Origin of the sequence: Limosilactobacillus reuteri subsp. reuteri (assembly GCF_000016825.1) — a bacterium.
In the GTDB taxonomy this organism is placed as follows: domain Bacteria; phylum Bacillota; class Bacilli; order Lactobacillales; family Lactobacillaceae; genus Limosilactobacillus; species Limosilactobacillus reuteri.
Genome location: NC_009513.1, coordinates 240,172 through 297,842 on the forward strand (window position 1 = coordinate 240,172; position 57,671 = coordinate 297,842).

At 40.0% G+C, this 57,671-nt stretch carries 59 protein-coding genes (2 of these 59 only partly in view); 46 read left to right on the top strand and 13 right to left on the bottom strand.

Translation table 11 applies throughout. From position 1 onward, the window contains the following. From trpS to LREU_RS01070, 5 genes are all read left to right on the top strand, one after another. Positions 1–14: the end of a tryptophan--tRNA ligase gene (gene trpS / locus LREU_RS01050; RefSeq protein WP_003667176.1), read on the top strand. It extends 1,009 nt beyond the left edge of the window; 14 of the gene's 1,023 nt are visible here — the last part of the coding sequence; its start codon lies beyond the left edge, outside the window; the stop codon is at positions 12–14. 143 nt (positions 15–157) lie between these two features. After that, positions 158–1,099 (top strand): Ppx/GppA family phosphatase, encoded by a 942-nt coding sequence (locus LREU_RS01055; protein WP_003667177.1) that lies wholly within the window; start codon positions 158–160, stop codon positions 1,097–1,099. Next, complete coding sequence (locus LREU_RS01060) at positions 1,092–2,354, top strand: hydroxymethylglutaryl-CoA reductase, degradative (protein WP_003667179.1); 1,263 nt, start codon at positions 1,092–1,094, stop codon at positions 2,352–2,354. The genes LREU_RS01055 and LREU_RS01060 overlap by 8 nt, the downstream gene beginning before the upstream one ends. Then, entirely contained in the window at positions 2,347–3,306 is a 960-nt protein-coding gene (locus LREU_RS01065) for a hypothetical protein (RefSeq protein WP_003667180.1), read from the top strand. Before LREU_RS01060 ends, LREU_RS01065 begins: the two co-directional genes overlap by 8 nt. Positions 3,307–3,311: 5 nt before the next feature. Then, the gene (locus LREU_RS01070) at positions 3,312–4,010 is read left to right on the top strand and encodes an NAD-dependent protein deacylase (RefSeq protein ID WP_003667181.1); all 699 of its coding nucleotides are present in this window, start codon (positions 3,312–3,314) and stop codon (positions 4,008–4,010) included. Between the two features lie 54 nt (positions 4,011–4,064). Here LREU_RS01070 and LREU_RS10600 read toward each other — a convergent pair whose 3' ends face one another. Next, positions 4,065–4,190, bottom strand: a complete 126-nt coding sequence (locus tag LREU_RS10600; protein WP_003667182.1) for a hypothetical protein — start codon at positions 4,188–4,190, stop codon at positions 4,065–4,067. A 268-nt stretch (positions 4,191–4,458) separates the two neighbouring features. Between LREU_RS10600 and LREU_RS01075 the strand changes: the two genes are divergently transcribed. The 14 genes from LREU_RS01075 to LREU_RS01140 all read left to right on the top strand — a co-directional run bounded on the left by LREU_RS01075 (position 4,459) and on the right by LREU_RS01140 (position 17,994). Further along, on the top strand, positions 4,459–5,307 hold the full coding sequence (locus LREU_RS01075; RefSeq protein ID WP_011953383.1) for a DUF72 domain-containing protein: 849 nt from the start codon (positions 4,459–4,461) through the stop codon (positions 5,305–5,307). A 77-nt stretch (positions 5,308–5,384) separates the two neighbouring features. After that, entirely contained in the window at positions 5,385–7,412 is a 2,028-nt protein-coding gene (gene metG, locus LREU_RS01080) for a methionine--tRNA ligase (protein WP_003667184.1), read from the top strand. Beyond that, entirely contained in the window at positions 7,405–8,223 is an 819-nt protein-coding gene (locus LREU_RS01085) for a TatD family hydrolase (protein ID WP_003667185.1), read from the top strand. The genes metG and LREU_RS01085 overlap by 8 nt, the downstream gene beginning before the upstream one ends. Continuing rightward, positions 8,220–8,786, top strand: a complete 567-nt coding sequence (rnmV, locus tag LREU_RS01090) for a ribonuclease M5 (RefSeq protein ID WP_003667186.1) — start codon at positions 8,220–8,222, stop codon at positions 8,784–8,786. Before LREU_RS01085 ends, rnmV begins: the two co-directional genes overlap by 4 nt. Beyond that, positions 8,779–9,672, top strand: coding sequence for a 16S rRNA (adenine(1518)-N(6)/adenine(1519)-N(6))-dimethyltransferase RsmA (rsmA, locus tag LREU_RS01095; protein ID WP_003667187.1), 894 nt, complete (start codon positions 8,779–8,781; stop codon positions 9,670–9,672). The genes rnmV and rsmA overlap by 8 nt, the downstream gene beginning before the upstream one ends. 90 nt (positions 9,673–9,762) lie before the next feature. After that, the gene (locus LREU_RS01100; RefSeq protein WP_003665581.1) at positions 9,763–10,005 is read left to right on the top strand and encodes a Veg family protein; all 243 of its coding nucleotides are present in this window, start codon (positions 9,763–9,765) and stop codon (positions 10,003–10,005) included. A 185-nt stretch (positions 10,006–10,190) separates the two neighbouring features. Further along, positions 10,191–11,042, top strand: a complete 852-nt coding sequence (gene ispE / locus LREU_RS01105; RefSeq protein ID WP_003667188.1) for a 4-(cytidine 5'-diphospho)-2-C-methyl-D-erythritol kinase — start codon at positions 10,191–10,193, stop codon at positions 11,040–11,042. Positions 11,043–11,181: 139 nt separating this feature from the next. Then, on the top strand, positions 11,182–12,093 hold the full coding sequence (locus tag LREU_RS01110; RefSeq protein ID WP_003667189.1) for a metal ABC transporter solute-binding protein, Zn/Mn family: 912 nt from the start codon (positions 11,182–11,184) through the stop codon (positions 12,091–12,093). A gap of 7 nt (positions 12,094–12,100) precedes the next feature. Further along, the gene (locus tag LREU_RS01115; protein ID WP_003667190.1) at positions 12,101–12,772 is read left to right on the top strand and encodes a metal ABC transporter ATP-binding protein; all 672 of its coding nucleotides are present in this window, start codon (positions 12,101–12,103) and stop codon (positions 12,770–12,772) included. Further along, positions 12,772–13,569 carry a metal ABC transporter permease gene (locus LREU_RS01120; RefSeq protein ID WP_003667191.1) on the top strand — a complete coding sequence of 266 codons (798 nt, stop codon included), beginning with the start codon at positions 12,772–12,774 and terminating at the stop codon, positions 13,567–13,569. Before LREU_RS01115 ends, LREU_RS01120 begins: the two co-directional genes overlap by 1 nt. Before the next feature lie 231 nt (positions 13,570–13,800). Further along, positions 13,801–14,646, top strand: coding sequence for a pur operon repressor (gene purR / locus LREU_RS01125; RefSeq protein ID WP_003667193.1), 846 nt, complete (start codon positions 13,801–13,803; stop codon positions 14,644–14,646). 3 nt (positions 14,647–14,649) lie between these two features. Beyond that, positions 14,650–16,017, top strand: coding sequence for a bifunctional UDP-N-acetylglucosamine diphosphorylase/glucosamine-1-phosphate N-acetyltransferase GlmU (glmU, locus tag LREU_RS01130; protein ID WP_003667195.1), 1,368 nt, complete (start codon positions 14,650–14,652; stop codon positions 16,015–16,017). A 74-nt stretch (positions 16,018–16,091) separates the two neighbouring features. Then, a complete protein-coding gene (locus LREU_RS01135) occupies positions 16,092–17,081 on the top strand; it encodes a ribose-phosphate diphosphokinase (protein WP_003667197.1) in 990 nt (329 codons plus the stop codon). A 175-nt stretch (positions 17,082–17,256) separates the two neighbouring features. Beyond that, positions 17,257–17,994 (top strand): hypothetical protein, encoded by a 738-nt coding sequence (locus tag LREU_RS01140; protein WP_003667199.1) that lies wholly within the window; start codon positions 17,257–17,259, stop codon positions 17,992–17,994. 78 nt (positions 17,995–18,072) lie between these two features. On the opposite strand, the gene yidA is transcribed toward LREU_RS01140, so the two are convergent. The 3 genes from yidA to LREU_RS01155 are packed head-to-tail and all read right to left on the bottom strand — an operon-like array spanning position 18,073 to position 21,087. Beyond that, positions 18,073–18,894 (bottom strand): sugar-phosphatase, encoded by an 822-nt coding sequence (yidA, locus tag LREU_RS01145; protein WP_003667200.1) that lies wholly within the window; start codon positions 18,892–18,894, stop codon positions 18,073–18,075. Further along, complete coding sequence (locus LREU_RS01150; RefSeq protein ID WP_003667202.1) at positions 18,894–20,261, bottom strand: HD domain-containing protein; 1,368 nt, start codon at positions 20,259–20,261, stop codon at positions 18,894–18,896. The genes yidA and LREU_RS01150 overlap by 1 nt, the downstream gene beginning before the upstream one ends. A gap of 1 nt (position 20,262) precedes the next feature. Next, positions 20,263–21,087, bottom strand: a complete 825-nt coding sequence (locus LREU_RS01155) for a lipoate--protein ligase family protein (RefSeq protein WP_003667203.1) — start codon at positions 21,085–21,087, stop codon at positions 20,263–20,265. Between the two features lie 200 nt (positions 21,088–21,287). On the opposite strand from LREU_RS01155, the gene tnpA (LREU_RS01160) reads away from it, so the two are divergent. The 14 genes from tnpA (LREU_RS01160) to LREU_RS01225 all read left to right on the top strand — a co-directional run bounded on the left by tnpA (LREU_RS01160) (position 21,288) and on the right by LREU_RS01225 (position 35,512). Further along, positions 21,288–21,695: an IS200/IS605 family transposase gene (gene tnpA / locus LREU_RS01160; RefSeq protein ID WP_012390494.1), complete on the top strand. Its 408-nt coding sequence runs from the start codon at positions 21,288–21,290 to the stop codon at positions 21,693–21,695. Further along, positions 21,695–22,870, top strand: a complete 1,176-nt coding sequence (locus LREU_RS01165) for an RNA-guided endonuclease TnpB family protein (protein WP_003667207.1) — start codon at positions 21,695–21,697, stop codon at positions 22,868–22,870. The genes tnpA (LREU_RS01160) and LREU_RS01165 overlap by 1 nt, the downstream gene beginning before the upstream one ends. 226 nt (positions 22,871–23,096) lie before the next feature. Further along, on the top strand, positions 23,097–23,495 hold the full coding sequence (locus LREU_RS01170; protein WP_003667208.1) for a YwiB family protein: 399 nt from the start codon (positions 23,097–23,099) through the stop codon (positions 23,493–23,495). 45 nt (positions 23,496–23,540) lie between these two features. Continuing rightward, positions 23,541–24,098 (top strand): DNA-directed RNA polymerase subunit delta, encoded by a 558-nt coding sequence (gene rpoE / locus LREU_RS01175; RefSeq protein ID WP_011953385.1) that lies wholly within the window; start codon positions 23,541–23,543, stop codon positions 24,096–24,098. A gap of 175 nt (positions 24,099–24,273) precedes the next feature. Beyond that, the gene (locus LREU_RS01180) at positions 24,274–25,878 is read left to right on the top strand and encodes a CTP synthase (RefSeq protein WP_003667210.1); all 1,605 of its coding nucleotides are present in this window, start codon (positions 24,274–24,276) and stop codon (positions 25,876–25,878) included. A 512-nt stretch (positions 25,879–26,390) separates the two neighbouring features. Continuing rightward, complete coding sequence (gene ltrA / locus LREU_RS01185) at positions 26,391–27,773, top strand: group II intron reverse transcriptase/maturase (RefSeq protein ID WP_011953386.1); 1,383 nt, start codon at positions 26,391–26,393, stop codon at positions 27,771–27,773. A gap of 283 nt (positions 27,774–28,056) precedes the next feature. Further along, the gene (locus tag LREU_RS01190; RefSeq protein ID WP_003667214.1) at positions 28,057–29,334 is read left to right on the top strand and encodes a UDP-N-acetylglucosamine 1-carboxyvinyltransferase; all 1,278 of its coding nucleotides are present in this window, start codon (positions 28,057–28,059) and stop codon (positions 29,332–29,334) included. Positions 29,335–29,426: 92 nt separating this feature from the next. Beyond that, entirely contained in the window at positions 29,427–29,672 is a 246-nt protein-coding gene (locus LREU_RS01195; protein ID WP_003665599.1) for a type B 50S ribosomal protein L31, read from the top strand. 161 nt (positions 29,673–29,833) lie between these two features. After that, a complete protein-coding gene (locus LREU_RS01200; RefSeq protein WP_011953387.1) occupies positions 29,834–31,150 on the top strand; it encodes a PTS transporter subunit EIIC in 1,317 nt (438 codons plus the stop codon). Next, positions 31,134–32,024, top strand: coding sequence for an alpha/beta hydrolase (locus LREU_RS01205; RefSeq protein WP_003667221.1), 891 nt, complete (start codon positions 31,134–31,136; stop codon positions 32,022–32,024). The genes LREU_RS01200 and LREU_RS01205 overlap by 17 nt, the downstream gene beginning before the upstream one ends. Before the next feature lie 49 nt (positions 32,025–32,073). Continuing rightward, positions 32,074–32,778 carry a class A sortase gene (locus LREU_RS01210; protein WP_003667224.1) on the top strand — a complete coding sequence of 235 codons (705 nt, stop codon included), beginning with the start codon at positions 32,074–32,076 and terminating at the stop codon, positions 32,776–32,778. Positions 32,779–33,178: 400 nt separating this feature from the next. Then, positions 33,179–33,958, top strand: a complete 780-nt coding sequence (tpiA, locus tag LREU_RS01215) for a triose-phosphate isomerase (protein WP_003667227.1) — start codon at positions 33,179–33,181, stop codon at positions 33,956–33,958. Between the two features lie 11 nt (positions 33,959–33,969). After that, entirely contained in the window at positions 33,970–34,836 is an 867-nt protein-coding gene (gene fba / locus LREU_RS01220; protein ID WP_003667230.1) for a class II fructose-1,6-bisphosphate aldolase, read from the top strand. Positions 34,837–34,855: 19 nt separating this feature from the next. Next, positions 34,856–35,512, top strand: coding sequence for a histidine phosphatase family protein (locus LREU_RS01225; RefSeq protein WP_003667231.1), 657 nt, complete (start codon positions 34,856–34,858; stop codon positions 35,510–35,512). Between the two features lie 38 nt (positions 35,513–35,550). Here LREU_RS01225 and LREU_RS01230 read toward each other — a convergent pair whose 3' ends face one another. Beyond that, positions 35,551–36,015, bottom strand: a complete 465-nt coding sequence (locus LREU_RS01230) for a low molecular weight protein-tyrosine-phosphatase (RefSeq protein ID WP_003667233.1) — start codon at positions 36,013–36,015, stop codon at positions 35,551–35,553. A gap of 129 nt (positions 36,016–36,144) precedes the next feature. Here LREU_RS01230 and LREU_RS01235 point away from each other — a divergent pair, with 129 nt between their 5' ends. From LREU_RS01235 to LREU_RS01250, 4 genes are all read left to right on the top strand, one after another. Next, positions 36,145–36,714: a LemA family protein gene (locus tag LREU_RS01235; RefSeq protein ID WP_003667234.1), complete on the top strand. Its 570-nt coding sequence runs from the start codon at positions 36,145–36,147 to the stop codon at positions 36,712–36,714. 2 nt (positions 36,715–36,716) lie between these two features. Beyond that, positions 36,717–37,613, top strand: a complete 897-nt coding sequence (gene htpX, locus LREU_RS01240) for a zinc metalloprotease HtpX (RefSeq protein ID WP_003667235.1) — start codon at positions 36,717–36,719, stop codon at positions 37,611–37,613. Positions 37,614–37,766: 153 nt separating this feature from the next. After that, positions 37,767–39,146 (top strand): UDP-N-acetylmuramoyl-tripeptide--D-alanyl-D-alanine ligase, encoded by a 1,380-nt coding sequence (locus tag LREU_RS01245; protein WP_003667237.1) that lies wholly within the window; start codon positions 37,767–37,769, stop codon positions 39,144–39,146. A 71-nt stretch (positions 39,147–39,217) separates the two neighbouring features. Further along, the gene (locus LREU_RS01250) at positions 39,218–40,714 is read left to right on the top strand and encodes a degradosome RNA helicase CshA (RefSeq protein WP_003667239.1); all 1,497 of its coding nucleotides are present in this window, start codon (positions 39,218–39,220) and stop codon (positions 40,712–40,714) included. An 80-nt stretch (positions 40,715–40,794) separates the two neighbouring features. On the opposite strand, the gene LREU_RS01255 is transcribed toward LREU_RS01250, so the two are convergent. Continuing rightward, positions 40,795–41,631 carry an IS30 family transposase gene (locus tag LREU_RS01255; RefSeq protein WP_003667241.1) on the bottom strand — a complete coding sequence of 279 codons (837 nt, stop codon included), beginning with the start codon at positions 41,629–41,631 and terminating at the stop codon, positions 40,795–40,797. A 465-nt stretch (positions 41,632–42,096) separates the two neighbouring features. Between LREU_RS01255 and LREU_RS01260 the strand changes: the two genes are divergently transcribed. Beyond that, entirely contained in the window at positions 42,097–43,038 is a 942-nt protein-coding gene (locus LREU_RS01260; protein WP_003667242.1) for a glutaminase, read from the top strand. 145 nt (positions 43,039–43,183) lie between these two features. Here LREU_RS01260 and tnpA (LREU_RS01265) read toward each other — a convergent pair whose 3' ends face one another. Beyond that, positions 43,184–43,642: an IS200/IS605 family transposase gene (tnpA, locus tag LREU_RS01265; protein ID WP_003664118.1), complete on the bottom strand. Its 459-nt coding sequence runs from the start codon at positions 43,640–43,642 to the stop codon at positions 43,184–43,186. A gap of 655 nt (positions 43,643–44,297) precedes the next feature. Between tnpA (LREU_RS01265) and ltrA (LREU_RS01270) the strand changes: the two genes are divergently transcribed. Beyond that, the gene (gene ltrA / locus LREU_RS01270; RefSeq protein ID WP_003667243.1) at positions 44,298–45,680 is read left to right on the top strand and encodes a group II intron reverse transcriptase/maturase; all 1,383 of its coding nucleotides are present in this window, start codon (positions 44,298–44,300) and stop codon (positions 45,678–45,680) included. 83 nt (positions 45,681–45,763) lie between these two features. On the opposite strand, the gene dltD is transcribed toward ltrA (LREU_RS01270), so the two are convergent. The 5 genes from dltD to dltX are packed head-to-tail and all read right to left on the bottom strand — an operon-like array spanning position 45,764 to position 50,210. Next, positions 45,764–47,053, bottom strand: coding sequence for a D-alanyl-lipoteichoic acid biosynthesis protein DltD (dltD, locus tag LREU_RS01275; protein WP_011953388.1), 1,290 nt, complete (start codon positions 47,051–47,053; stop codon positions 45,764–45,766). After that, positions 47,046–47,285 (bottom strand): D-alanine--poly(phosphoribitol) ligase subunit DltC, encoded by a 240-nt coding sequence (gene dltC, locus LREU_RS01280; RefSeq protein ID WP_003667244.1) that lies wholly within the window; start codon positions 47,283–47,285, stop codon positions 47,046–47,048. Before dltC ends, dltD begins: the two co-directional genes overlap by 8 nt. Positions 47,286–47,304: 19 nt before the next feature. Further along, entirely contained in the window at positions 47,305–48,522 is a 1,218-nt protein-coding gene (gene dltB, locus LREU_RS01285) for a D-alanyl-lipoteichoic acid biosynthesis protein DltB (RefSeq protein WP_003667245.1), read from the bottom strand. Then, positions 48,522–50,048, bottom strand: a complete 1,527-nt coding sequence (gene dltA, locus LREU_RS01290) for a D-alanine--poly(phosphoribitol) ligase subunit DltA (protein WP_003667246.1) — start codon at positions 50,046–50,048, stop codon at positions 48,522–48,524. The genes dltB and dltA overlap by 1 nt, the downstream gene beginning before the upstream one ends. Before the next feature lie 21 nt (positions 50,049–50,069). Next, positions 50,070–50,210, bottom strand: coding sequence for a teichoic acid D-Ala incorporation-associated protein DltX (gene dltX, locus LREU_RS01295; RefSeq protein ID WP_003665629.1), 141 nt, complete (start codon positions 50,208–50,210; stop codon positions 50,070–50,072). A gap of 330 nt (positions 50,211–50,540) precedes the next feature. On the opposite strand from dltX, the gene acpS reads away from it, so the two are divergent. The 6 genes from acpS to LREU_RS01325 all read left to right on the top strand — a co-directional run bounded on the left by acpS (position 50,541) and on the right by LREU_RS01325 (position 56,395). After that, a complete protein-coding gene (acpS, locus tag LREU_RS01300; protein ID WP_003667247.1) occupies positions 50,541–50,903 on the top strand; it encodes a holo-ACP synthase in 363 nt (120 codons plus the stop codon). Next, entirely contained in the window at positions 50,903–52,030 is a 1,128-nt protein-coding gene (gene alr, locus LREU_RS01305; protein WP_003667248.1) for an alanine racemase, read from the top strand. The genes acpS and alr overlap by 1 nt, the downstream gene beginning before the upstream one ends. An 18-nt stretch (positions 52,031–52,048) precedes the next feature. Beyond that, entirely contained in the window at positions 52,049–52,423 is a 375-nt protein-coding gene (locus LREU_RS01310; RefSeq protein WP_003667249.1) for a type II toxin-antitoxin system PemK/MazF family toxin, read from the top strand. A 190-nt stretch (positions 52,424–52,613) separates the two neighbouring features. After that, positions 52,614–53,990: a cytosine permease gene (locus LREU_RS01315; RefSeq protein ID WP_003667250.1), complete on the top strand. Its 1,377-nt coding sequence runs from the start codon at positions 52,614–52,616 to the stop codon at positions 53,988–53,990. After that, positions 53,981–55,219 (top strand): cytosine deaminase, encoded by a 1,239-nt coding sequence (codA, locus tag LREU_RS01320; RefSeq protein ID WP_003667251.1) that lies wholly within the window; start codon positions 53,981–53,983, stop codon positions 55,217–55,219. The genes LREU_RS01315 and codA overlap by 10 nt, the downstream gene beginning before the upstream one ends. A 384-nt stretch (positions 55,220–55,603) precedes the next feature. Next, complete coding sequence (locus LREU_RS01325) at positions 55,604–56,395, top strand: 2-keto-4-pentenoate hydratase (protein WP_003667252.1); 792 nt, start codon at positions 55,604–55,606, stop codon at positions 56,393–56,395. Positions 56,396–56,503: 108 nt separating this feature from the next. On the opposite strand, the gene cbpA is transcribed toward LREU_RS01325, so the two are convergent. Continuing rightward, positions 56,504–57,142, bottom strand: a complete 639-nt coding sequence (gene cbpA / locus LREU_RS01330; protein WP_011953389.1) for a cyclic di-AMP binding protein CbpA — start codon at positions 57,140–57,142, stop codon at positions 56,504–56,506. 205 nt (positions 57,143–57,347) lie between these two features. On the opposite strand from cbpA, the gene pth reads away from it, so the two are divergent. Continuing rightward, positions 57,348–57,671 carry the 5' portion of an aminoacyl-tRNA hydrolase gene (pth, locus tag LREU_RS01335; protein WP_011953390.1) on the top strand. Its footprint extends 237 nt past the window's final position, so only the first 324 of its 561 coding nucleotides appear in the window; the start codon lies at positions 57,348–57,350; its stop codon lies beyond the right edge, outside the window.

Sequence of the window (57,671 nt, forward strand, 5' to 3'; positions counted from 1 at the left end):
ACTACTTTGGCTAAAAATATAAATTGAGGAAGCGAGGCTGCTAGGAAAATAAGTTTTTCTGCAAGCCCCGTTTTTTTTCGTGTCTCCCATAGCAGAACATGGTAACATAAAAGAGATGTATTTATACGAAAAATAATTAATTAAAGCGGAGGTGAAAATGGTGGAAAACCTCGCGATTGTAGACCTCGGCTCAAACTCGGCCCGAATGGCAATAACAGAAATTGCTCCAGACGGACGATTCCGTGAAATTCGACGTGTAAAAGAAAATACACGTTTATCTGAGGGAATGGGACGAGAAAAAATGTTACAAGAGAGTGCAATTGAACGCACAATTGCGGCTCTAAAACGATTTAAAAAAATCTACCAAGAGATTCCCAATATTAAGGTTCGTGCGATCACGACTGCTGCAGTTCGGCAGGCACGAAATCGTCAAGAGTTTTTGAAGCGCGTCCAGCAAGAAGTTGGTATTCATCTGCAAGTTTTATCTGGTAAAAAAGAAGCCTATTATGATTACTTAGGTGTCGTTCGAACATTGCGGCTTAACCACTGTTTAATTTTAGATGTTGGTGGAGCAAGCTGTGAATTGATATTGGTACAGCAGCGAAAAGCACGTAACTTGATTTCTATTCCGGTGGGTGCTGTTAATTTATCAGAGCAATACCATTTAAATGGCTATGTTCGTTCGGCTGACCTTTTTCGTGCGCAGGTAGCGATGAACGAACGATTGACCAAAATTCCGTGGTTACGTTATGCGACACGTGTCCCGATTGTTTTATTAGGTGGTGCTAACCGGACTTTGGCGCGTATGACCCAGTCTTACCATCACCATCACCGTCGAAATGGTTCAATTCATGGGTATCAGCTCTCCTCGCGAGTAGTATTTGCTACTTATCGGGAATTGTTAAATCGTAACTTGGCCCAGCGTAAACGCATGACTGGTCTAGAACCGGAACGAGCAGACATTATCATCGGCGGAATGCTGCCTCTTGTAACCCTTTTGCAACGCAACAGTGATGGTCGGGTTATTTTTTCAGAGAGTGGTGTCCGCGAAGGAATCATCACTGAATATGTAAATCAAAGGAAGCGACACCATGACTGATTGGCAACACGGTTTTTATAAGTTATCTGCCGATGATCGACGTCAACAATTGACAAAAGCTCGTCAACTGTCCCCCATCGAAGAGCAAGTATTGGCAAATACAAGTTCAGATTTAGGGGATGAGTTAGTCGAAAATTATATTACTGATTATTCTTTACCTGAAGGAGTAGCCTTAAACATAACCGTAAATAATCGTTCGTATGTTGTGCCCATGGTGATTGAAGAACCATCAGTCATAGCCGCTGCTAGCAATGGTGCACACCGGGTAAGTAGGTCGGGAGGATTTACTGCTCCTCGGCAAGACCGACAATTAGTGGGACAAGTTGTGTTAGATGACGTGACCGATAAAGCAGCAGTTAAAGCATGGTTATTAGAACACCAAGATGAGATTTTAACAATTGCTAACCAGGCGCACCCATCAATGCAGGCACGAGGTGGGGGTGTGAAGTCGATGAAAGTTCGCACCCCTGGGGACTTTATTAGCGTTGATTTAGGGATTGACGTTTGCCAGGCGATGGGCGCTAATAGCGTCAATACGATGGCAGAAGCGGTTGGAAAATGGTTAACGGACCAGGGCTTCCATGTTATTACCGCAATTTTAAGCAATCTTGCAACACAGAGTCTGCAAACCGCTACTTGTAAAGTTGCTTTTCGGTACTTAGCAACTCCGGAGATGGATGGTAAAGAGGTTGCTCAACGAATTGCTCGTCTTAGTGATCTTGCACAAGTTGACCCTTATCGAGCAGCTACCCATAATAAAGGAATAATGAACGGGATCGATGCGGTCATGGTCGCCAGTGGAAATGACTGGCGGGCAATTGAAAGCGGGGCCCATGCTTATGCTGCTCGTGATGGACAATATCGCGGATTAAGTACTTGGGAAATCCAGGACGGCTACTTGGTAGGAAAAATTGTTCTTCCTTTACCGGTTGGTGTAATTGGTGGTTCAATTGGATTAAATAAAATGACTAAGATAAACTATCATATTAGTCAAATTAAGAGTGCTGAAGAGTTGGCGGCCGTAACAGCAAGTGTCGGATTAGCACAAAATTTGGCTGCTTTACGAGCATTGACAACCACTGGGATTCAAGCTGGTCATATGAAACTCCAATACCGGTCATTAGCAGCAAGTGTCGGAGCAACGCCAGCAGAAGTACCATTAGTAGTAGCACAATTAAAGCAGCGATCACATGTTGACCAAGCACTTGCTAAAGAAATATTATCAACGATCAGAAAGGACCAAGTTAATGACTGAAGAGAGAATTACACTAAATAAAGAAAATCAGGCACTTCTTGATCAGGTTAATAGTCTATATCCTGAAGGTAGTGTCTTTGTTCAGTTTCATGGTGACAAGTCAGGATATGTTCGCCATGACCAAGCAACTCAACAAACTATTCCTGGTGCCTTGGTTATTATTGTGACCGACTTGACTGCCCCCAATTACACTGCCTCACACGAATTACTACACCTTTTGATGTTGCTAAAAGGTTTCCCACAAATCTTTTTCCAACTGTCTCTTGGTGATAAGGAACTCGATGAACAGATGATGATTATGTCAACGGATTTGTATAACATTGCCATGCATCGAGTAGTGGTGGCAGAACAACGTAAGCATGGTTTTATTACCGATGAGATTGAAGAGCAGTATCTAAAGGGGATTGAACATACATTAACTCCGGAAAAAGAGGAAGATGATGAACGGACGTTACGGTTATTAACCCTTTTGGATGCTTTGGTCTTTTACGGTGATCACCTCTCAAAGTATGAAAAAACTTTAGCAGAAAAGTACCCGCTTGCACTGGCCGCGGCAAAAAAGATGTATGCTGAGATTACAAAGAAACCCATTAAGTCACCGTTCGATATGCGCCGGTCAATTGTTAAGATTTATTCTTTATTTGATCAACAGATGCAGGAATGGGGCTTACCAGCCTTACACAATAACGAATACACAACTCTTTCACCGGTATTAAGTGCTCGGCAATTGCGTTTAGAGATGCGCCAAGTTTTTGAAATCTATCATTCTGATATGAAAGAACGGGGGACGGATAAGCGCGCCTATGTTGGTCTTCGGCGGAGTGATGGTCAAAATTCATTTACTCTTCCGGCACCGACTCAAAATGCACCAGAAGCATTTAAAAAGATATATGATCAATCAGTGCAGGAATTTCTTGAACAGAATAGCATTCCATACATTGTAAGGAAGTGAGTTAGATGGATGCGACGATTCAAAAAACATTTGACGACGCAAAAAATATTGTCTTTCTAACGGGAGCTGGTGTTTCGACTGCTTCTGGCATTCCTGATTTTAGGTCAGCAAACGGTTTATATACGCAGAATCGGAATGCGGAATACTATTTAAGTCACCGGTATTTTGCTAGTGATCCAGAAGGCTTTTACGAATTTTGCAAGCAAAATTTGTATTTTCCAGATGCAAAGCCCAACGTAATTCATCAAAAACAGGCAGCCTTGACGCAACAGGACCGTGCGACTGTTATAACGCAAAATATCGATAACTTATATGAAGAAGCTGGCACGAAACACTTGATTGACTTTCATGGGAACCTTTTCCACGTTTATTGTGAAAAGTGTCATGAAACTGTTCCAGTGAGCGAATATTTGAAGAGTCGCCTGCATCAAAAGGATAATGGTCCCTTGCGTCCGGACATTGTGTTATATGATGAAGGAATTAAGCAAGAGGATATTATCAATTCTGTCAAGGCAATGCAACAAGCTGATTTAGTTGTGATTGTGGGTACCTCGATGAAAGTATACCCATTTGCGGGCTTGCTAGATTACCGTAATCCAAATGCAAAGGTGATTGCTGTTAATCAGCAGTTATTGCATTTTCCTTTTGACTTTCAAATGGTTCAAGACGATGCAACAAAATTCTTTGACGAATTAAAAGTATAAAAAAGAAGCTGCAGTTGTCTAAGGACAATTTCCAGCTTCTTTTTGCTCAAGTGGTTATTCAAAGAAAACGACCTTCCCATCAACTTTGAATGGGAGTGCTACTAAATGAGAGTCCTTCTTTTTAGTAGCATCCTTTTCTTGATAAAAAATGTGACGAATACCTTTGTTCTTTAGTAGCATTTCTGATCGCTCCTTTCATATTGTTCACTTGTAAAATAACATGTTTTGAACGTTTTTCCTAGAGAAATAATGAAGTATGAGAAACGCTTTCATTTTAAAGTGTGAAAATAATGCATAATCCGTTCGTCTTTTACTATCAAAATGAATAAAAGTGATAAAAACAGGAATTTGAGTCCTTAAAAAATGAATATAGATTTATTTTGTGGTGTATAAGAATTTGCTAAGTAATTTGATGAGGATTTTTGAGGTACGAAAGAGAGGATTAAAGATGAAAATAACGATGGGGATGACAACTTGGACGGAGCATCCAGTACTCATTCATGATGAACAACGCCCGGTAAGGCTTGATGAGTATGCTCAACATTTTCCGGTGGTTGAGGTTGATACTTTTTTCTACGCTTTACCTCAGATAGCAACAATTCAAAACTGGCTTGCTACTGTTCCCCCAACTTTTCAGTTTATTGTTAAGGCTAATCAGAAAATGACATTACATCAGCGAAATCAGGAACGTGGCGAATTAGAACAGGTCTTTCAACAATATCGCCGAACAATCTCTCCCTTGGTAGCTGCTGGTCAATTAAAGACGATATTATTTCAGTTTCCTCCATATTTTGATGCAACTGTGCGTGACTTTTCTTACTTACGATTAATTCGAGAATGGTTAGGAAACTTGCCAATTGCAGTCGAATTTCGTAATCAAACTTGGTATAAGAAAGAAATTTTACCGTCAGTCTTAGACTTCTGTCGTGAACTCAATTTCACATTAGTGGCCGCTGATGAACCCCATAATACGCCAACGTCCGTACCGTTTTTGCTTGCAACAACTAATCCCGACTTAGCCATGTTGCGCCTTCATGGTCGTAATCGAAAAGGATGGGAAAATCAAGGAAAAGAATGGCGGAAAACGCGGACTTTATATCGATATTCGCCGGAAGAACTCCAATTCTTTAAAAAACAAATTGAGTCCTTGCAGCCGCAACCTAAAGAACTCTGTGTTATCTTCAACAATAACTCAGCTAAGGATGCCGCACCCAATGCATTGAGCCTTCAAAAAATGATGAATATTGAATTCGAGGGATTGGCACCTAAATCGCCAGAACAGCTTGATCTGTTTTAGGATGGAGTAAGTCCTAATAAAATGCTATACTAAATGTTAAATCTTAATTAGTAATATCTTAGAAAGAGGGGCCTCATATGGCTGAACAAAAACCAACTTATTACATTACAACACCAATTTACTATCCATCTGGTAAACTCCATATTGGTAATTCATACACAACAATTGCATGTGATGCAGAAGCACGTTTTAAGCGTTTGATGGGCTATGACGTATTCTACTTGACAGGAACCGATGAGCATGGCCTTAAGATTGAACAAAAGGCTGAAAAACTCGGCATGAAGCCACAAGAATACGTTGATCAAATGGCTGCCCAAATTAAAGAGCTATGGAAAAAACTTGAAATTACAAATGACAAGTTTATTCGGACAACCGATGACTACCATGAAAAAGCTGTCCAAAAGATTTTTCAACAATTGCTTGACCAAGGGGATATTTACAAGGGCAAGTATACTGGTTGGTACTCAGTTGATGATGAAGAATACTTCACAGAAAGTCAGTTAGCAGAAGTTTACCGTGATGAAGACGGTAATGTGATCGGTGGAAAAGCGCCATCAGGTCATGAAGTTCAATTAGTTGAGGAAGAATCATACTTCTTTAAGATGAGCAAGTATGCTAACTGGTTAATGAACTACTATAAGGAACATCCTGATTTTATCGAACCGCAATCACGGATGAATGAAATGATTAATAACTTCTTAAAGCCAGGACTAGAAGATCTTGCAGTTACGCGGACATCATTTAACTGGGGGGTTAAGGTTCCTAGTGATCCTAAGCACGTGGTATACGTATGGATTGATGCATTATCAAACTATATTACTGCGCTGGGATATGGTAGTGATGATGATAGTCTTTTCAAGAAGTACTGGCCTGCTGATGTTCACATGGTAGGAAAAGAAATTGTTCGTTTCCATACGATTTACTGGCCAATCATGCTTCATGCGCTTGGCTTACCATTGCCAAAACACATCATCGGTCATGGTTGGTTAACAATGCGTGACGGTAAGATGTCGAAATCAAAGGGAAATGTTATTTATCCTGAAACTCTTGTTGATCGCTACGGCCTTGATGCCACACGTTACTACTTATTGCGGGCAATGCCATTTGGTAATGATGGCGTCTTTAGTCCAGAAGACTTTGTTGATAAGGTAAACTATGACCTTGCTAACGATCTAGGAAACTTGCTCAATCGGACTGTTGCGATGATTAATAAGTATCAAAATGGTAAATTAGTTGGCACTAATGATGCAACGACTGATTTTGATGCTGATTTAGAACAAACTGCTAGTGATGTAATTGCTGAGTATAAAGAATTAATGGATAAAACACGGTTTGCTGAAGCATTGGCAACTGTTTGGAAGTTGGTTAGTCGTGCTAACAAGTACATTGATGAAACTGAACCATGGGTACTAGCAAAAGATGATAGTAAGAAGGATGTATTATCAGATGTGATGACCCATCTAGCAAAGAGTTTGTGGATTATTGCAGCCTTAATTCAACCAATTATGCCGCATGCACCAAAGCAAATTGTTGAACAACTTGGGATTGAAGGGACTGACTTATCATTAACTGATCTTCAATTTAATGATTTCCCAGCAGAAGCTCAGGTTGTCGCCAAAGGAACTCCGATCTTCCCACGTTTGGATGTGAAGGCCGAGGTTGAATTTATTAAGAGCAAGATGACAGCAAACGAAAAGAAGAAAGGAAGAAAGGCAATGGCTGAAGCAAAAGAAAAAGCCCAAGAAACAGCACAAGAAGAGAAAACAGATGGCAAAAAGCCAATTCGGATTGATGTCTTTGACAAAGTTGAATTGAAAGTAGCTCAAATCACTGCTGCCGATCATGTAGAAGGTGCTGATAAGCTTCTAAAATTCCACATGGATGATGGAACAGAAGAAGGCCGGCAAATCCTTTCTGGAATTGCCAAATGGTATCCAGACCCTTCTGTTTTAGTAGGTAAGAAAGTTTTGATTGTTGCTAACTTGAAACCACGGAAAATGCGGGGCGAATTAAGCCAAGGAATGCTTTTGTCTGCTGAAAAAGACGGTAATGTTCAAGTAGTAACTGTTCCTGACAATTTAGTACCTGGAATGGGCGTTGAATAAAGTGCATAATCATCAACACCAGCAATTGGTTTATGATTCCCATACCCACCTAAATGACGATGCGTTTTATGATGATGTGCCTGCCTTTATTAACCGTGCTGCTCATTATGGCGTGACGGAGATGAATATTATTGGCTCAAACCAACTATTAAATACCCGTGCCTTAAAGTTGGGACACCAGTATGATAACCTTCATCCAATTATTGGTTGGCATCCAGAAGATATTGCTAATTGGAATAGCGAAACCAAGAAAGAGTTATGCCAACAATTAGCAGATCCCTTAGTTGTAGGAATTGGAGAGATTGGCTTAGATTATTATAATGACGAGCATTCTCCTCACCAGCAACAACAAGAAATTTTTGCTGAACAGCTTGAGTGGGCGCGAGAACTGAAATTACCAGTTTCGATACACTGCCGAGATGCAATGGCTGACACGTATGAAATTTTGCGGAATGCCCACATCGATGAATTTGGCGGTGTTATGCATAGTTTTAATGGGACGCCAGAATGGGCAGAGAAATTTATGGATCTCGGGATGATGATTTCATTTAGTGGTGTCGTAAGTTTCAAAAATGCGACAGAAGTCCATGAAGCCGCGTTAGTTGTTCCCTTGGAAAAGATGATGGTTGAAACAGATGCACCTTACTTAACACCACTCCCATACCGGGGAAAGCAAAATGAACCCGGTTTTACTAAGTTTACGGTGGATGCAATTGCAGATTTAAAGCAGGTTGATGCTGGTAAGGTGGCATATAAAACATTTACGAACGCCCGCCGCTTATTTTTGGAAAATAAAGAAAGAGGCCTATGATTAGAATAAAAGAAGTTATAGTTGTTGAAGGTAAAGATGATACTAAGCAAATTTTAAAAGCGGTTGATGCCGATACCTACGAAACAAATGGGTCTGCAATTTCAACGGCTGACTTGGCGAAGTTGAAAAAGTTACAAGCAAGCCGGGGCCTAATTGTTTTTACTGATCCAGACTTTAACGGGGAGCGGATTAGAAAAATAATCAGTGAAGCCATCCCAGGAGTTAAGCATGCTTTTATTAAACGAAAAGATGGTGTACCAACTGAGGCTCATGGTAGCTTGGGAGTTGAGCATGCAACGCCAGCAGTTATAAAATCAGCTTTGGAGCACCTTTATACCCAAACAACGACACCTCAGCAAGTTTTTAAGCGAGAAGACTTGCAAAAATGGGGATTAACAGGTCAAGCAGATTCACGAAAACGGCGTGAAAAGCTAGGGCAATTACTCGGAATCGGTTATGGAAATGGGAAACAATTGATTCACCGTTTAAACATGTTTCAAGTTGACCGAGCAACATTTGAACAAGCAATTAAGCAAATAAATCAGGAGGAAGATCATGAGTAATTCACCAGAAATTGGTAGTCGAACACGTACCCGCGCGATAATGGAAAAGTACGGGATCCGAACAAAAAAGAGTTTCGGCCAGAATTTCCTTACTGATTTGAACGTCTTAAAAAATATCGTTGAGGCGGCGGATATTACAGCTAATGACAATGTAATTGAAATTGGCCCTGGAATTGGCGCTTTAACGGAGCAATTAGCACAAGCGGCGGGAGAAGTTTTAGCCTTAGAAATTGATCAAGATTTAATTCCGGTATTAAAAGAAGTATTATCACCATATGATGATGTAAAAGTGATTAATCAAGATGTCCTTCAAGCTAATTTACCAGAGTTAATCAAAAAGGAATTTAAGGATCCTAGTCGACCAATTAAGGTGGTTGCTAATCTCCCTTATTACATTACGAGTCCCATTCTAATGAATTTGCTGGCTAGTCCTGTTGAGTGGGCGACGATTTGTGTGATGATGCAAAAGGAAGTTGCTCAACGACTCACGGCTAAACCAGGAACTAAACAATATGGTGCGTTGACATTAGCGATTGAATACCAAATGCAAGCTAAAATTGCTTTTGATGTTTCACGAAAAGTGTTTGTGCCAGCACCTAATGTTGATTCAGCAATTGTGGTATTAACGCCACGGACAAATCCACTTCCAGTTCAGCCTTTTGATAAGCAAAAATTATTTGGCTTTATCCGGGGATGTTTTGCTCATCGTCGCAAGAGTCTTTGGAATAACTTGCAAAGTGTAATTGGTAAGGATCCAGCGGCAAAAGAGAAAATGACGGCCGTTTTAAACCAGCTGGATATTTCGCCGCAAATCCGTCCTGAGAAACTAACCCTCGAACAATTTATTGAACTTGCGAATGCTCTTCACCAGCAAAATCTCTTGTAAAAGATGGTTGACCGTTATAAAACATTATGGTACAATTTTGCTTTTTGTGTAAAAAAAGAGTATGCTAGTCTACAGTGAGGTGAAGGAGTCGTGCCTAATAGCATTGTAGAAATTAAGAAGAAGCTAGATGAACGGATTGGCGAGCATGTTTTAGTAAAAGCACAAGCTGGACGTAAACGTATTACCACCCATCACGGTATTTTGAGTAAGACCTATCCTGCAGTATTTGTTATTCATTTGAATGATGAACAAGGAACATTGGATCGGGTTTCCTATAGTTATACTGATTTGTTAACACGAAATATTTCAATTGCCTTCGATGAAGCAGAATAAACTGATAATTTAAAATTCATATTTATAAAATAATAGGAGTGGGTAAAAATACCTTTCAACAGGAAGGCAGTTTTTATTCACTCCTTTTGCTTTAGGAATAGTTAGGAAACAGTAGTTGCAAGGATTATAGTTCCGTTAGTATAATTTAACTAACTAAATTATTATAAATTAAGGAGGGTTGCCGGATGATAGTTACAGAAAAAGCACCAGCAAAATTGAATTTGAGTTTAGATACGCCGATGCGATATTTTGATGGTTCTCCTCAATGGGATATGGTAATGGTTTCGGCAGACCTGGCTGATTATGTAACTGTTGAGACACACCGGCGCCCTGCAACAATTAAAGTTTATACAAATAGTGGCTTTTTACCCAATGACCAACGTAATTTAGCATACCAAGCAGCTCATATTTTACGTAGTCGTTTTCATTGTAAAGATGGCGTTACAATTCGAATTAAGAAGCAAATTCCAGTCGCGGCCGGATTGGGCGGTGGCTCTTCAGATGCAGCGGCAGTTTTACGCGCATTAAATAGTATTTGGCGGTTGGGCTTGAGTTTATCAGAACTGGCAAAGATTGCATTAACAATTGATTCTGACGTCCCGTATTGTATATATAACAAATTAGCCCACGTTACTGGCCATGGTGAAAAAATCGAATTGTTACCACCGCAACCTCATTATTGGGCTGTGATTGCAAAACAGAAGATCAGTGTTTCTACGCCGCAAATCTTACGACAAATTAATTATGAGAAGCTTCAACATCTTAATAATGAAGCATTACTGACAAATTTAAAGAAAGAAGATTGGCAAGAAGCAACAAAATATATGGGAAATGTTTTAGAGCCCTTAACGATGAAATTTTATCCAGAGATTGGTCGTCTAAAGAATAAGATGAAAGAATTGGGGGCCGATGTTGCCCAGATGAGTGGGACGGGACCAACCGTCTTCGCAATCTGCCATACAGAATCGCGAGCAAAACGGATTCAAAATAGTATCCGGGGATTTTGTCGCGACGTTCATGTTGTAACTTTGCTTTGATCATATTTAAGGACAAGAGGATGGAAAGAAGTAACTTTCTCTCTTGTCCTTTTTATTTTTATGTTGCAATCCCGCATAAAGTTCGATATTATATTCATTGTTCTAAATAGTAACGATTACGATTAAAAAGAGGGAAAGAATGAAAAAATATATTATCGGTATTAGTAGCATTATTGCTTTGTTGGTTATAATACTTGGTTTATCCTTTGTTCCATGGAAATCGATGGGGAAAAATCAAAAGCCAATTAGAGTGGTAACCGGATTGAATTTCTATGGTGAAGTAGCGCAGAAAGTAGCTGGCGATCATGGCCAAGTGATTTCGTTTATTGATAATGCTTCGGTTGATCCCCATGATTATCAACCCAATACTAAGCAAGCCCAGCAAGTTGCTAAAGCCAATGTAGTAATTGAAAATGGTCTTGGTTACGATAGTTGGGTAAACAAACTCGTTAAATCAAGCAGTAACCATAACAAGATTAAAGTAATTAATGTGGCATCTTTAACCGGCAAGAAAGATGGCGACAATGAGCATATTTGGTATGCGCCTGAGACGGTCGAAAAGTTAGCAAATGACCTTGCAACTCAATATGGTAAAATTGATCCGCAACACGCTAAGGATTACCAAAAGAATGCGCGAAAATATTTAGCTTCTCTTCAACCACTTAATGAAGAAATTGCCAAAGTGAAGCGCCAGGTAAATCCTAACAATAATCGTGTTGCAGTTAGTGAACCAGTTTTTGATTATGCCTTAGAGAATGTTGGTTATCAAATTATGGACAAGCATTTCGAAAAAGCTGTTGAAGATGGGAATGATCCATCACCAAAAGATATTGAAGAAATTCAACAAGCAATCATTAATCACCAAATTGCCTTCTTTGTTGATAATTCGCAGACAAGTGATAAAGTTGTTGATAATTTAGTTAAACTTGCCCCTGAACATAATGTTCCAGTATTAAAGGTAACGGAAACAAAGCCGAATGGGGATGACTATATGCAGTGGATGCTCAAGCAATACCAAGCATTGTCTCGCATTCAACAAAAGGAGAATTAAGAAGATAATGGCAGTTGTATCAGTTGATGATTTAACGATCGCTTATGGAAATCATACTGTAATCGATCATTTAAGCTTCTCCATTAATGAAGGGGATTTTCTTGTCGTGGTTGGTGAAAATGGGGTAGGAAAAACGACTCTTGTTCGCTCAATGCTTGGTTTTTTAAAACCGAAAAGCGGGACAATAACTATTCCGCAAAGTACACGACTTGGCTACGTTCCTCAGTTTCGTAATATTGACGAGGAATACCCACTATCTATTCGCGATTTTGTTGCTTTAAATACTAAACCACGCCTTTTACCATGGCTGACTAAAAGCGAGCGAAACCGTGTTGAACGGATGATTCGTGAAAATAACCTAACAAAGATTGCTGAGCGGCCCCTTGGTTTAGCGTCAGGGGGTGAGAAGCAACGAGCATATCTTGCTCAAGCTTTATTACCCAATCCTAACCTCCTTATTCTGGACGAATCGACAGCAAGTCTGGACAATGAAATGAAGTATGAATTGCTAGACCTAGTAACTCGTTTTCAACAAAATGGTTTAAGTGTAATGTTTATTACTCATGATTGGGATCTAGCAGAACAATATGGGACCCGTTTCTTATATCTCTCTCCCGGTTCTTATTCCACTGGGCCAATTAATGAGTTACCCAGTCCGGTAAAGGGGGATAAAAAGTAATGTTAACTTTAAGTTTTATGCGTCACGCATTTGTCGCTAGTACATTTATTGCGATTATTTGTGGAATTATTGGAGTTTTTGTCGTTGCACGAAATTTATCATTCTTAACGCATACCTTGTCTGAAATTGGGTTTGCTGGTGGTGCTTTTGCCGTTTTTGCTGGATGGCCAGCGCTAAATGGGATGATTCTGTTTACAATGTTAAGCTCAGTTATTGTTGGACAAATGAGTATAAAAGAATCACGGCGAGAAGCGGTTATTAGTGCCGTTTCAGCGTTGTTCATTGGTTTAGGAATTCTTTTCTTATCTTTGAGCAGTCAGTCAGCTAGCTCAGCAACAAGTATTTTGTTTGGTAGCGTGGTTGGAATTAGTTTGAATGAGGTCTGGCAGCTTGTCTACCTTTCCATTCTTGTTTTGATCATTTTGCTATTGATGTATCGTCGCCTTAAGTTTGATTCCTTTGATTCAATTGGGGCGCAGGTCAGTGGAATAAATCAAACAGTGATTTCTGTTGTTTTTCTTTTACTACTTGCTTTAAGCGTTAGTGTCGCTGCTCAGATTGTCGGTTCTTTGCTAATTTTTATTCTCCTAACGTTACCAGCTGCTAGTGCTAAATACTTTACGCATGGTGTCGCACGGATGATTATTTTAGCAATTTTATTTTCACTGTTAGGGACATGGCTTGGGCTTTTTCTCGGTTATTTGACAGATTGGCCGGTTAGTTTCTTTATCGCAGTGATTGAAGTTATCATCTATACCACAGCCTTGATTTATAGTAAATTTATCGAATCGAATTAGACTGTGGCTTAAGTAGGTAAACAACATAGTACAACAATGGTCTTCAACGCCCGACAAAGTGTTGGAGACTATTATTATTTGTGGGGCTTTCAGATGCTAGCTTCGTGGCGACAAAATGCCCCCTATCTCGTACTCTTTTTTCTCAGTAAATACTAAAATTTTGCCGAAAATCCGAACATTTTATGTTAAAATCAATGTTAATTAATCCTTTTTGAAAGGCAGAGAAAGAACATGAAAATTAGACGGAGTAACCGATTGGTGGATATGACACGTTACTTGCTTGAACATCCGCGATCATTAGTATCGTTGAAGTTTTTTGGTGAGCGTTACGACTCAGCTAAGTCATCAATCAGTGAAGATTTAGGAATTGTTAAACATACCTTCCAAACTTGGGGACAGGGACGATTAGAAACAATTCCTGGTGCAAGCGGTGGCGCGGTGTTAACGCCATTTTATTCTAAGGAAAATGCTCAGGCGGCCATTGATAACTTAGTTGACCGGGTTAATGATGACTCGCGTTTGCTACCGGGGGGTTATGTTTACTTATCGGATTTAATCGGCCAACCAGAAATTTTGCGGCAGATCGGTAAGTTAATCGCTACTCAATACGTTGATACTGATGTTGATGTTATTATGACAGTTGAGACTAAGGGGATCCCGATTGCTCAAAGCGTTGCGATGTATATGAATAAACCATTTGTTATTGTTCGTAATAGTTCACACATTACTGAAGGACCTACTGTAAGTGTTAATTACGTTTCTGGGTCCGTCCAACGGATAAAGAAGATGGAATTGTCCCGTCGTACATTATCAGCTGGGGCGAATGTCTTGGTTGTTGACGACTTTATGAAGGGCGGCGGCACGATTAACGGAATGAAATCTTTGATTAAAGAATTTGATGCTAACTTGGTTGGGATTACTGTTTTTGCAGAAGGTCGTCCGGTAAATGGGCAACGGTTAGTCGATAACTGTACTTCATTAATCAAAGTGGAAACTAAAGATGGCACGGAGAAGAAGATTGCAGCACAAGCAGGAAGCTTCATGGAAAACGTGTTTGATAAGAAAGTGGAGAATTAGGAAATGACAAAACGTAATGCAATTATTTTAGCTGCTGGTAAAGGTACACGGATGCGCTCAAAGCTATACAAGGTTTTACACCAAGTTTGTGGTAAGACAATGGTTGAGCATGTTTTAACTCAATTGGAAAAGGCCAAGATTGATAATATTATTACAATTGTTGGTTTCGGGGCGGAAACAGTTGAACAGCAATTGGGACACCGTACTAAGTATGCGCTCCAAGAACAACAGCTTGGAACCGGGCATGCCGTAATGCAAACAAAAGACCTTCTTGCAAATGAAGATGGCGAAACTATTATTGTCAGTGGTGATACTCCTTTATTTACGGCTGAGACTTTTGAAAAACTCTTTGAATATCATGAACAGCGGCATGCGGCAGCCACTATTTTGACTTCTATTGCTCCTGATCCAACTGGTTATGGCCGGATTGTGCGAAATGATGTTGGAATCGTTGAACGAATCGTGGAACAAAAAGATGCTACTGTTCAAGAACAGGCAATTAAGGAAATTAATACCGGAGTTTACTGTTTTGATAACAAGAAACTCTTTGCTGCCCTTAGCAAGATCACGAATGATAATGCCCAGGGTGAGTACTATTTAACTGATGTTATTGGCATTTTAAAGCAAGAAAATGAGATCGTAACAGCCTACAAGATGGATAACTTTGACGAATCAATGGGGGTAAATGACCGAGTTGCCCTTGCACGCGCAAACAAGGTAATGCGTAACCGGATTAATACTCATTGGATGCGTGAAGGGGTTTCAATGATTGATCCTGAAACAACTTATATTGATGCTGATGTCAAGATTGGTCGTGATACAGTTATTGAAGGTGGCGTTGTAATCAAAGGTCATACAGAAATTGGTAACGATTGTTATATCGGTGCTGGTTCACGGATCACTGATTCCAAGATTCACGATGGGGTTAAAATTATTTCGTCTACCCTCCAGGAAGCGGAAATGCACAATGGCAGTGATATTGGTCCTAATAGCCACTTGCGTCCAGAAGCAGAAATTGGCGAAAATGTTCATATTGGTAACTTCTGTGAGGTTAAGAAGGCTTATATTGGTGAAGGAACAAAGGTCGGTCACCTGACTTATATCGGTAACGCTACGTTAGGTAAGGATATTAATGTTGGCTGTGGAGTAGTCTTTGTTAACTACGATGGGACAAATAAGCACCATACCAATGTTGGCGACCATGCCTTTATCGGTAGTAACAGTAACTTAGTAGCTCCTGTTAATATTGCAAAAGATTCATTTGTTGCTGCTGGTTCGACCATCACAGATAGTACGGAACAATATGACATGGCAATTGCGCGGGCACGGCAGGTTAATAAAGAAAATTATGCTAAGAAGCTACCATGGTAACTTGCTTTTTGCCTCACTAATTTATATTATGTAAGTGGTAGTAGTATAACATTTATTAATCAGCGGAGGACCTAATGACACAGCAATATTTTGATCAAAATTTAAAAATCTTTGCGTTAAATTCAAATCGTCCCTTAGCAGAAAAGATTGCTAAGCATGTCGGGGTTGATTTAGGAAAATTATCTGTTAATCGTTTTAGTGATGGTGAGATCCAAATTAATATTGAGGAAAGTGTGCGGGGAGACAATGTTTATGTCATCCAGTCGACTTCCGCCCCAGTTAATGACAACTTAATGGAGTTATTAATTATGGTGGATGCGCTTCGTCGTGCTAGTGCCAAGACGATTAACGTGGTGATGCCATACTATGGTTATGCCCGTCAAGACCGAAAAGCACGGAGCCGTGAACCAATCACTGCTAAGTTGGTTGCTAATATGTTGCAAAATTCCGGTGTTGATCGGATTATTGCACTTGATCTTCATGCCGCACAAATTCAAGGGTTCTTTGATATCCCTGTCGATCATTTGATGGGTGCTCCGCTTTTAGCAGAGTATTTTATCAACCAGGGTGTTGCTGAAAATGCAGTTGTTATTTCTCCTGATCATGGTGGAGTAACACGGGCACGAGCACTTGCCGAGTTTTTAAAATCTCCAATTGCGATTATTGACAAGCGGCGTCCACGGGCGAACGTTGCTCAAATCATGAATATTATTGGAGACGTTAAGGGTAAGAAGTGTATTATGATTGATGACATGATTGATACTGCGGGAACTATTAGTTTAGGTTCGCAAGCATTAATAGATGCCGGCGCAGAAGAAGTCTACGCATCATGTACCCATGCGGTATTATCTGGCCCAGCAATTGAACGTTTACGGAATGCACCGCTTAAAGAAGTGGTTGTGACAGATTCGATTCAATTACCAAAGGAAAAACAAATCGATAAAATCAAGCAGGTATCGGTTGCTCCACTAATTGGGGATGCAATCAAACGGATTAACGAAAATCGTCCTGTTAGTCCACTCTTTAAACAGGTTTTCCAAAGTGCACAGTTGGAAAAGAAGTAATGCTTAAGCAAACTGAAATTAATAAATAAAGTAGGTCGGAAGGAAAAAATATTTTTAGTTTCTTTCGGCCTTTCTTATTTTCCGTTTCTGTTTTAAAAGAAGATAAAGATTTAGGAAAGGCAAACAGTCATTATCAATTCATGTTATAATACGATGTGAAATAAGGAGGAGAAAAATGACAACAATTAAGTTTTTCAAAAAAGCAATGGTTGGAACAGCTGCAGTCGCTACTATCTTTGCCCTCGCTGGTTGTGGTAAACAATCTGCGTCAAGTAGTGATACAAGTTCTTCCAGCACATCGTCTGTCCGTTCTTCCGAAAGTAAAGCTTCAAAGGCTTATCGTACAGCTAATAAGCTTATCCAAAATCATGACTATGAAGGAGCATATGAACAATTAAGCCAATTAAACGATCATAATGCTCAAACGGAAGCACTTGCTGATGATTTACAGAGCTATATGAATGCTCAAAAAGCATATGAAAATGGCGATTATGATGGTGCTAAGAACAATTTAAAATCACAAAAGTCGACTAGTACGGCAATGCGCAATGCATATGCTGACTTACAAAGCAAGGTAAGTTCTGCACAAGGTTCCACGAGTTCTCAAACTTCATCATCTACCAATAGCAAGCAAACAAATAAGCAATCCAGTTCTACAAGCTCAGCAACGCAACAATCATCCTCTGCTGCTAACCAAGCTGCATCTGATGCAACTAGTGATAATGTAGTCCAACAATTTGCTAACAAGATGGGCTTTAGTGGCTCCCAAGGTTACCAAATTATGCCAACAGGCAAGGATGGCAATGTTTACAAGTTTGAAGTTCGGCAAAACAATAGTGATAACACTGTTGCAAGCTTGATTGGTATTTACCAATATAACAGTCAAACTGGAGCGGTAACAAAGATCGCTTAATATATAAAAGATGACAAAAAATAAAAGCAAGAGGTGTAACTTTTTCGAAAGTACGCTTCTTGCTTTTTATTTCTGTCTTTACTTAAGAACATATTCTTCAATTGCTTTTCCAACACCATCATGATTATTATCAGCAGTTGTTACGTCAGCGATCTTTAATGTACCGGGAATTGAATTTCCCATTGCTACCCCTAAGCCGGCATATTCAATCATTGAATCATCGTTTTGCGCGTTGCCAAGAGCCATTACTTCATCTTTTTTAATTCCGAGTTCTTCACTAAGTAATTGAAGAGCATTTCCTTTACTTGCTTGTTTATTCATGAATTCCAAATAAAAGTCTTCGCTGCGGACAATGGAAAAGCGATCACGCATTTCTGCCGGCAGTTCTGCCCATGCTTTGTCAATTTGTTCTTTAGTATCAACCATCATTGCCTTAGCGATTACGTATTGATCTTGCATTTTAGAAAGTTCTTCAAAGGTGCGGTAACGGATTGGCATACTTACAAGGTCTGACTCGTAGACTGTATAGGGACTTAAATCTCGGTTAATTGTATAGATGTAATCCCGGGTTTCAATCTGGGACTTGACACCCTCTTTAATACAATAAGTTTGCCAGTCTGCATAGTCATTGAAAGGCATAGTGTAGTTTACCAAGACATTCCCACTAGTTGATTGGGCCAACGCACCGTTAAAGCTAATAACAAATTCATTATCTGAATCATTTAAGTCCAGTTGGTCAAGGTATGCCTTTACGCCTGTCATGGGACGTCCAGTGCATAAGACGATCTTTACTCCCTGCGCGCTGGCTTTTTTTATTGCGGCAACAGTTTGTGGTGTAATTTGGCGTTGGTCATTGATTAATGTTCCATCGATATCGATTGCGACTAATTTAATTGCCATTATTTTTGCTCCTTTGGGTTGATAATATGATTATTTTTGATATAGCCTTGAAATTCTTCATAGATTGGTTCAAAAATTTCAATATTGTTTCGCGTTTCAAGCATCTCTTTTGGAAAAAAGAACCGTTGATCTCCGGCTTCTCGTCCCGACACGCTGGCGACCAAGGTACTAACTTGGGATAACTCAATAAAATCGCCATTAGGTTGGAGAAGCTCGATCTGCGTTTGGGTATTAGAATCTTGTGGATGATAAGTATCGTATGGGAGTTTAAAGCTATCGTTAACTGCGGTGTAGTACTGGCTATTAAATCCAGCAGTTTGAATTAGCTTTCGTAAAGTTGGCAAAAGCTTTTGTGTATTTTGATCATAAATGACTGATTTAAATGGTCGGCGGTTAAGAAAACGACTCGCAAGATCGCTTAAAATATCATCACGAGAATGGGTCCAATGAATAAAATAAGTAGTTAAGACACCATCGTCAAGCGCCAAATAGTCATCCAGGGTGAACTTACCATTAAAAAATGGCATCAGCATATGAGGGGTGAAGTCAGGTTCAAAGTCATTTGGGTGCTGGTAAATATATTTTGCCCGCATTAAGAGGTGGTCCAAGATAACTTCCATTGAACGGGAAACTGGGTGGAAGTAGACTTGCAGATACATCTGAAGCCGACTGATAATGTAATCTTCTACCGCATGCATCCCCGAAATTTCAAAGGCAATCCCCCTCTTAACCGGTCGCATAACATGAAGAACACGATCAAGATCAAACTTTCCGTAGTTTGTTCCTGTGTAATACGCGTCTCGTTGCAAGTAGTCCATCCGGTCCGCATCAACCTGACTTGAAATCATTTGAACTACTTGTGGATTTTCATAAGTATGGTCGATCACACTAGCAACTTGATGGGGGAAGTCAGGTGAAACCCGTTGTAATATCTTATTAATGTTAGTGCTGCTATCGGTGATCAACTGACGGGTAATTTGCTCATGGTTTGTATGGAAAATATGTTCAAATGTGTGGGAATAAGGACCATGCCCTAAATCATGGAGGAGGGCTGCGCATAAAGTAACCGGTCGTTCGTGATCATCCCATAGGCCGTCGCCAGGATGCTGACTAGGATAGTTTCGCTGAAAATAGTTGCACATTTGGCGGGTAATTTCATAGACGCCTAGGCAGTGGCCAAAGCGGGAATGCTCGGCGCCATGAAAGGTAAATGATGAAGTTCCTAGCTGCTTGATTCGTCGTAATCGTTGAAACTCAGGAGTATTAATTAAGTCCATAATAATTTGATTATCGACAATAATTTGTCCGTGAATTGGATCCCGAAAAACCTTTTCACGGCGAAGTTTTTCATCGTAAAAGTGATTCATATTAATCTTCTTTCTCTAAACGTTCTTGTAAACGTTCCATGCTGATTAGTTCTTTACTGAGAGTTGATATAAAATTAGGCGACCACATTAAGTTATTAAGGCTGTCAGGAGCAATGATTTGAACGACTGATTGGATTCGCTGGATCGCATCCTGAACGCTTAATTGCGTGTTGAGGGCTTTAGAGATAGTTGTCATTGCTCCCGGCCAAACATCTGGAAAATGCCACTTGTTTTGATCTTGTTGCAGACCTGTATCATAGAAGTCACGAATTAGCTTACCCCGATCCTGCTGATTACCACAGACGCTTAAGTAAAGCATTACTGTAACTCCCACTTTGTTCCGTCGTTGAGAAATTCCACCAATCTTTTGGCCGTTAACGCTAATATCGAAGCTTCCTGGACAGTACGAATACGTGATTTCACCAGTGGCAATTTCCAGGCTAGGGAAAGCTGCCTGAATTAGGTTGACCATTCGCTGGTATGCTTCATCAATAGTTAATTCATGATCTTCGAGGTGCCATGGATAGAAAATTGATAGGTTTAAAATACCGTCGTCACTCACAACTGCTAATCCCCCTGAATTACGCATGAAATAGTGGAAACCGCGGTGCGTAAGTGAAGCAAGGGCAGTTGATAAATGCGGTAATCGTTGATCTTTTAATCCTAAAATAACCGTATCCTCTAATGTCCAAAAATGAAGGAGGGGAAATTTGAGTTCGCTAGCTGAACGTAACAAAGCGTTGGTATAGATGAAAGACGAAAGATTATCCGCTGGAGTTAAAGGTTGAATAAACTGTTGAAAACACTGATTCTTAAAATTAGGCATCGTACTTCTTCTTTTCTGTGAAATAATATATCTATATTATACAAGAACTCATGAGAACATGGACGTTTCACGGGGTATTTATCCATAAATTTGCGAGAATACCCCCACTTCTATAAGTAGGGGATGAATCGCTCTCTTAAAGCACGTTAGTGCTTTTTCTTTTGTTCTATGATATATTTAGTGTATATCTATAAAATGTGGTGATAACAAGAGAATTAGATAGAAATCAGCATTCAGTATACTTACTTAATTACCATTTGGTAATGGTGGTTAAGTATCGTCGAAAAGTAATTAACGATGAAATATCTGAATATCTTAAACATTGTTTTGTAGTTGTGGGACAAGCATACGGCATTAATTTGCAAGAATGGAATCATGATCAGGACCACGTACATGTTTTGTTTAGAGCAACGCCTCATACGGAAATGGCTAAATTTTTAAATGCTTACAAATCGTCTAGCTCCAGAATGGTCAAAAAACAATTTCCAGAAATCAAGCAGTATCTTTGGAAATCAGCCTTTTGGACACAAAGCTATTGCTTAATTAGCACTGGTGGAGCGCCTTTAGAAGTTTTAAAACGATATATTGAAAGTCAAGGGAGAAAATAATGGTTCTAAAAGCCGTTAAAATGCGCATCTATCCAAATTCAGCACAACGAAATCAGCTCTGGCAAACCTTCGGTTGTGTTCGTTTTGTATGGAATCAAATGCTTAATATGCAAATTGAACGGCGCAAGAACAATCCGGAAGCTAAATTTGTGAATGCCTTTGGGATGAATAATCTGTTGAAACAACTTAAGGTTGAGTATCCTTGGTTGAAACAAGCAGAATCAACTGCTTTGCAAAGTGCTAATCGCAATTTAGCCGATGCTTTTCAACGCTTTTTTAAAGGTCAAAATAAGTTCCCTCGATTTAAATCCAGAAAATATTCTCAGAGCTACAATTCAAAGTACGTTAATGGCAATATTAAAGTTTTAGATTGCCATCATATAAAGTTACCAAAACTCGGTATCGTCTATTTTAGAGCTGGTCGATTGCCAATGGGTAAAATTAAGAATGTCACTGTTCGTCTGAACGTTGCTGGTCAATATTACATTACTGTTTTAGTGGAAAGCGAAAACCAAACTCTTCCTAAAACAAGTAAATATATTGGTGGCGATTTAGGACTTAAGTCATTACTTAATCTTTCAGATGGATGCAAGGAACCGATCAATCATTTTGAAGACAAATACCGTAAAAAGTTGTATCGTTGGGAGAAATTGCGTAGTCGTCGGTTCTTAAAGGCCCAGCAGGAAATCACCTGGGATCATCATAATAAAGTGTTAGTTCCACGGCAATTAGACGATTTTAAGAATTATCAGAAAGCTCGTATTATGGTGGCGAAGTATCGGCAAAAGATTGCCAACCAACGGTTGGATCAGCTACAAAAATTCACTACTAAATTGGTCAAAAAGTACGACATCATTGTGTTGGAAAAACTTAATACTAAGGGAATGATGAAAAATCACCATTTAGCTAGAGGAATCGCTAACGCTAGCTGGTCAAAATTAGTAGATATATTGCAATATAAGTGTAACTGGTACGGTAAAAAGCTTATTCAGGTCAATCCGTCATATACTAGCCAAATTTGTGCTAATTGTGGGAAGAATAATCATCGGTTAGGATTAAATAAATTGGAATGGTTAGCGGTACGTGAGTGGGATTGTCCAAACTGTGGTAAACATTTAGATCGTGATATTAACGCTGCACAAGTTATCTTGCAAAAAGGATTAGCTATCCGATAGATAAAGTTAGGCTCGGGACGAGCCTTGGTTAATAGTCGTAACCTCTGCTTGAAGGTTCGTTCAGAATCGGTAGGGTAAGTATGTGATGTTTCCAGAATCTCCCACTTCAAGCATTAAACCGTAGGTTTAGATAAGCGGGAGTAGTTCAATAGTAAAAAGAGTATAATAATGACGATAAGCAAAGTGAAAGGAGGAGTTTATTATCAAGAGCGTAATTCCTGTTCATGTGAATCTCTCAACGATCATTGATCAAAGTGGACAGCAAGAAAAATTTACCTTTACTGAAGAAGGTACTTTTGTCGAAATGAATGGTAAGTATTATTTAAGGTACATTGAACACCAAGACGGGCAAGAAACGCCGGTGCAAATTAAATTTGAGGATGAGCTGATCCGCTTAAGAAGGCGTGGAAATGTCGAAACAAACCTATTTTTGGACCCGACACAAGAAACTATCATGCGGTACCAAACAGAATACGGCATGATTAAAATTGATGTGTTGACAGAAAGTTTGGAAAAAGACGTTGATGTAAAGGCTCCGGCTGGTCACCTTTCTGTTAAGTATCAACTAAAACAAGCGGGACAATTAATAGGGAGTTACCAACTAGAATTGCAATTTGCTGCTTAATATTGTATGATGTAGTTTAGACTTTTTGAAGGGATGTGCACCAATTTGGATTTAAAGGTTTTTGACGGTCAGGACAAATCAGAACTTTCAATGATTGAAGTCGCACACGCTATTTTAGCTCACCATGGAAAAGCAATGGCGTTTGTTGATTTGACCAACGAGGTTCAGCAATATCTGGGTAAGAGCGATGAGGAAATTCGTGAACGTCTTGCACAGTTCTATACTGACTTAAATGTTGATGGCAGTTTTATTTCCCTTGGTGACAACACCTGGGGTCTGCGTGCTTGGTACCCATTCGAATCTATCGATGAAGCCACAGTTGGTGAAAACGAAGAAGATGAAGAGGATGATCGTCCAAAGAAGAAGCGGCGTAAAGTCAATGCCTTCCTCGCAGACACCGATGACGATGACGATGTAATTGACTATGACAATGATGATCCTGAAGATGAGGATCTTGATACTGACGATGATGCCGATTCTGAGGATGATTATGATGACGACACTGATGACTTCAGTGACGACGATGATGATCTTGATGATGGTATTGAAGGTCAGCTATCAGAATTACATGATGAAGAAGATGAAGACGAGGATGACGAATAATTTTCAACTTTGTGCTTGACTATTATTTATTGACCCTGTATTATCTTTCTTGGGCGCCTGTAAAGACAGGCCAATAAGTTCGTAGATAAATAAGCTCCCTGTTTCAGTGTTTTATTTGAAATAGGGAGTTTTTTCTATTATCACACCCGCAAATATAAAAAAGGAGTAGACGACAATGACGAAATACATTTTTGTAACCGGTGGAGTTGTATCATCATTAGGAAAGGGAATCGTTGCTGCCTCTTTAGGACGATTATTAAAAAATCGGGGCCTAAAGATTGCGATCCAAAAATTCGATCCTTACATCAATGTTGACCCCGGTACGATGAGTCCATACCAACACGGTGAAGTTTTTGTGACTGATGACGGCACAGAAACTGATTTGGACCTTGGTCACTATGAACGTTTTATCGATAATGATCTCAATAAATATTCAAATGTTACAACGGGTAAAATCTACTCTGAAGTTCTTCGTAAGGAACGCCGTGGGGATTACCTTGGTGGGACAGTCCAAGTTATTCCACACATCACTAATGCCATTAAGGATAAGATTAAGCGCGCTGGTGAAAGTACTGATGCTGAAGTTGTAATTACTGAAATTGGTGGTACAGTTGGGGACATTGAATCACAACCATTCATGGAAGCTATTCGCCAAATGAAAGAAGAAGTTGGTAGTGAAAATGTGTTGTACATCCACACTACCTTAGTCCCATATCTTCGTGCTGCTGGTGAAATGAAGACTAAGCCAACTCAACACAGTGTTCGCGAATTACGTGGTTTAGGAATCCAACCTAACATTTTGGTGGTTCGGACAGAGCAACCAATTACTGATGATATGCGGAAGAAGATTGCCTTATTCTGTGATGTTGATCCTAAAGCCGTTGTTGAATCAATGGATGTTCATACTCTTTACGAAATTCCGTTAAACTTACAAAAGCAAGGTATGGATCAATTGGTTGTCGACCACTTTGGTTTAGAAGTACCAGAAGCTGACATGACAGAATGGACAGAAATGGTAAATCATATCGAACATGACTTAACTAAGACCGTTAAGATTGCGATGGTTGGTAAGTATACTGACTTACAGGATGCTTATATTTCAGTTAATGAATCATTACGTCATGCTGGTTATCCTGTAAATGCAAAGGTAAAGATTGACCACTTTAATGCTGAAAACATTACTCCAGAAAATGTTGAAGAGACCTTGAAAGATTACGATGGGATTCTTGTTCCTGGTGGTTTTGGAAACCGGGGAGTAGAAGGAATGATCACTGCAATTAAGTATGCTCGGGAAAATGATGTTCCTTACCTCGGTATTTGCTTAGGGATGCAAACAGCATGTATTGAATTTGCACGAGATGTATTAGGTTACACTGATGCAAACTCAACTGAATTTGATCCAAATACTAAACACAATATTATTGACTTGATGGCAGACCAAGCAGACATTGAAGATATGGGAGGAACACAACGGCTTGGTGCATATCCATGTAAGCTTAAGCCAGGAACAGTTGCTGCAGCGGCTTATGGTAACCAATCAATGATCAGTGAACGTCACCGTCACCGTTATGAATTTAACAACGACTACCGTCAAGAAATGGAAAACCATGGCTTGGTTATCTCTGGGGTGAATCCAGATCGGAATTTAGTTGAAGTAGTTGAAATTCCTGATAAAAAGTTCTTCGTGGCTGCTCAGTACCACCCAGAATTCAAGTCTCGTCCTAATCACCCAGAAGGATTATTTGCTGCATTTGTGAAAGCAGCTGCTGAGGACAAATAAAAATTTAAATTGTATAATATATTTAATACAAGAGATGGGGGCAAGAATGTCACTTCTCTTGTTTTTTGTGTGCGCCCGGCATGGGTATTAGCTAGGCGGTGAGAGTCCGCTATGGGCCGTAGTAGTCGGAACCATGAGCTGAGGACAAGGGTGTCCACTGTGAGGTGGAATCTGAAGGAAGTCTAAGGCAAAGTACTGCACCGATGAACAAGAAGTAGCTATAAGGCTGGAACTAACTGGATAAGACTGCATGACAAGTTAAAGTCCAACACTACTCGAAGTTACTTTCAGTAAAGCTACCGGTGACATGGTACGAAAGTTAATATCCTTACCCGGGGGGATCTGGCCTACACGTTTCCGACAAGAGGAATAAGTTTAATTTCCACAGAAACAAGCGGTGCAGTGATGTAGCGTTGAGTAAGCCAGAAGTCAGCCGAGGTCATAGTAGTCTGAGTAATCAGATGAAGGACTGAACGACAATAACTTGTAACTTATATCGGAGGTGTAATCAGGTGCGACAATCGCAGAAAGCAGAACAACAAGCTGACCGCTTGTCGAGGATAGGTTTGGAAAACCGAAAGTACACAAGGGCGCGTAGTACCGATTATGGTGAAGGTAAAGGTATGAGTGTCACTATCCAAGACTTAGTCTTGGACCGCAATAACCTTAATCAGGCTTATTTGCGAGTTAAGAGAAATAAAGGGGCAGCAGGCATTGACGATATGACAGTCAATGACCTTCTGCCATATCTCAGAGAAAATAAGACGGAATTGATTGCTAGTTTGCGTGAGGGCAAGTATAAACCAGCACCAGTCAAACGGGTAGAAATTCCGAAGCCTAATGGTGGAGTAAGAAAACTCGGAATACCAACAGTGGTGGACCGAATGGTTCAACAAGCTGTGGCCCAAATTCTTACACCTATCTTTGAGCGTGTTTTCTCTGATAATAGTTTTGGCTTCCGCCCTCACCGTGGGGCTCACGACGCTATTGCAAAAGTAGTAGATCTTTATAATCAAGGTTATCGAAGAGTTGTCGACTTAGACCTAAAAGCCTATTTTGATAATGTTAATCATGACTTGATGATTAAGTATCTTCAACAATATATTGATGACCCATGGACACTAAGGCTCATTCGTAAGTTTCTAACTAGCGGAGTCTTAGACCATGGGCTTTTCGCTAAGAGTGAAAAAGGAACCCCACAAGGAGGGCCATTGTCACCAATACTGGCGAATATCTATCTAAATGAGTTGGATAAAGAGTTGACTAGACGTGGTCACCACTTTGTGCGCTATGCGGATGATTGTAACATTTATGTTAAAAGTCAACGAGCCGGAGAACGAGTAATGCGAAGCATTACCCAGTTTCTTGAAAAGCGATTGAAAGTTAAAGTGAACCCAGATAAAACCAAAGTCGGTAGCCCGCTACGGTTAAAGTTTCTTGGCTTTTCGTTGGGTGTAGAGCACAATGGAGCCTACGCCCGTCCAGCAAAACAATCGCAACAACGAGTAAAGAAAGCATTGAGGTTATTAACTAAACGTAATCGTGGAATATCTCTGACAAGAATGTTTGAAGAAATTCAGCGAAAAATGCGTGGATGGCTTCAGTACTACTCAATTGGGAAACTAACTGACTTTATTCAACGCCTTGACAAGTGGTTGAGGGCCCGAATAAGACAGTATATCTGGAAGCAATGGAAGAAGCTTAAAACTAAGGTAACTAACTTACAGAAGCTGGGGCTGTCCCAGCGTGATGCATACGTCTTCGCTAGTACCCGCAAGGGCTACTGGCGAACTGCACACAGTAAGACCTTGAGCTATTCTCTAACAAATAGAAAACTGGAACAACTCGGACTTATGAATATGTCCAAGACGCTCCAGTCAATTCAAAGTGATTAAGTTGTCGAACCGCCGTATACGGAACCGTACGTACGGTGGTGTGAGAGGTCGATAATTGAACTAATCAATTATCTCCTACTCGATTTAGTAGAATTGTTAAATTTTAAGTTAAATATGCTAATTTTTGGCCTGACCTTATGATTTTTTTTAAGATTATTTATAAAAGGTTGTAATTCTCTTGATATTTCATTATCATTACAGTTGACTGTTTTGTAACTGAAATAATCATTAACTTAGCTTAAATGAAAAACAGACTAAAATTTTTAAGTGAGGAAACGCAGAAATGAAGAAAATGATCATTCAAGGAGGAAACCGTCTTTCTGGCGAAGTCACGATCGGTGGTGCCAAAAATAGTACAGTGGCATTAATTCCAGCTGCTATTCTTGCGGATACCCCTGTAGAGTTTGACACGGTTCCAGATATCTTGGATGTTCACAATCTGATGATTATTTTGGAGTCAATGAATGTAAAGTCCGAGTTTAGTCACGGAGTTTTAGATATTGATCCAACACAAATCGTAGAAGCTGAACTTCCAAGCAAGGCAATTAAAAGTCTTCGGGCTTCCTATTACTTTATGGGTGCATTATTAGGTCGTTTCCATCGCGCGACATTAACATTTCCGGGAGGCGATAATATCGGCCCCCGCCCAATTGACCAACACTTAAAAGCATTTAAAGCACTTGGAGCAACCGTTATCGAAGAAAAGGGTACTGTTCATTTAGATGCGCCGAATGGCTTACATGGGTCTCGGATCTTTTTAGATATGGTATCAGTTGGTGCAACGATTAATGCTATCTTAGCAGCTGTTCGCGCTGAAGGAACAACGATTATTGAAAATGCAGCTCGTGAGCCGGAAATTATCGACTTGGCAACATTCTTAAATAATATGGGTGCCAAAATTCGGGGTGCTGGAACCGATACTATCCGTATCACTGGAGTAAAGACACTTCAGTCAATGAATACTCATACAATTATTGCTGATCGAATTGAAGCAGGAACATACCTATCCTTGGCGGCAGCGCTTGGTGATGGGGTTATGATCCATAATGTTATTCCTGAACACTTAGAATCATTTACCAGTAAAATGATTGAAATGGGTGTTGAACTTCAAATCGATAGCGATAAGATTTATGTACCAAAATCCAGTCATTTACATCCGGTTACTGTTAAGACAATGCCATTCCCTGGTTTTGCTACTGATTTACAACAACCGCTTACCCCATTGATGTCACTTGCTGATGGTGATAGTACGATTGTTGATACCATTTATCCCAAGCGTGTAAAGCACATTTCCCAATTACAAAAAATGGGGATGAAGATTGAAGCACATGATGGGATGATTATCGTTAAACATACAGAAAAGCTTCATGGCGCAGAGGTCTCTGCAGGTGAGATTCGTGCCGGAGCAGCTTTAACCATTGCTGGATTAATGGCAGATGGACAGACTGTAATTAATAATGCCGGAAATATTTTACGGGGTTACGATCGAATTGTATGGAAGCTTAATCGCCTTCATGCCAATGTTTCTATTGAGGACGATTCTTCAGTAAAAATTGGTTAGAAGTTGCGTACTTCTTTAAATCGTGGTATCCTGTTAAAGTTGATTATCTATGTTTCAGGCAATGATTCATGGCAAAAGGAGCGTAATAAATTATGAAACAAGGAATTCATCCAGATTATCATCCAGTAGTTTTTGAAGATTCATCTACTGGTTACAAGTTTCTCTCTGGCTCAACAGCCACTTCAAGTGAAACTGTTAAGTGGGAAGACGGTAATGAATACCCATTAATTCGGGTTGAAGTTACTTCAGATTCACACCCATTCTACACTGGTAAGCAAAAGTTTACCCAAGCCGACGGTGCTGTCGACAAGTTCAACAAGAAGTACGGTCTCAAGTAATCGAACTTCTTACAATTCAAAAAAGCCGGGAAAAGCGAAAGTTTTTCCCGGCTTTTTTTGAATTAAGTCCAATAAATCATTATTAACGTTATTTTGCGTCTTTAAGTATTGATCTTTCTCTGCGTATAATATTGATAATTGAGAAAGTGGGGGGGCTACCTATGCATGAAAAAATTATTAATCGAATAATTGCCCTGCATCGTTATTCTTTCGTTAGGATAACCCGGCAGACATTAATTATGATTTTTCCCATTGTTTTTATTGGAACGATGGCAAAGATGATTTTAAAAACTGTTTTTAAACCAGATGGCTTTATTTATAATGTTGCTTTTCTTGATGTTATACCACAGAACGTGTTGCGGGTTATTCAATTTGTATTAACTAGCATTAGTCAATTAACCTTAGGGATTCTGGGAATTTATACTGTTTATATGGCAGCAAAGTTTACGGCGAAAAGGTATCGGCGAGACGGTAAATTTGCTGGAATAACAGCTATTCTGACCCTTTTACTAATGTCTTATCGTTATGGTAAGTTTTCCCCACAATTTTCACTTAGCTTTTACCAACGGCTCCTTAGTGGTAACAGTTTGTTAATCGTTTTAATTCTTGGATATGGAGTCGGTCAGCTTTACCGGTGGTTAACTCCACCAAAAGATGGTGATAATACCAATGCGTTGCCGTTATTGAAAGAACGATCATTTAGTTCAATGCTGCCAATGACAATTAGTCTTATTTTTGGAGTGACGGTTGCTCTTTTCTTAAATTCCAACACAATCTATCATGCTTGGTCAACAAGTTACTCCACGTTAGTTACGACTGCCCAAGAGCATCGGCAATTATGGCTGACGTTATTAGCTACGATGGGGTTAACAATATTTGATTGGTTGGGATTAGGCGTTCCATACACCTCGATGGCATTAACATCTGGAGATTCATTTACGGCTAACTTGAACTATGCGCTCGCTCATGGAACTCCGTGGAATGTACCGTATGAGTTTTTAGGCAGTTCTCTTTATAATTCATTTGCTAACTTTGGGGGCGATGGATTGATCCTTGCCTTGATAGTTGCCATTCTGTTAACTTCTAATGGCTCCTATATGCATCGTGTTGCACGGTGGACGGCCTTACCAACATTATTTAATTTTAATTATGCGGCAATGATTGGCTTACCGGTTGTATTTAATCCATTATTTCTGATCCCATTTGTCTTCTTACCGATTGTAAACATTCTCCTTGCCAGTTTAGCGATTGCGATTCACTTAATACCTTCAACGCCTTACCCGGTTTTGCAGGGGACACCGGGACCGCTTATTAGTTTTTTGGGGACAAATGGTAATTGGGGAATTTTGATTTTTACCTTGGTATTGCTTTTAATCGATATCGCTGCCTATATCCCCTTTGTAAAAATGGCCCTAGTTGTTGAAAATCGCTTAACATTAGCAGAACAGGACGTGATCAGTCATGAAAAGAATGACTAAATCAATTCTCCATACTCGTTTAGTATTGATTGGCCTAATATTGATTTTAGTCCTAATGGCAATTCCAGCATATTTTTGGATGAAAGATACAAATAAATATTTAGCTGCCCAACATAATTCTAGAATGTCACCGATAATTATGGTTCCTGGAAGCTCAGCAACACAAAACCGCTTTAATCCACTTATTCGTAAACTTAACGAAGATAGCCCTAAAAAACATAGTGTGTTGCGCTTAGAAGTAATGAACAGCGGTAAAATTGTTTCGCAAGGATGGATAAATCGCGGCGATAACGAGCCGATTATCGTGATTGGCTTTGAGAATAATCGCGATGGCTATCAAAATATAAAGAAACAAGCGCAAATGGTTAATCAAGCCTTTGAACGATTGACGGAAGAGTATAACTTTAATAACTTTAAGGCGTTTGGCCACTCCAATGGGGGACTAGTATGGACTTATTGGTTGGAACATTACTACCCTGAATATAAAGATGCGATTACAATTAAAAGGCTAATGACACTAGGAACGCCATACAACTTTGCGGAGTCTTCTGTTAGCCATCCGACGCAAATGTTTTCTGATTTTGTAAAGTATCGAAGTCGAATCCCTAAAAACTTATTAGTTTATTCGGTCGCAGGGACAGAAACTTATACATCGGATGGTCTCGTCCCAGAAGGAAGCGTCGATGCCGGTAAATACATTTATCAAAAACAAGTGGCCCATTATACGAGAATGACGGTCACGGGAAAAGATGCTCAACACTCTAACTTGCCACAAAATAAACAGATTGTACGGTTAATTGAAGAGTATTTGCTTGATCCAAATGACAACGGTAATCCTAATTCGCAAAATAAGCAGAGGGCTACTCAAAATTAATTAAGCAGGTTATACTAAGTTCATAATAAAAAGTAAGGAGCTCAATATCGTGAAAAAAGATAAAAAGCGATCATTTGAATGGTTACGGTGGACAGCGGTTGTTGTACTGTTACTGGTATCAGTTGTCTTAATTTTTAACCAACAGATTAAGTCTTACTTAGTAGGGAGTTATAAACCTGAGATTACTCGGCAAACGGTTCAAAGCAACCAAAAGAAAAAAGCAACCTATGATTTTCAAAGTGTCAAAGATCTTAACTTGCAAACAGCTGCCAAGGCTCGTGCAAATAAGCAATCGATTAATACCATTGGAGCAATTACGGTTCCGGCTATTAATATGACGATTCCAATTGCTAATGGAGTTGATAATACAACTCTTGCGTTAGCAGCAGGAACCCTTCGTCCAGACATGAAGATGGGGGAAGGCAACTATGCGTTAGCTGGTCATAATATGGCCCATGGGAGCAAAATCCTCTTTTCTCCATTGTACTATCATGCTAAGGTAGGGCAGATGATTTATATCACCAACATGGATCGCGTTTATGAATATAAGATTTATCAACGTGAATTCATTGCGGCAACCCGGGTTGATGTGGTAGACAATACGCCGGAAAAGATTATAACTTTGATTACTTGTGACGCTACCGGGGCCAATCGGTTGATGATCCGCGGTAAATTTGTTAAATCAGAGCCATTTACGAAAGCACCACAAAATGTGCAAAAGAATTTTAGCGAAAAATATACGACAGGTCGTTAAAGGGAAGGGGGAAATAATCTCCTCGACAAGGCGGTGGGCTAAGCTAGAGCGGCACGGGCTAATTATCGTTCGTACTTAGCCTCGAGCCTTGTGACGACGCGAAGCTAGTTTCATGTTATCTTACTATTGTTTGTGAAAACCATTGAGGCTGAGAGAAAAAATTTTCTTCCAGCCTCCTTTTTTATTTTGTGGATTTTGCCTGTATTTGTAATCCATTCCAAATTAAGAAAAACACAATGACGATAAAAAATAGCCAAATTAAAATAAATTTTAAGTAAACAGATGAGCGAACGGACAGGAATGCCACCGTTTGCTCATTTTTTTGCTGTAAATAAATTTCTTGACTCTTTTTTAGGAACCGCATAAGAAAGAGATACATTGAATTTAAGGAGGCAAAGAAATGCGCAAACCGTTTATTATTGCGAACTGGAAAATGAATAAAAACGTTCATGAATCTGTTGCGTTTGTTAAAGCAATTAAAGAAAAGCTCCCGGCAGATAAAGAAATTGGGATCGCCGCGCAAGCAGTTTCGCTATATAACATGAAAAAAGTGGCGAGCTCTTCCAACTTACAAATTATTGCTCAAAATGCATCTGCTGAGTTAGAGGGACCATATACTGGAGAAATTAGCATGCGAAGTTTAGCAGATGCGGGCGTGACATACGTGATGCTAGGCCATTTAGAGCGCCGACGCCTTTTTAACGAGAGTAATGATTCAATTAATCAAAAAGTTTTAGCAGCCCTCAATGCTGGTATTATTCCAATCATTTGTACGGATGAAGAGATGGTCCAAACAGAAGTTAACGGACAAATTCATTATGTATTTCGCCAACTAAAAAGCGTCCTTAAAGGGGTACCAGCTAATAAACTATCACAGATTGTTATTTCGTATGAACCAAGTTGGGCCGTTGGGAGCACGCATCAAGCAAATCCAGACATTGCGGAAGAGGGATGTCAGGCAATTCGTCAAAGCCTGGTTGAAATGTATGGTAATGAGATTGGCGAGCAAGTCCGAATACTCTATGGTGGCAGCGTTAATCCCGAGAACATTGGTCAAATTATGAGTAAACCAAATGTTGATGGGGCGCTAATCGGTCGCGCAAGTCTCGAGATTGAAAGTTTCTTACAAATGATTAATTATATCGAATTAGCGAGCAAGCAGAAGTTACAGGTAATTTAGGAGGAAGAATAATGGCTTACTTTGATAACGGAAACAAACTTTTTGATGACGCACGGAAGAACCAATACGCAATTGGGGCATATAATATTAATAATCTTGAATGGACCCGGGCCATTTTGCGGGCTGCCGCGGAGACTAATACCCCAGTACTGATCCAAGTTTCAATGGGAGCCGCCAAGTATATGGGTGGTTATAAATTTGTTAAAGATATGGTCGAGGACCAGATGGATGCAATGGGAATTAAAGTTCCAGTTATCCTGAATCTTGACCATGGTGACTATGATGCAGCGATTGAATGTATTAACTTAGGATATTCGTCAGTTATGTTTGACGGCCATAAGTTACCGATTGAAGAAAATTACGCCAAAACCAAAGAGATTGTCCAATTAGCGCATTCACGCGGCATTGCGGTTGAAGCCGAAATCGGTAAAGTGGGAGAAAATCAGGATACCAGCAGTGGAGAACTTGCTGATGTTGAAGATGCAATGGCGTTTGCAGCAATGGGGGTTGACCGTCTTGCTTGTGGGATTGGTAACATTCACGGCATTTACCCTGCTAACTGGCCAGGGTTAGACTTTGACCGCCTTCAAGAAATTGCGAATGCGATTGATATTCCGCTAGTGCTTCACGGTGGTTCAGGAATTCCTAGAGAACAGGTTCAAAAAGCAATTTCAATGGGGATTGCAAAGGTGAATATCAATACTGAATTCCAGTTAGCGTTCCAAGATGCAACCCGGAAGTATATTGAAAATGAATTAGACCTCAATAAAGAACAAAAAGGATATGATCCGCGGAAATTATTACTTCCCGGAACAGATGCAATAACTGCTAAAATGAAAGATATGATTGAATGGTTAGGCACGCCAGCAGTCGCCTAATTATAATGGAGGTTATCGAATGGCAATCACAGTTTACTTTGTCCGGCACGGTGAGACCTACTTCAACCGGTTTGCTCGCCTGCAAGGATGGTCAGATACCCCGCTTACAGAAAAAGGAGAGATGGATGCTAAAAAGATCGGCCAAGTTTTAGCGGACTTAAGGATCGATTACCTTTTCTCCAGTGATTTAAAACGAGCAGTTGATACTGCACGGCTTTTAATTGCGGATCACCTAACTGCGACGGTGAAGGAACCAATCCAAAAAAAGTTCTTCCGCGAGGTATTTTATGGGTCTTTTGAAGGTCATAGTAATGAAGAAGGCGCTATCTGGGCAAGCTATCTTGAAGGCAAGCGATTTAGGCGTATCGGTGAATTAGTTGATGAGTTTGGCGTTGAAAAAGCGCATGACTTACTGAAAGCCGCCGATCCGGCTCACCTTGCAGAAGATAGTAATGAATTAAATGCCCGTGTAGAGCAGGCAATTGCCTTTTTGCAAAGCTTACCGGATGAGAGTAATGTGGTTGTAGTAGCCCATGGATCGATTATCCAATATATTGCGGGGATGTATGGGAAACCTGGATACAAGTATGAAAACTTACATAACGGCGCGCTGATGAAGGTTCAGCTAACAGCTAGAGACGTTGAAATTACTGGATACAATCAATTTAAACTATAAAAAGAGGCAAGGAATTATTTTCCAAACCTCTTTTGTTGTTAGGACAATTCTTTAGTAATTTTATCCAGCCATAATGGCAATGTCTCGTTTAGGCTATTGTAAGTATCTTCAAAGCGGTGAGTATACCAAGGATCAGGAATTTCTTGATCTTCTTTGCCAGGAATTACTTCATATGCTAAGTGGACTTTATCACGATCTTGCGCTGGTGCAATGCGTTGTAAGTTGTACTTGTTCATATTATCCATGCAGATGATGTAATCAGCCCACTCGAAGTCTTGTCGTGTAATTGGGCGTGAGATTAAGCCATCCGTTGATAACCCGTGTGCGTGCATTGTCTTTGCGGCACCTGGGTGGGGACCATTTCCTTCTTCTTCGTTACTTGTTCCAGCAGAATCAACATTGATTTTGCCATTTAATCCTGCGTCATCAACCATTTGCTTGAACATTGCCTCGGCCATTGGTGACCGACAAATGTTTCCTAAGCAGACAAATAAAACGTTCATGTAATCACCTCGTTTATACTTCTATCATACCGAAAAAGATAATATTTTGCTAAAATATTCGGGAATCCTAACACTATCCTTAAGTTTTTGGTAAAATTAAGAACAAATATTTTTAGAGGAGGAACAAAAATGACCCTTATTATTGTAATTGTTGTCATTGTCTTGTTGATTGCTATTTATGCAGGACTTTACAACAGTTTGATTCAATTGCGGACACACGCACAAGAATCCTGGAGTCAAATTGATGTTCAATTACAACGACGTAACGACTTGATCCCTAACTTAATTTCAACAGTTAAGGGCTATAGCAAGTATGAAGCGGGAACCTTGGAAAAGGTGACAAAGCTGCGGACGGAATTAAATAGTATTCCAGACAGCGATCATGCTAAAAAAATGGAAGTTTCCAATGAATTAACGGGAACTTTACGGACATTGTTTGCCGTCGCTGAAAATTATCCAGACTTAAAAGCAAGTGCTGAATACCAAAAATTAATGGAAGAATTAACCAATACTGAAAACAAGATTGCCTACTCACGGCAGCTTTACAACAGTACTGTGGCGGCTTTAGATGCTAAGATTCAATCTTTCCCAAGCAATATTGTGGCTAAAATTCATCACTTCCAACAAATGGATTACTTACAAGTGCCAGAAGAAGCCAAGGCTGTGCCAAAAGTTTCATTTGATGATTTAGGTGATTAAGCATGTTATATCAGCAAATTGCCCGTAATAAACGAAAAACAATTTTGGTGATGTTTGGGTTCTTTGTATTGCTTGCTTTAATTGGGGCCGCGATTGGCTATTTATTTGCGCGGACAGTGATTGGCGGCATGATCATTGCGGCGATTATTGCGGTGATCTATATGTCCGTGATCATTGGTCAATCGACTGATGTAGTGATGCGGATGAATAACGCGACGGAGGTACGATCAGCGAGTGATGCGCCAGAACTTTGGCATATTGTTGAAGATATGGCTTTAGTTGCACGGGTACCAATGCCGAAAGTCTATATCATCCATGACCCAAGTCCCAATGCTTTTGCGACTGGTAATGATCCTGAGCATGCTGCTGTGGCCGCTACTACTGGTTTGATGGAAAAAATGAATCGTGAGGAACTAGAAGGGGTAATGGCCCATGAAATGACTCACGTTCGTAACTATGACATCCGTCTGCAAACAATTGCGTTAGCCTTAGCATCCGCAATCGCAATGCTTGTTAATTTTGCTGGAAATTTCTGGTGGATTGGTGGTCGGAGCAGTAGTGATGACCGGGATAATCCATCAAGTATTTTCGCCATCCTTGGTTCGATTCTTTTGATTATCTTAGCGCCATTGGCAGCAACCATTGCGCAGATGGCTCTTTCACGTAATCGGGAATACTTAGCCGATGCAGGTGCTGTGGAATTAACCCGTAATCCGCAAGGGATGATTAGTGCATTGGAAAAGCTAAAAACTGCTGTTCCAATGAAACATGTGGACCCAAGCAGTTCGGCATTATATATTAGCGATCCAGAAAAGAACGCTAAGCACCATCCTTTTTCAAATCTATTTGACACTCACCCCCCGCTAGATAAGCGAATTGAACGGTTGCGTCAAATGTAATAAGTTTATAGCAAAGACTGAGAAAAAACTTTTGCTTTTTCTCAGTCTTTGCTATTTTTACTCACGACTTATTGTTTTTAATCGCCTTATACTAGTGAGGGTGATATAATTAAAAAGCTAGACCAAAGTATCAAAAGAAGAGGTATCTTTTTCATGAAAATGAAATTAGCGGAAATTGCCAAGGCGATCAACGCACAAAATGACATTGAACAATGGAAAGACGTAGAAGTGACTAGTGTGTCATTTGACAGTCGACACTTAGATCAAGGGAGCTTATTTGTTCCATTGCAAGGTGCCCAAGACGGCCACCAATACGTACCGAGTGCTTTTACCAATGGTGCAGTAGCTAGTTTATGGGCTAGTGACCATGAGATAACGGATCAGACGCACCCGCTATTAGTCGTTAGTGATCCACTAGCGGCCCTTCAACAACTAGGGAAGTACTACTTGCATAAGATCAATCCGATTGTTGTTGCAGTTACAGGCAGTAATGGGAAGACGACGACTAAAGATATGATTGCGTCAATCTTAAGTACGCAGTTTAATGTCGCGAAGACATATGCTAATTTTAATAATGAGATTGGGGTTCCAGTAACGCTTCTTAACATGGAGTCTAATACCGAAGCAGTGGTAGTTGAGATGGGCATGGACCGTTTTGGTCAGCTTGACTTCTTAAGTAAGCTTGTAAATCCTGACATTGCCGTTATTACAATGATTGGGGAAGCACATATCGAATTCTTCGGGACTCGTGATAAGATTGCTGATGCAAAGATGGAAATTACCCATGGCCTAAAGGAAGATGGAACACTAGTATTTAATGGGGATGAACCATTATTAGAGGAACGGGTAAAAGATCTTGCCCAACGACAGATGCGCTTTGGTCGGCAACTAAGCAATAATTTGTATGCAACAAGTGTCCACGATGAACCACGGCAGTTATCATTTACCGTCAACGAATGGCCAGATGAAGAATTCACTATCCCAATGGTTGGTGAATACAATATTAATAATGCGTTAGCGGCTATGGAAGTGGGTAAGATTCTGCATATTACTCCCGCCCACATGAAGCAAGCGTTGGCAAACGTTGAATTAACGGAAAATCGTGCTGAATGGGTTAAAGGAAAGAATGGTGAACAGATCTTAAGTGATGTTTACAATTCAAACCCGACCGCTGCCAAGGAAGTCCTTAAGACGATTGCAGAAACACCAGTAGCTGGTCGCCGGATCGCCGTATTAGGGGACATGCTGGAATTAGGGGATGCTGCGGCAAAGTTGCATGCTAGCTTAGCAGAAGAGATTGACCACCAAAAGATTGCTAGTGTTTACCTTGTAGGCGAACAAATGAAAAATCTTAAAGATAAGTTGATCCAAGAAGGGTACCCAGCTGAAGATATCCATCATTATGCTGCTAGTGACCTTCAACAATTAATTGCCGATCTTACGGCTACTTTGACAGGTGAGGATATTGTTCTATTGAAAGCAAGTCATGGCATTCACCTAGAAGAAGTCTTGACGGCATTAAAAGCAGAATAGTTAATATATTTGCCAGTCGATTACTGATGCTTATATCATAAATCGACTGGTCATTTTTAGGAGGAAAATTTTTGAAGTTTAGTGAATTAGGCTTATCCGATAGCCTATTAAAAGCAATCAAACGGAGCGGATACGAAGAAGCAACACCAATCCAAGAACAAACGATTCCAATGGTTCTTGAAGGTAAGGATGTTATTGGGCAAGCACAAACAGGGACTGGTAAGACGGCTGCTTTTGGATTGCCAATTATTGAAAACGTTGATACTGAAAATCTCAATATTCAAGCAATTATCATTTCACCAACACGTGAATTAGCAATCCAGACTCAAGAAGAACTTTATCGTCTTGGTAAAGATAAACATGTTCGCGTGCAAGTAGTATATGGTGGGGCAGATATTCGGCGCCAAATTAAGAGCTTGAAACAACACCCACAAATTCTCGTGGGGACCCCTGGACGGTTACGTGACCATATTAACCGTCATACAGTTAAACTTGACCACATTAAGACCCTTGTCCTCGATGAAGCAGATGAAATGCTAAACATGGGATTCTTAGAGGATATTGAATCAATCATCAAGGAAACACCAGATGATCGGCAAACATTGCTCTTCTCAGCAACCATGCCACCAGAAATCAAGCGGATTGGAGTTCAATTTATGTCTGATCCGGAAACTGTGCGGATCAAGGCCAAAGAATTGACTACTGACTTAGTTGATCAGTACTATATTCGCGCGCGTGACTATGAAAAGTTTGACATCATGACCCGTTTAATTGACGTTCAAGATCCTGACTTAACAATTGTCTTTGGTCGGACAAAGCGGCGGGTAGATGAATTGTCGAAGGGCTTGATTGCGCGTGGCTACAATGCAGCTGGTATTCATGGTGACCTTACTCAAGATAAGCGTTCTAAGATCATGTGGAAGTTTAAGAACAATGAACTTGATATCTTAGTTGCAACAGATGTGGCTGCTCGGGGCTTAGACATTTCCGGGGTTACGCATGTTTATAATTATGATATTCCATCTGACCCAGACAGCTATGTTCACCGGATTGGCCGAACAGGACGGGCCGGACATCACGGGGTATCCTTAACCTTTGTTACCCCAAATGAGATGGATTACCTTCATGAGATTGAAAAATTAACCCGGGTACGGATGCTGCCACTTAAGCCACCAACAGCTGAAGAAGCATTTAAGGGTCAAGTTGCCTCAGCCTTTAATGATATCGATGAATTAATCGCGCAGGATTCAACTGATCGTTATGAAGAAGCCGCTGAAAAGCTACTAGAAACTCATAATGCAACTGATCTGGTAGCAGCATTGTTAAATAACATGACGAAGGAAGCGGCCAGTGAAGTTCCAGTTAAGATTACTCCTGAACGTCCTCTCCCACGGCGTAACAAGCGGAATAACCGTAATGGCAACCGAAATAATTCGCATGGTGGCAACCACTACCGGCGTAAGAATTTCCGCCGTCACCAACATGGTGGTGGTCACCGAAATGATAACCATGGAAAGAGCCATTCCAGTCGCCATGCATTTAATATCCGTCATCGAAAAGAAGATTAATTAGCTAAGAAGTCTTTGGTTGAGATTTGACCAAGGACTTTTTTTAATTTGGCAGATTGCAAGAAATAATTTGAACAAAGTTAGTGACGCAGATTACGCAAAAAGATCTCAATCGGTTGACCTTTGGGGATAAAGCGTCGTAGTACTCGGTTGCGATTCTCATTACTGCCCCGTTCATGTGGAGAATAAGCATGCGCAAAGTAGAGGGGAATCCTGGCCTGCTCTTCAATTAGCTTGTAGTTAGCGAATTCTTTCCCATGGTCAACAGTAAGGATCTTGAGATTATCTTCTAACTGGTTAGCTAATTCTAAAATGGCCTTGGTCATTGAGGTGCTATCTCGTCCCTGAAGCCGTTTAACGATGACAAGACGACTCTTACGCTCGACAAACGTAGCTATTGCTTGACCTTTACGCTTTCCAGATAAAACTGTATCTGCTTCAAAGTGACCTGAGGTATGACGGTCAATAACTTCAGCGGGACGATCTTCAATGGAACGTCCATGGCTAAAAGTACCACGGGTTTCTTTGGCTCGTCGGCGGCGAATTCCATGGTCAGGTAAATCAGCCACGCCAATATCCAATACTCCTTGATCAATCCAGGTGTAGATGGTCTTGTAGGCGATTCTAACTACATGAGCCACTTGTTCAATCGACCATTTTTGGATCTTAATCTTTTCTTCAATTAATCGCTTGAGGTTACTCGTTAAGATGGTTTTACGCCCACGATGACTAAGTTTAGCTTCATGATCAGCTTGAGCTTTAACTGTGTGATATTCATCAGTCAAACGATGAACCTCATTAAAGATCGTGGTTTTACTGAAGCCAAGGTAATCAGCGATGTATTTAAGGGAGCGGCTTTCATAACGAAGAGTTTCGATGACAACACGGTCTTCAAATGATAAAATAGTGGTGCCCATAAAGGTCCTTCTTTCTAATGGAATGTTGTGGTGACACCATTAAAGACCTTTATGGGTTTTTATGTCCACTAATATGTTCAACTTAAATTTTGCAATCTACCATAAATTAAATATGGGTTTGTGACTTAAGTTAAGTTACTTCCATAAAAGACAAATGGCGCAGTACAACAATGGCCTCCAACGCCCGGTAAAACCGAACGTTGGAGGCCTACTGTTGCTTGCGGGGGCTCGAAAACGAAGTCACGAGTGACTTCTGTCTCGCTCCCATTTCGTTATCTTTTTTTATAAAAATATTTATTCTAATTATTTGATTTATTTATAATATATTTGTTGCGACTATTACGATGATTAGTATCTGAGAAGATGAGCTCATGTAGATATTAGGCTATTATTTCATCATGCAAATTAAGTGTAAAGGGGGGCTAATTTTTCTTGTTTGGTACTTGAGGAGCTGCAGGGTTATTTATGCCTTGTGTGAGAGAGGTTTTGACGATGCAAAAATTAGAGCAATTGATTGATAAAAACTTTGCTGAAACAGCTCATGGTAAGGTTGCAAACTATATTCCGATATTAGGAATTGTTGATCCGCAACAACTGGGCATTGCCATTTATGACGTTGACGAGGACGAAATTGGGACCGCTGGAATGGCAGGAACGCGATTTGCGATCGAGAGTATTGCGAAGGTCATAACTTTAATATTAACGATCAAGAGATTAGGACATAAGCGCGTCTTAGCAGAACTAGAAAATGGTTCGGCAGATTATAGCCTAAGTTCGGTACTATTGGATGACGAGTTAACCGAGCAGGTCCACCGGGTAAATTACCTTAATAATTCCTCCGCTTTGTTAACGACAGCCTTAATTGACCAGTTGATGGGGCAGAATAGTTTTAATGCCCTTCTCGGTTTCTGCCGTGAGATCTGCAATGACCCATGCATTAGCTTGAATGAGCGTTTATTTCGGTCAGCAATTATGAATGATAAAGATATTCATGCACTGGCTTACTATATGAAAGATAAAGATATTTTAGAGACTGTTGATCAAACATTGATAACTTATTTTATGCAAAGCTCAATGATGGTGACATCACAGAGTCTTGCTAACCTAGGAGCAGTCTTGGCAAATGATGGAATTAAACCTTGGGATAATGAGCGTCTTATTAGCCATGAAGATAACGAGTTGGTAAAGAAATTGCTAACAACAGTTGGTTCGTTTGAAGAATCAAAAGAATACACAATTAAAATTGAACTCCCTATTAAAAGTGGTACTGGCGGCGGCTTATTGGCTTGTGCCCCGCAAAAATGTGGTATTGGTATTTTTAGTCCAGCTCTTGATCAACATGGCAATAGTTTGGCAGGAATGAGTTTATTACAAGATGTTGTTGATCAATTAGAATTAGTAGTTTAATCATAACCACCCGTCAAACGGGTGGTTTGCACATCGGCTATAAGCCGATAATAAAAGCCGGCGTCTCAAGGCGCTGGCTTTCGCTTTGCTCAAGCCAAAATGCTCTGACTACTTTGCCACCGCTTTAAGCGGTGTTTATACTACCTCACTTACCCTTAAAAGGGTCCGAATATTCCACACTTGTTAGCTTATCCATTGCTATATCATGTTTCTCTTGATCTCGGATATACTTCTTTATCGTGGATTCATTTAATCCAACTGTACTCACATAGTAGCCTTCAGCCCAAAAATGTCGGTTCCCATATTTGTATTTTAAGTTTGCATGTCGATCAAACATCATTAATGCACTTTTCCCTTTTAAGTATCCCATAAACTGCGAGACACTTAGTTTCGGCGGAATACTTACTAACAAGTGCACATGATCTGGCATCATATGACCTTCAATTATTTCTACTCCCTTATATTTGCACAACAAACGAATATAATCTCTCAGGTCTCTTCGGTATTGATTGAAGATCGCTTTACGTCTATACTTTGGTATGAATACGATGTGATACTTACATAACCACTTCGTATGGGCTAAGCTATTTAATTTATTAGCCATATTTATATAACCTCTTTTCCCTTATTGACTTTGGCTTGAACACCTACATCTTAAGGCAAAAGAGGCCTTTTTTATATAATTTTTATCGCCCACCCGCATAGCAGGTGGTTTTTTGTTTCGTGCACTCGCTCTGCTCGCGCACTCAACTAGGTCTAAAGACATTAATAAAAGCGAGGCCCGAAGAAAAAAATTCTTCAAGTCTCGCTTTTTGTGTGCGCCCGGCATGGGTATTAGCTAGGCGGTGAGAGTCCGCTATGGGCCGTAGTAGTCGGAACCATGAGCTGAGGACAAGGGTGTCCACTGTGAGGTGGAATCTGAAGGAAGTCTAAGGCAAAGTACTGCACCGATGAACAAGAAGTAGCTATAAGGCTGGAACTAACTGGATAAGACTGCACGACAAGTTAAAGTCCAACACTACTCGAAGTTACTTTCAGTAAAGCTACCGGTGACATGGTGCGAAAGTTAATATCCTTACCCAGGGAGATCTGGCCTACACGTTTCCGACAAGAGGAATAAGTTTAATTTCCACAGAAACAAGCGGTGCAGTGATGTAGCGTTGAGTAAGCCAGAAGTCAGCTGAGGTCATAGTAGTCTGAGTAATCAGATGAAGGACTGAACGACAATAACTTGTAACTTATATCGGAGGTGTAATCAGGTGCGACAATCGCAGAAAACAGAACAACAAGCTGACCGCTTGTCGAGGATAGGTTTGGAAAACCGAAAGTACACAAGGGCGCGTAGTACCGATTATGGTGAAGGTAAAGGTATGAGTGTCACTATCCAAGACTTAGTCTTGGACCGCAATAACCTTAATCAGGCTTATTTGCGAGTTAAGAGAAATAAAGGGGCAGCAGGCATTGACGATATGACAGTCAATGATCTTCTGCCATATCTCAGAGAAAATAAGACGGAATTGATCGCTAGTTTGCGTGAAGGCAAGTATAAACCAGCACCAGTCAAACGGGTAGAAATTCCGAAGCCTAATGGTGGAGTAAGAAAACTCGGAATACCAACAGTGGTGGACCGAATGGTTCAACAAGCTGTAGCCCAAATTCTTACGCCTATCTTTGAGCGTGTTTTTTCTGATAATAGTTTTGGCTTTCGTCCCCACCGTGGGGCCCATGACGCTATTGAAAAAGTAGTAGATCTTTATAATCAAGGTTATCGAAGAGTTGTTGACTTAGACCTAAAAGCCTATTTTGATAACGTTAATCATGACTTGATGATTAAGTATCTCCAACAATATATTGATGACACATGGACACTAAGACTCATTCGTAAGTTTCTAACTAGCGGAGTCTTAGATCATGGGCTTTTCGCTAAGAGTGAAAAAGGAACCCCACAAGGAGGGCCATTGTCCCCACTACTGGCGAACATCTATCTAAATGAGTTGGACAAAGAGTTGACTGGACGTGGTCATCACTTTGTGCGCTATGCGGATGATTGTAACATCTATGTTAAAAGTCAACGAGCCGGAGAACGAGTAATGCGAAGCATTACCCAGTTTCTTGAAAAGCGCTTGAAAGTTAAAGTGAACCCAGATAAAACCAAAGTCGGTAGCCCGCTACGGTTAAAGTTTCTTGGCTTTTTGTTGGGTGTAGACCACAATGGAGCCTACGCCCGTCCAGCAAAACAATCGCAACAACGAGTAAAGAAAGCATTGAGGTTATTAACTAAACGTAATCGTGGAATATCCCTGACAAGAATGTTTGAAGAAATTCAGCGAAAAATGCGTGGATGGCTTCAGTACTACTCAATTGGGAAACTAACTGACTTTATTCAACGCCTTGACAAGTGGTTGAGGGCCCGAATAAGACAGTATATCTGGAAGCAATGGAAGAAGCTTAAAACTAAGGTAACTAACTTACAGAAGCTGGGGCTGTCCCAGCGTGATGCATATGGCTTCGCTAGTACCTGCAAGGGCTACTGGCGAACTGCACACAGTAAGACCTTGAGCTATTCTCTAACTAATAGAAAACTGGAACAACTCGGACTTATGAATATGTCCAAGACGCTCCAGTCAATTCAAAGTGATTAAGTTGTCGAACCGCCGTATACGGAACCGTACGTACGGTGGTGTGAGAGGTCGATAATTGAACTAATCAATTATCTCCTACTCGATTAATGTAATTTTTCTTGGAATTTCTGTAAATTACCAGGAGTTGGGGTTAAGTTAGTCCATTCTGGTGAAAGGAACTTACTATTGATTTGATAATGTGGTTGCGGTTGCTTGTTAGAAATAAAACTATTAGTAGCTTTATCAACTTTTACCCAACCAGCCCAACCGATATGAATAGTATCTTCCATAAATCCAGGCTTATCACCATCATGAGAAAGATCCAAAATGTGATTGAACCCTTGTTGGCGAAGCTGGAATTTGATTTTTTCAACAGATTGGTAATACATATTCATGTCCATTCCCGTGTACTTTTCCCACTTTGAATTAACCGGTGGGATGATAAAGAGGACGTTTGAATTGGTATTCTTAAACTGATTCAAAACTACTTCCAAATCGCCATATTCTGGTGACTTAGTATAATTGAAATTCCGTTGTGATCCCTTTGTTTTCGCTAAGTTTTTCTTCACACGCTGGGTATAGAAGCTGTTTTTGATACCGAAACGGTTGTTATTAGTATCACGTGCGGCTTCATTCATTGCATCATCATAAAGTTCATTATAGTTGTAATGCTGAGGAAGCTTCTTAACATTTGGGAGGATATGCTTGCCATAGTTATTATTTAATTGAAAACCTGAGAAGATGGCATCTTCATGAACAAGCATGTTAAGTCGGAAGCGGATAACTCCCATGTCGAAACTGCTCAGGGATTTTCCTTCAGCGATTTTTTTAGCATACGAAGAAACAGTCCCATCTTTGCCAAGCATTGCAATTAATCGCGTTGCAATGTAACGATCATATGGTGATTTGGGATTAGCGTGTTGAAGCCAGTTAAGGTTAGCGAGTTCACCATTATAGTACTTGAAAGCTGGTGGTTGAACACCCTGCTTGGTAAACCATTGTGGTGAAATGATATAGACTGCCTTATTATTTCTCATCTGCGTTTCCATTGAATTAATGTTAAAGAATTGCGGAAGAGATTGGGTACCCCGTGAACCAAAGAGGAAAGGAGTATAGTTATGATAACGAGCAGCCATTACAGAAGGATGGAAGCGATCCATTCGCCGTAATTCACTAGAACCAAAGAATGGAACATAGTGGGTGTGCTTATCACTGAGCGCTTGTTGCTTAATTGATTGGTTCTTAAAAACAACGGGGCTTAGTGATACTGCAGCTTCATGTTCAATCGCCGCTGAGTGCTTTTTACTAATCGGCAGTGAAAACAAAAGAACTACTAATAGACAAGCGACAATCAGCGGGCCAAAGATTGACCACAGCTTTTTGCCATTATGCATTTTGGAGCTCCTTTACCCGTTCTTCAATCTTTTCAATAGTGTCCCATTGGTTACGGTCAAATTCTGAAACTGGTACTTGAACGCCAAAAGCATCTTGTAAACCGAGAAGAAGACTAACAGTTGCCATTGAGTCTAAAAGACCACTTTCAAAAAGGTTTTGACTTGCATCACTAAAGTCTGCAGTATCCCGACCAGTTGCATCAGCTAAAATATTAATAATTTGTTCTTGCATAATTAAAATCCTCCTAAAATTATTTGAATAGATAAGTATCTAAGAACCCACTGAAGATCAAGAAAGTAAACATTACAAAGTTAAATGTGACAAAAATAGCAACTCCAGTAGTGAACTTATTATGTGGTAGCTGTTTTAAGTTTTTGCGCTTGAAACGCAGCCACCAGTCATTAACTACTAGGCCTAGACCTTGGAGAAAACCATAGAGAATATAGTACCAGGTAATTCCATGCCAAAAGCCCATTAGTAACATATTAAGCATATATGCGGTTGATGACAAGGTATTTCGATTCTTAAACCATCGTTTTTTGGTAGCAAGAAAGACGAACCGCATAAAAATATAATCACGGAACCAGAACGAAAGGCTGATGTGCCAACGATTCCAGAATTCTTTAAGGTTTTTCGATTTGAAAGGCTGCTTAAAGTTCATTGGGGTCCGCACACCCATAAAGTAACTAATAGCAACTGCAAACAATGAATAACCAGCAAAATCAAAGAATAAGTAAAGTCCGTAAGTGTACATGACACCGACTAAGTTCCAAGAAGGGAATGATGGATCAGCTAAGGCCGCTTTTTCAAAGAAGGGGTAAAAACGCTGACCGAAGAAATAACCGATGACAAATTTGTACAAGAAACCAAGGAATAAGTAGAGAATTCCGGTGTTAACAAGATTCAAATATTCCTCGCGGGTCGGGACCTTTTTATAATCCTTTTCAAAACGCCGGTAACGATCAATTGGTCCAGAAGTAATGGTTGGCATGAATAGAATGAAACGAATGAACTTCCATGGGGAAATCTCTTTGATCATTCCATCACGCGTTTCAATTACTGTTCCGACTGCCCGGAAAGTTAAATAACTAATTCCTAAGAAACCAAGGAGGGAGTTATGACCAACCATTGCCGGTGAAAGCTTAACAATTACAATCGGCAAAATTGATAAGGCGGCAGTGAAGTAAAAAACACCACTCGAATTATTATTTTGCCGGTAGCGATGATAAGCCATCACAATAATTGTCTGGTAAATAACATAAGCAATTAATGAAATTCCTTGTTGCCAGCTTGAACCATCGAACATTAAGAAGATAAAAATGAAACTAATTAATGCTTCATACCAGCTAAACCTCTTCCCAAAGTAAAGGCCGATTCCCAACGGCAAAATAGCAAGAAGTAAGTAGAAGAAGTATACCGGGGTTCCATAAGCACTGAAATTAGGAAGGTTTGAAATCCAATCAATCATTACTTGTTAGCCTCAGCAACCATTTGTTTAACTGCAATCTTGCCATTTGCAGACATTGGGAATGATTCACGGTAAACGAATTGGGTAGGCATCATATATGGCATGATTAAGCCGTCCAAGCTTTCACGAATCTGTTTTGTTAATCCAGCCGTATCTCCAGTCGCTTCGTTTGGAATAACATAAGCAATCAGGTGCGTAACTTTGCCATCTTTATTATATTTCGGAACCGCAACTGCTTGTTTGATTAAAGAACTCTTTTCAAGACTGGCACGAACTTCATCAAGTTCAATCCGGTAACCATGTAATTTAATTTGGAAATCCATGCGGCCTTTGTGGTGAAGTAAGCCATCGCTGTCAAGAGTTCCCGCATCCCCAGTTCGGTAAGCAGGCACACCATCAATCTTAAAGAATGACTTGGCTGTTTTTTCTGGATTATTCATGTAGCCACGTGCCACACTATTACCACTAATTACAATTTCACCTTGTTCACCAGGAGTAGTGATTTCTTGATTGCCATTCCAAATGGATAATTTGACTCCTGGCTTAGCATAGCCAACTGGTAGGCGATCATTATTTTCAATGATTTCTGGTGTGATTTCGATTCCTGATACGGCAACTGTTGTTTCAGTTGGACCGTAAGTGTTGAAGATTTTAGCATCTGGGAATCGCTGATGTAATCCTTTTGCAGTCTTTACTGTTAATTCTTCACCACAGAAGAGAAAGGTCTTTAAGCTTGGCATTTTTTGTTGGTTAAATGCTGGGCTAAGCATTAACATATCAGCAAATGATGGCGTCCCTACAAAAACTTCAAGATCAAGGTTTGGTAGAGCAGTAAACATCTGACCAAAATTCTCAACAACTTCGTGAGGAAGCGCCTTGATTGTCCCACCATTAAGTAGTGCTGGTAACCAGTACATGTTTGAAAGATCAAATGAATATGGTGGTTGCCCTAAGAAATTAGCATGTTCTTTGATCTTAAATTCATCGCTTAACATCCAGTCAACAAAGGTCATAAAGTTATCGTGACTAACTTCAACCCCCTTTGGCGAACCAGTAGTTCCAGACGTAAAGAGGACATAAGCTAGTTCGTCACCATTAATCATTGCTGAAGTATCAAAAGTTTGTGGTGTTGCCAAAATTTTTTCAAGCTGTTGATGATCGACAATTGGGGCATCAAACTGGAGATCATTGCTTGGAAAATCATTAACAGCAATAATCATCGCCGGTTTAGCAGTATCCAGAATTGATTGCATCCGTGGAATTGCTGAATCGTTGGACACTGGAATATAAGTATGTCCAGCTTTTAAAGCTGCTAAAAAGCTAATAATCATTTCAACTTGATGATCACCATATACGAGAATCGGACTACGATCAGGCAAAGATTGAGTACTAAGCCATGCCGCTAAAGTATCAACTGCTGAGCTTAAGTCCGCATAAGTGGTCGTTTTGCCCATTTCATCATATGCGATCCGCGTTGAGTTGTCCTTGGCAATTTGCTCAAAGACAGTAATAATATTCTTACTCATATATTATCTATTTCCTCCGCATTAGAATTCGTTGTAGATAAATGGCTCTTGGCCTGCTCCGTAATAACCATAAAGGTAGATTAATAAAAGAAGCACTACAAAGTAAAATAATGTTTTTAAGATGAATCGTAATGCAGGATGGCGTTGAATAATCTGAGCCATAGTTCTCCTTCTCTCATCTTTATAAATTTGTAATTGGCATTCATATCAAGAATACCATTAATTATGTATCTCGGCTAATAGGGTGAGTTACTTTCACCTTACTATAAAATCCTTAAGAAAAAATTAATGAAATATTCAAAAACAAGAATGCTTATTGCCTTAAAATTATAACTTTTTCTGAGCTAATTGTAACTAGAAAAACCTAAACTTTATTTATAATTTTATATGACATGACAATGATGGACTAATGTAACAATAATTGCAAGAAGCGCTTATTTTCGATAAGATTAAGCGGTAGATACTAGTGAGGATTAAGGAGACGAACGCTCGATGATTAAGGGGATTGGAATCGATATAACCGAGATTGAACGAGTTAAGAAAGCCGCAACAGCGCATTCTCAATTCATCCAGCATGTATTGACACCGACTGAACTAGAACAATATAGTCAATTTAGCGGTCAGCGATCAGTAGAATATCTTGCTGGTCGGTGGTCGCTAAAAGAATCTTTTGCTAAAGCATACGGAACGGGAATTGGTGCTAACCTAGGCTTTCATGATATTGAAATCATTGATAACCAATATGGAGCGCCAATTGTGACTAAATCGCCGTATAATGGTAATGCTCATGCTTCAGTGAGTCATACTGCCACCTTAGTAATGACAGAAGTAATTTTAGAAAGTGAGAATAAATAATGGTTAATGGTCGTTTGCGAGATACATCATTAATAGTGGACTTAGATGCATTACGTCATAATATTCAAGAACAGAAAAAAGTATTGCCCGAAAATAGTAAAATCCTGGCCGTTGTAAAAGCGAATGCTTATGGCAATGGATTGATTCCAGTTGCCCAAACGGCAATGACCAGTGGTGCGAGCGGTTTATGCGTGGCAATCTTAGATGAAGCATTAGAATTACGGGATAACGGGATTGAAGCGATGACGCTTGTCCTTGGAATTACGTCCGTTGAAGATGCGTTGATTGCTGCTCAAGCCGGAGTTTCTTTAACAGTTGGCTCCTTAGATTGGCTTGAACAATATCATCAACTAGCACAAGTTGCCAAGCCTAAGAAACCATTAAAGGTTCATCTGGGGATTGATTCAGGAATGGGCCGGATTGGGTTTACAGAGGTAGCTGCATTTAAGCAAGCTGTTAAGCTGCTTGATAGTCCTGAATTTGAATTCGAAGGAATGTTCACCCATTTTGCAACTGCTGATAGTCCTGATGAAAATTACTTTAATCAGCAGGTCCAACGTTGGCATCAATTTGTTGCCAGCCTTGCTGAACTGCCACCGTATGTTCATATGGCAAATTCAGCGACCGGTTTATGGCATCGGGAGACAATCACTGCTAATACAATTCGAATGGGGATTTCAATGTATGGACAAAACCCATCTGGACGTGACTTGAAATTAACGCTTGATTTACAGCCCGTTAGTTCATTAGTTTCATCAATTTCTTTTGTTAAGCAGTTAAAGGCAGGAAGATCTGTCAGCTATGGCGCCACTTATACGGCGGAGCAAGATGAATGGCTAGCCACCTTGCCAATTGGTTATGCTGACGGTTATCCACGGTGTATGACTGGTTATAAAGTATTAGTTGACGGTCAATTTTGTGATATTGCCGGACGAGTATGTATGGATCAAATGATGATTCGACTTCCTAAGTATTACCCAGTCGGCACTCCAGTAGTATTGATGGGCAAGTCCGGTGATCAAGAAATTACAGCAACTGATTTAGCTGAGCGGGCCGGTACTATTAACTATGAAATCCTAACTAATATTAGTAATCGGGTTCATCGCATTTATCGCCAAAGTAAATAATTAAGGGAAGCGAAGGTAATGACAAAACGAAAAGTAAAACGGGGTGACATCTATTACGCTGACTTATCCCCGGTAATTGGATCGGAACAGGGTGGCGTTCGTCCAGTCCTGATCCTTCAAAATGACGTGGGAAATCATTATAGTCCAACAGTAATCATTGCTGCGATTACTGCCCAAATGCAAAAAAAGAAGATGCCTACTCATGTCCAACTAAAAGGTAAGTCGTTACCGTTAACTCATGATTCGGTCATTTTGTTGGAGCAATTACGAACGATTGATAAACAACGATTGAAAGACCGAATTGCTCATTTATCGCCAGAGACAATGGCAAAAGTGGATAAAGCATTAACCATTAGTGTGGGGTTAAATGCTGCCTATGATGAAAATAAATGAGTTTGACAATTTGCGTCAGAACTCGTATACTCACTATTAAATTAATCACGGTTCTTTTAATGTAGCCCAGAGAGACTACAAAAGACAAAATAATATAAGCATAGTGGGCACAAAACTATGCTTCCTCTTTTGTAAAGCTCTAGGACCATTAAAGGGACTAGAGCTTTTTTAGGTCTAAGGAGGATATCTTGTGAAAGAACAAAAGGGGACAACAATTTTTAGTATTCCAATGAAGAACAGAAAGACTAATACTTGGGATATGTTTGCCACGTGGGTCGGGGCAAATGCTAATAATGGGACATGGTTTGTCGGCGGAGTGCTCGCCGCTTGTGGATTTTCGGTTGCCATGAAGGTCTTAGTATTGTCATCTGCCTTATCATATGTATTTTTAAGTTTGGTAGGTTACATTGGTTATAAGACTGGGGTATCGACGATGACTTTAAGCCGTGCCTCATTTGGTGAACGGGGCAGTTATCTCCCATCATTAGTTAATATTACCCAATTTATTGGTTGGACAGCGGTTAATACTTTTATTGCGGCCCAATCGGTAAGCATTCTTTTCCATGACTTACTAGGATGGCCTGTGTGGGGACAGCATGGCGGCTATTTAGGGCTAGTAGTCGGGATTATTATCATGAGTATTCTCCATATCATTAGTGTTTCTAGCGGATCACGTTCAGTCCAAATGATTGAACGCTTAGGGATAATCCTTGTTCTTGTATTCGTCATTTGGGAGTCAGTGGCTGTTTTTCGAACTGTTTCCTTTAGTCAAATTGTAAATTGGCATGTTCCTGCGCAATCAAAAATGGCAGTCGGTGCGGCGGTCGATTATGTAGCAGCTTTTAATTTAGCTTGGGTAACTGCCGGCGCTGATTTCACCCGCTTTACTGCTAAAGAAAAGAACGCAACTTTGACGCCATTTCTTGGGGCTTTACTAGGGGTTGTATGGTTTGCTTTTATCGGCTTGATTTCAACAATTAGTATTGCGATTTCAAGTGGGGTATATAACGCAAATAACTCTGATCCGTCAACGATTGCTAGTAAGTTAGGACTGGGGGTAGTTGCCCTTCTTGTTATTATTTTGACCTCGATGACGGCCAATGCTGTTAACTTATTAGCGGCCGGATCAGCTCTTTCAAATATCTTTATAAAGCTCAAATTAAAGTATTCATTATGGATCGTAGTATTGCTTGCGACAGTTGTGACCTTTATTCCGATGTTTGTCGGTAGTTTCTTGAGTGCTTTTGAATCGTTCCTTGACTATGTGGGGATGGTGTTAGGCCCGACGATTGCTATTATTTGTACTGATTTTTATTTCCGTGCTCACCGGCAATATGATGTTGATGAATTAGGTAAAGTTGGTGGAAAATATTGGTATCGCGGAGGCGTCAACTGGGTAGCAATTATTGTTTTTGCTATCGGGGTTGCCTTCTTCTTAGGGGTTCATCAGTTGCCAATCTTTGTAAATACGATTGGGGCCACATTTATTGATATGTGTTTGAGTGGTATTCTATATTATGGAATTATGTTGCTGGTTGACCGAAAGGAAGATGAATTATGCTATTAAAAAATGTCCATGTTGATAATCATGAAGAAGTAGTCGATGTTCGAATTCTCAATGGAAAATTTAGTGAGATTAAGGCTAACTTAGCGCCCCATGATGGTGAAGAGGTTATTGACGGTAAAGAAAATTTACTTTTGCCACCATTTGTTGATTCTCATGTTCACTTAGATGCTACGCTTACTGCTGGTCAGCCAGAATGGAATGAAACCGGGACTTTATTTGATGGTATCCGGATTTGGAGTGAACGGAAACAAGATTTAACTAAGGAAGATGTTAAATCGCGTGCGAAAAAGACATTACTAAATATGGTTGGGCATGGAATTCAACACGTACGGAGCCATGTTGATGTGACTGATCCTCATTTGATTGCTGCCCGTGCTCTCCTCGAATTGCGTGAAGAATTAAAAGACCAAATCGACTTGCAGTTGGTTGCTTTTCCACAAGAAGGCATTCTTAGCTATCCTCATGGACGTGAATTAATGGAGCAGGCGGTCAAAGAAGGATTAGATGTCGTTGGTGGTATTCCCCATTTTGAGTTTACAACTGAATATGGGTGGCAATCTGTTCATTTCTTAATGGCCCTCGCAGATAAGTACGATCGTTTAGTTGACGTCCACTGTGATGAAATCGATGACCCAGCTTCGCGTAACCTTGAAGTTTTAGCGACCGAAGCTTATGAACGAGGGATGAAGGACCGGGTCACGGCAAGTCATACGACAGCGATGGGCTCATATAATGATGCTTATACTTATAAATTATTCCGTCTATTAAAGATGAGTGATATTAATTTTGTATCTAATCCATTAGTTAATGTTCACCTTGGCGGCCGTTTCGATACTTACCCAAAGCGTCGCGGCGTTACTCGGATTAAGGAATTAACAGGAGCTGGGATTAATGTTTCCTTTGGGGAAGATGATATCCAAGATCCGTGGAATCCTCTCGGCGATGGTAACATGTTAGATGCAGTTACGATGGGTGTTTATATTGCTCACTTGATGGGGTATCACCAACTGCAAGATGCCTTTAATTACGTAACCTATAACGGTGCTAAGACATTGCATATTAGTGATAATTATGGAATTGAAGTAGGAAAACCGGCAAACTGTATCTTATTGAATGCCCACGATTTCTATAATGCTCTTAATAAGCATGTTGAAGTTCTTTATAATATTCGTCATGGGAAAGTCCTTGCCGAGACGAAACCAGCTGAAACCAAAGTTAATATCAAATAAAATTAAAAAAAACTCATAATAGTTATTGACAAGTTAGGGAATGACCGGTATATTATATCCAACAATTAAATTTAGATTAGAAAAACATTGAAGGAAATAACGATTTGAAATTGGTGACAGAGAATTAGCGGGTGGTGTGAGCTGATCGAGATTTCTAATTGTTAATCGTTCCTGAGTTACCGGCTGAAACCAAGTAAGCTGAGGTTGGCTGCCATCCATTATTTTGGCCACAAATGATTGTTTGTGAATGAGAGGATTGACTACGAGTTGATCAAAGTAGGATGGTACCGCGCAGAAGCGTTCTTACAATTGCGATGAAGCAATGTAAGGACGCTTTTTTCTTTCTAAATTTTAAGAAAATATTTTGTCTTGGAGGTAATTATTATGACTGAATTAAACGCACGACAGGAAGAATTTGCTAAGGCTCTTTTTGAAGCTTATGACACTAATACGCCATTAAACGAGGAAGAATGGAAAGATGTTGTTACTGATGATGAAACCGCATATGCAGTTCAAGATGCGGTAGTAAAGTTAAAAGGAAAGCCAACTGCAGGCTATAAAGTTTCGTTAACTAGTAAAGAAACTCAAGACATGTTTGATGCTGATTCACCATTGTACGGACAACAAGTTGCTGAACGATTCCTCCAGTCACCAGCGGATGTTGACTTGCAGATGTTAAATGAACCGTTATTAGAGGTTGAATTAACCTTCCGTGCAAAAGAAGACTTGCAGCCTAGTGATACATTAGAAGATTTATTTCATAAGGTAACTGTTGCGGGTGCCTTAGAATTGCCTGATGCACGTTTTGTCGACTGGTTTCCAGATTTAGGAAAATATAATGTAATGGCTGATTGTGCTGTTGGTGGTCTTGTTGTATATGGTGAAGAACATGATGCAGATAGTGTATTTGAAAACGTTGACGATGCTGCTAATGTTCATGCTGTTTTATTCAAAGATGGTGAGAAATTAAAAGAAGGGGTATCATCAGAAGTTTTGGGCAATCCCTTTAAGTCTCTTCAATGGTTAGTGCAAAAATTAGCTGAACAAGGAAAAGCATTTACCAAGGGCCAAATGGTATCATCCGGAACATTTGTCTTACCACCTAAGCTCACTGCTGGTAAGTGGGAAGTTGAGTTTGATAGCGGTTTAGGAAACGTTGTAGTTAATGCGAAATAAGTGTTGAAAGCAGGTGGGAAAATTGGGTGAGGAATCGCCAGCGGAAATTAATATTTTGAGAATTAAAAAGCGATCTGTGGTTGAGTTAATCACAGGTCGCTTTAATATTTAATAGCTTTGGTGCAAGTCTTCAATTTCTGAAACTTCCAACCCTTTTTTCTCAAGTCGTTTAACAATTCGTTCCATCTTTTCTTTAGTAACATCAGCAGGCAAGGTGTATAAGACTCGTTTCATTGTCTCGTCTTTGGGATCGAGTGAAATGACATTTACGATCTGACAAAAACGAGTGATTTCTTTGGCAGCCGTTACCAGCGCTCCCCGTTCATCAGGAGTAATAACAGTTAAAACATAACTCCCATTATTCACGTTCCAGCCAGCAGCTAACATCCGTAAAAGACTATTATGGGTTAAAATCCCATAAAACTGATTATTGTTATCCAATACCGCAATATATGGAAGGTCTCGAATAGCAAAGAAGATAGAGAAGAAAGCCGCGTTAATTGAGATAAATTTAGTAGCATTCTTTAATAATGCAGTTACCGGTAAATGCATATCCCCCTGTCGTGCTTTATGCCGGTAAAGATGCATCTTATAAATATTTCCCCGAAAGATCTTTCCTGACTTATCAAGAACTGGGACACACCGATAGCCGGTATCCTCCAAGACAGTCAGAGCCTCATCCAATGTCGCTGTTTCTGGAAGAGTTGTTAAGGTTGCTTTGGGTTTGATTAATGAATTGAAAATCATAATTAACATCCTTTTTATCGATTAAATGCACTCACTATAATAACACATTTCTATCAAAAGGATTAGAAAAAGATTAGAAGATTTATGCTGTTAATTCAAATTAGTATGCTGAAAAAAGTAACATAGGGTATAATACTAGTTAAAATTTATGCTGGACGGGAAAAGTGACCGTGCGGCTTTTTTGCGTGAAAGGAATGAAAGAATAATGAAAATGATTGTTGGCTTAGGAAACATTGGGACGCGGTATGATGAAACCCGTCATAATACTGGCTTTATGGTGGTTGATCAACTAGCACGAGATTATCATCTAGGAGCATTCACCCACCTAAAACAAGAAGCAGTCGCAGTCAGTGGGGTAATTAATGGTGAAAAAGTAATGTTGGTCAAGCCGACGACGTTCATGAATGATTCAGGACGAGCAGTCGGACCATTAGTAGACTATTATGATATTGACTTGGATGATCTCGTAATTGTTAATGACGACTTGGATATGCCAGTTGGCAAAGTACGTTTAAAAACACATGGGGCT

Coding starts and splice junctions, on each gene's coding strand:
- LREU_RS01070 (WP_003667181.1), top strand. CDS start 3,312: ATGGATGCGACGATTCAAAAAACATTTGACGACGCAAAAAATATTGTC.
- LREU_RS01115 (WP_003667190.1), top strand. CDS start 12,101: ATGGCAGTTGTATCAGTTGATGATTTAACGATCGCTTATGGAAATCAT.
- LREU_RS01190 (WP_003667214.1), top strand. CDS start 28,057: ATGAAGAAAATGATCATTCAAGGAGGAAACCGTCTTTCTGGCGAAGTC.
- metG (WP_003667184.1), top strand. CDS start 5,385: ATGGCTGAACAAAAACCAACTTATTACATTACAACACCAATTTACTAT.
- LREU_RS01195 (WP_003665599.1), top strand. CDS start 29,427: ATGAAACAAGGAATTCATCCAGATTATCATCCAGTAGTTTTTGAAGAT.
- acpS (WP_003667247.1), top strand. CDS start 50,541: ATGATTAAGGGGATTGGAATCGATATAACCGAGATTGAACGAGTTAAG.
- LREU_RS01200 (WP_011953387.1), top strand. CDS start 29,834: ATGCATGAAAAAATTATTAATCGAATAATTGCCCTGCATCGTTATTCT.
- dltA (WP_003667246.1), bottom strand. CDS start 50,048: ATGAGTAAGAATATTATTACTGTCTTTGAGCAAATTGCCAAGGACAAC.
- LREU_RS01120 (WP_003667191.1), top strand. CDS start 12,772: ATGTTAACTTTAAGTTTTATGCGTCACGCATTTGTCGCTAGTACATTT.
- dltX (WP_003665629.1), bottom strand. CDS start 50,210: ATGGCTCAGATTATTCAACGCCATCCTGCATTACGATTCATCTTAAAA.
- LREU_RS01135 (WP_003667197.1), top strand. CDS start 16,092: ATGACACAGCAATATTTTGATCAAAATTTAAAAATCTTTGCGTTAAAT.
- LREU_RS01055 (WP_003667177.1), top strand. CDS start 158: ATGGTGGAAAACCTCGCGATTGTAGACCTCGGCTCAAACTCGGCCCGA.
- dltD (WP_011953388.1), bottom strand. CDS start 47,053: ATGCATAATGGCAAAAAGCTGTGGTCAATCTTTGGCCCGCTGATTGTC.
- dltB (WP_003667245.1), bottom strand. CDS start 48,522: ATGATTGATTGGATTTCAAACCTTCCTAATTTCAGTGCTTATGGAACC.
- LREU_RS01245 (WP_003667237.1), top strand. CDS start 37,767: ATGAAAATGAAATTAGCGGAAATTGCCAAGGCGATCAACGCACAAAAT.
- LREU_RS01140 (WP_003667199.1), top strand. CDS start 17,257: ATGACAACAATTAAGTTTTTCAAAAAAGCAATGGTTGGAACAGCTGCA.
- glmU (WP_003667195.1), top strand. CDS start 14,650: ATGACAAAACGTAATGCAATTATTTTAGCTGCTGGTAAAGGTACACGG.
- LREU_RS01255 (WP_003667241.1), bottom strand. CDS start 41,631: ATGGGCACCACTATTTTATCATTTGAAGACCGTGTTGTCATCGAAACT.
- LREU_RS01150 (WP_003667202.1), bottom strand. CDS start 20,261: ATGAATCACTTTTACGATGAAAAACTTCGCCGTGAAAAGGTTTTTCGG.
- yidA (WP_003667200.1), bottom strand. CDS start 18,894: ATGGCAATTAAATTAGTCGCAATCGATATCGATGGAACATTAATCAAT.
- LREU_RS01205 (WP_003667221.1), top strand. CDS start 31,134: ATGAAAAGAATGACTAAATCAATTCTCCATACTCGTTTAGTATTGATT.
- LREU_RS01110 (WP_003667189.1), top strand. CDS start 11,182: ATGAAAAAATATATTATCGGTATTAGTAGCATTATTGCTTTGTTGGTT.
- cbpA (WP_011953389.1), bottom strand. CDS start 57,142: ATGATTTTCAATTCATTAATCAAACCCAAAGCAACCTTAACAACTCTT.
- codA (WP_003667251.1), top strand. CDS start 53,981: ATGCTATTAAAAAATGTCCATGTTGATAATCATGAAGAAGTAGTCGAT.
- LREU_RS01155 (WP_003667203.1), bottom strand. CDS start 21,087: ATGCCTAATTTTAAGAATCAGTGTTTTCAACAGTTTATTCAACCTTTA.
- LREU_RS01325 (WP_003667252.1), top strand. CDS start 55,604: ATGACTGAATTAAACGCACGACAGGAAGAATTTGCTAAGGCTCTTTTT.
- LREU_RS01060 (WP_003667179.1), top strand. CDS start 1,092: ATGACTGATTGGCAACACGGTTTTTATAAGTTATCTGCCGATGATCGA.
- tnpA (WP_003664118.1), bottom strand. CDS start 43,642: ATGGCTAATAAATTAAATAGCTTAGCCCATACGAAGTGGTTATGTAAG.
- LREU_RS01180 (WP_003667210.1), top strand. CDS start 24,274: ATGACGAAATACATTTTTGTAACCGGTGGAGTTGTATCATCATTAGGA.
- LREU_RS10600 (WP_003667182.1), bottom strand. CDS start 4,190: ATGCTACTAAAGAACAAAGGTATTCGTCACATTTTTTATCAAGAAAAG.
- LREU_RS01230 (WP_003667233.1), bottom strand. CDS start 36,015: ATGAACGTTTTATTTGTCTGCTTAGGAAACATTTGTCGGTCACCAATG.
- LREU_RS01235 (WP_003667234.1), top strand. CDS start 36,145: ATGACCCTTATTATTGTAATTGTTGTCATTGTCTTGTTGATTGCTATT.
- purR (WP_003667193.1), top strand. CDS start 13,801: ATGAAAATTAGACGGAGTAACCGATTGGTGGATATGACACGTTACTTG.
- tpiA (WP_003667227.1), top strand. CDS start 33,179: ATGCGCAAACCGTTTATTATTGCGAACTGGAAAATGAATAAAAACGTT.
- LREU_RS01225 (WP_003667231.1), top strand. CDS start 34,856: ATGGCAATCACAGTTTACTTTGTCCGGCACGGTGAGACCTACTTCAAC.
- rsmA (WP_003667187.1), top strand. CDS start 8,779: ATGAGTAATTCACCAGAAATTGGTAGTCGAACACGTACCCGCGCGATA.
- LREU_RS01260 (WP_003667242.1), top strand. CDS start 42,097: ATGCCTTGTGTGAGAGAGGTTTTGACGATGCAAAAATTAGAGCAATTG.
- LREU_RS01065 (WP_003667180.1), top strand. CDS start 2,347: ATGACTGAAGAGAGAATTACACTAAATAAAGAAAATCAGGCACTTCTT.
- rnmV (WP_003667186.1), top strand. CDS start 8,220: ATGATTAGAATAAAAGAAGTTATAGTTGTTGAAGGTAAAGATGATACT.
- LREU_RS01075 (WP_011953383.1), top strand. CDS start 4,459: ATGAAAATAACGATGGGGATGACAACTTGGACGGAGCATCCAGTACTC.
- LREU_RS01310 (WP_003667249.1), top strand. CDS start 52,049: ATGACAAAACGAAAAGTAAAACGGGGTGACATCTATTACGCTGACTTA.
- ispE (WP_003667188.1), top strand. CDS start 10,191: ATGATAGTTACAGAAAAAGCACCAGCAAAATTGAATTTGAGTTTAGAT.
- fba (WP_003667230.1), top strand. CDS start 33,970: ATGGCTTACTTTGATAACGGAAACAAACTTTTTGATGACGCACGGAAG.
- alr (WP_003667248.1), top strand. CDS start 50,903: ATGGTTAATGGTCGTTTGCGAGATACATCATTAATAGTGGACTTAGAT.
- dltC (WP_003667244.1), bottom strand. CDS start 47,285: ATGCAAGAACAAATTATTAATATTTTAGCTGATGCAACTGGTCGGGAT.
- LREU_RS01165 (WP_003667207.1), top strand. CDS start 21,695: ATGGTTCTAAAAGCCGTTAAAATGCGCATCTATCCAAATTCAGCACAA.
- htpX (WP_003667235.1), top strand. CDS start 36,717: ATGTTATATCAGCAAATTGCCCGTAATAAACGAAAAACAATTTTGGTG.